The organism is Candidatus Brocadiaceae bacterium (assembly GCA_012728835.1).
Classification (GTDB): domain Bacteria; phylum Planctomycetota; class Brocadiia; order SM23-32; family SM23-32; genus JAAYEJ01.
Genome location: JAAYEJ010000061.1, coordinates 57,672 through 111,837, shown reverse-complemented (window position 1 = coordinate 111,837; position 54,166 = coordinate 57,672). Strand labels below are relative to the sequence as shown.

The window sequence follows — 54,166 nt, the reverse complement described above, 5'->3', positions numbered from 1 at the left end:
GGTCGTGCTCTCGGTGCTCGCCCAGATCAGCAAGGTGGTCAAGACGATGCGGCTGGGCGCGAGCGACTACCTGGTAAAGCCGTGCGACCTGAACCGCCTCAAGAGGGTGCTGCGCGACACACTCGCCGCGCGGCCTCCGAAGCAGCCCGTCGACATGCTCCTGGCGCCGGCCGAGGGCTACTGACCCGTCGGGCCTACAGCGCCTTGAGGACCACCAGGGTGATGTCGTCTTCGGCGGGCCGGCCGGCGCTGAACTCCGTCACGGACTCCATGATGGCCTCGAAGATGCCTTCGGCCGACGCCTCCCTGCAGGCGGCGAGCGTCGCGTGCAGCCGCTCGTGGCCGTACAGGTTGTCCTCCGGATCGCGCGCCTCCCAGATGCCGTCCGTGCCGATGATCATCACGTCGCCGCTCTCCATCCGAACCGGGCCGCTGCTCGTGTAGTCCGCTTCCTCGAACAGGCCCGCCGGCAGCGCGGGCGAGCCCAGTTGCTCGGTCCGGCCGCCCGCCCGGCGGATGAGGATCGCCGGGTCGTGCCCCGCCGTCGTCCAGTGCAGCGTCCGCTCCGGTATGTCCACGAGGGCGTAGAAGAGCGTCATGAAGCTCTCGGCCATCGTGTCGTGCACGAGGGAACGGTTCAGCGCGCGGATCGCGGCCGCCGGTTCCCTGGGCGAACTCCCGGCATGCACCCGGAAGACGCTCCGTGCGGAGGCCATCAGAAGCGCCGCCGGGATGCCGTGGCCGCTCACGTCGCCCACGACCAGCCCGAGGGCCTTCAGCCCCATCGGCGCCAGGTCGATGAAGTCGAAGTAGTCGCCGCCGGTCTCGTCGCAGTAGCGGGTCTGTCCGTAGACTTCGAACCCCTCGACCTGCGGGGCCTGGCGCGGCAGGAGGTTCTGCTGGATCTGCATGGCCAGCTCCAGCGAGTGCTTCACCTTGCTGTAGTCCCGAAGCCGGGGCCCCATGCTGTTGAACACCTCTCCGAGTTCCTGAAGCTCGTCCCCCGTCCCGATCGCCACCGACGCATCGTAGTCCCCCTCGGCCAGCTTCTCGGCGGCCCCGGCGAGCTGCCGGATCGGCCCGGAGATCGCCCGGGAGGCGATCAGCGCGATCGCCCCGGCCAGCACGCCGACGCCGGCCAGCAGGAGCCCGGCCCCCCACAAAGCCCGGTCCGTGCGCGCCAGGGCCACTCCCTCCGCCTGCGCCGCCTCGGCCACGATCAGGTCGTGCGGCACGACCACCACAGGGAAGGGTCTCCCCGGGATCGCCGGCCCGCAGGCCCAGAGCGAATCGACTCCACGGTAGTCCATCCGGGCCACGGCCGCCCCGGATTCGCGCGAGGTGCGCAGCATGTCCTGCAGCCTCGCAGGCTGATCCGATTCCAGGTAGAGCAGTTCGAGCGGCGTCTGCCAGTTCCGGCCCTGCCGCTCGTAGTCGCGGTGCACAAGCACCTGGGCCCTCCCGTCCTCCCCGCCCGCACCGTCCAGGACGGCCAGCATGGTCTCCGCCTGCGCCGCCCAGGCCGCCGGCAGCCGCAGGGCGTGGAACAGGCTCCCGAAGGGGACGTCGATGGCCGTCACGCCGGCGAACCGCCCGTCCGGCCCCCGCACCGGCATCGCGACGGTCTGGGTCACGGTCCGGCTCGAAACCTCCGGCATCACCAGCCAGGTCAGGTCCCCGTGGTCGCGTGCGCGCACGTACCATTCGCGGGTGCGGGGGTCGTAGTCCGCCGGGTAGCCGCCGTGCCCCGGATAGCTCGTGTGGAACCCGGCCTCCAGGCTGGTGTACTGCCAGTAGGCCAGGTCGCCCAGGCTGCGGCGGGCAAACGCATAGACCTCCGGCATCGAGGACAGACGCGCCATGTCGTCCGCCAGGGCGCGCGGGGATAGGCCGTCCACCACGAAGTAGACCTGCTCCGCGTAGCTGACGTCGATGGGAACGCGCGCACCGGCGTCGTCCGTGCGGAAGTGCTGCTCCGACCGGCGCACGTCGGCCGGCGGCCGGCCCCCGTCTGCGTAGTCGTCATTGAGGAAGACCCGTGCGTCCGCCGGCGGAGGCGATGCCAGGAGGCGCTCCACCTCGCGCGCCTGGAACCGGACGGCCGTCTCCAGGGCCGCCCGGTCCCTCCGGATGATGGTTCCGTAGTCGAACACGGTCCGGCGGAGCAGGTCCGTGGCCGAGCCGGTCTGCGCCTTCCGCACGCCGCCGGCCAGCCCGTGGCCGAGCTGCAGCATGGCGGAGCGGTGGAAGAGCGCAATGAGCGTGCCCGGCAGCAACGCGGCGACCATCAACAGGATGAACAGCTTCGTGCGGATTCGCATCGGCACGCCCTCCCGTGTTCGATCCTCGGCAGCCGACGCCGGCCGGACCCGCCGGCGCCGCTCCCTCCCGTTTCAGCGCATTTGACGCCGCGCCGCCTCTGACTATACCATACCCGGTGCCTGTCGCGTGCGCACCTGGCGAACCGAACGTGCCCCCGAATGCCGGCGGACTCCATGAATCGAAGCTTCTGCAACACGTGCGACACGCTGGTCGAGGCGACCCATGAACAGCGCGACGGCCGCGTGTACCTGGTGAAGGACTGCCCCGCCTGCGGCCGCACGGAGACGCTGATCTCCTGCGATTCGCAGCGTTACTTCACCAAGCGCAGCCTCGACGGAAAGCACGAGGAACCCGCCGGCTGCATGCTGCAATGCCTCGATTGCGCACGCAAGAACCAGCCAAGTTTCGTCTTCGTGGACATCACGAACCGCTGCAACTCCAACTGCCCGATCTGCATCAACAACACCCCGAGCATGGGGTTCCTGTTCGAACCCCCCATCGACTACTTCGAGAAGATGTTCGCCGAGCTGTCGCAGCTCACGCCCCGGCCGACTGTCCAGTTGTTCGGCGGCGAACCCACGGTGCGCAAGGACCTGTTCGAGATCATCCGCCTGGCCAAGGCGGCGGGCCTGTCCGTGCGCGTCGTCACCAACGGGCTGAGGCTGGCCGACGAGGACTACTGCCGCCGACTCATCGAGACGCGGGCCACCATCCTGTTCGCCTACGACGGCGAGAACCCGGAGACCTACCGCGTCCTTCGCGGCAACGAGAAGTACCTGGAGATCAAGCACAGAGCCCTCGAGAACGTGGCCCGGATCGGCGGCGCGAAGATGGGCATCATGTCCTGCATCGCCAAGGGGTTCAACGACCACCAGGTGGGCGACCTGCTGCGCTTCTGCCATGAGCGCCGCGACTTCATCCGGGGCGTCTACTTCCTGCCCCTGGCCCAGACCTGGTCGCCGGACGTCCTGGACCTCGAGCCCGAGCGGATGACCAACGAGGACATGGAGGTCCTCATCAACAACGCGTTCCCCGACGAACGCGTGGACTTCGTGCCGGCCGGCGTGGTGGGCGAACTCAAGGCCCTGATGGACTGCCTGCACGCCAAGAAGCCCCCGTTCGCCGGCGCCCATCCGAACTGCGAGAGCTTCTACCTACTGATCTCGGACGGAGAGCAGTACGTCCCCCTGAGCCGCTACCTGAAGGGCTCGCTCCCCGACCTGGTCAACGCCCTGTTCGCCGTCGACGCCCGCATGGCGCGCCGTCTGCACCGGATGGCGACCACCCGCCGCGGACGCCTTCTGGCGCGGCTCGGGCTCCGCCGCGGATGGCTGTACGTGCGCGCCCTGCTGGCCCTGGCCGGCGTCGCACGGCGGCACGTCCGCATCGGTGCGCTCCTGAAGGGGCGCGGCCCCGCCAAGCTGTGGCACGCCGCCTGCCTGATGGGCCGCTCGATGGTCCGCCGCGGCCTGCGCCGCGGCGCCGCCAGGCACCTGGTGCCCCAGGCCATGCTGCAGATCATCGTGCTGCCGTTCGAGGACAACCAGACGCTCGAGACGGAACGCCTCGAACGCTGCCCGAACGCGTTCGCGTTCTACGACCCCGAGGCCGGACGCGTCAGCGGGGTGCCCGTCTGCGCATGGAGCCAGCACAAGGTGCCCGTCATGCGCCGCATCTCGGACCACTACGCCCGCGCACAGGCCGCGCCGCCGAACAGCCGCTGACTTGCCTTCGCCCTCGCCCGGCGGCTATGATCGAATTCTGTCACCGGTGCCGGACCGGCCGGCCTCGGTGACAGGCCCTGACATTCCGGAGTTCAACGTATGAACATGTATGCAGGACGGTGGCTGGGCAGGTTCGCACTGGCGCTGGCGCTGGCTGCGGTGCTGGCAGGCTCCCAGGGTTGCGCCGTGGCGGAGTACATGCGCCACCGCGCCGAGGACGCGCTGGAGATGGCGGACGTGGGTCTGACGGTCACCAGCAAGCCGTCCCTCGGCCTCTACTGGAACAGCCTCGACATGCTCGTCGGCGGCTACAGCAAGGTCGACGGCCACTTCGTCGGCCTCGGCGGAGGCCGGATGGGCATCACCCGCCACTACAACCACTGCAGCGGATTCATGGTCTCCCACGAAACGGTCGGTTGGGGCGACGGCTTCGACAAGGACAAGCCCGAGACCCTCTACATGCGGTACGGAGGGCTGCTCGGCCTGGCATCCCTGGGCAACGGGAGCACCCCGGACTACACGCCCGCCTGCGTGCATTTCTTCCCCCACATCGGCTTCGTCGGCTTCGTGTGGAACGTGCGCTGGACGCAGATCCTCGACTTCGCCCTGGGCTGGACGACGCTGGACCTCGCCAACGACGACGGCCACCAGTTCGGCGCCTGGCCGGGCCGCCAACACTCGCGCGACCAACGCACATCGCTTAGCATGTAGGTGTCGGGGCGGACGGAGGCCACTCCACCCGCTGCATTCTGTGCGCCGGGTGCGCGCCCCAGCGCGCATCCGGCGGCTCTGACGTAAACGGTGAACAAGACATGCCCTCGGCCAACTACGGCGTCTGCGAGTCCTGCCGCAAGCGTGTTCCGGCCGAACACGCGATCCGCGACGGCTGCGTCTACCTTCAGAAGGACTGCCCGGACTGCGGCCCCAGCGAGGCGCTGGTCAGCTCGGACGCCGCCGTCTGGCAGCGCAAGCGGGACACCTGCCGCTACAACCCGGACGAACCGCTTCACTGCACGCTCGAGTGCGACCGGTGCGGGCACAACCACCATCCGCGCATGGTGTTCGTCGACGTCACCAACCGCTGCAACATGAACTGCCCGATCTGCATCGCCAACATCCCCGGGATGGGCTTCGAGTTCCACCCGCCGATGAAGTACTTCGAGAACGTCTTCAAGAAGCTCGGCGAGATGGACCCGCCGCCCGTCATCCAGCTCTTCGGCGGCGAGCCGACGGTGCGCGACGACCTGTTCGAGATCATCGACCTGGCACGCGCGAACGGCCTGGACGCCCGCGTCGTCACCAACGGGATCAGGCTGGCCGACGAGGAGTACTGCAAGCGCATCTGCGACTCCCGCGTGCACGTGCTGCTCGGCTTCGACGGAGACGACCCGGCCATCTACGACCGCCTGCGCAAGAACCCGGGCGCCCACGCCAAGAAGGCCCGGGCACTGGAGAACCTCAGAAAGTTCAGCCACCACAAGAACACGATCATGTGCTGCGTCGCCCGCCACATCAACGACAAGCACATGCCCGCCCTGATCCAGTACGTCCACGACAGCAGCGCGTTCATCAAGTGCCTTCACCTGATCCCCCTCACCGAAACGTGGGAGGAAGGCGAGTTCGAGACCGACGTCTCCACGACGATCGAAGACGTCGAACAGATCGTCAACGAGGCGCTGCCGGGCGAGACGGTCGAGTTCCTCCCGATGGGGCTCACAGTGCGGCTCAAGCGCGCCCTGAGCGTGTTCGGCGGCGCGCCTCTGAAGTTCGCCGGCGCGCACCCCAACTGCGAATCGGCCGCCTATCTCGTCTCCGACGGCGAACGCTTCCACGGACTCGGCCGCTACCTCAAGCGCCCCCTGCACGAACTGGCCGGCGAGCTGGTGGACCGCACGCGCGCGCTGGACCCCAGGCTGGACCGCCTGGACCTGAACCGGCGCACGCACAGGATCCGCGCCCGCCTCATGGTCCTGCGGTCCTTTGCACCGGTCGCACTGAAGGGCGTGAACCTGCGGGCCGTCTTCAAGGGCCGCCCCACGCTGCGCATCCTCCGCGTCGTCGGCGGCGTCCTCATGGGCAGGAAGCTCAAGGACCAGCTCCGCAAGCACACGAACGTCCGCCACACGATGCTGATGGTCATCCTGCCCTTCGAGGAATACCACTCGATCGAATCGGCGCGCCTCCAGAGCTGCCCGGCGGCCTTCGGATACGAAGACCCCGACACGGGAGAGGTCAGGACGATCCCCGTCTGCGCCTGGGGGCTCTACAAGAGCGACATTCAGCGCCGAATCGCCGAGAAGTACCGCGCCGAGGCGGCGGCCTCCTGAGCTGCGCCCGCGACCTCGGCCCCCCCGGTCCCTGCGAGTCGAAACGAAGGGCCCGGAACCGGCAAACGCCGCCGGGTGCTTGATTTCTCGCCGCACTTGCCCTACGATATCTCCAAGTGTGTCCTGCAGGCGCCGGGACACGTGGACAGAGTCCGTTGCTGCAAGGAGCAGTGCTATCTCCGAGCTTCGAATCAACCAGCAGATCCGGTCGGACATGGTCCGTCTGATCGGAGTCGACGGCGTCCAGTTGGGCATTATCTCCCTTGAGGATGCGCTGAAGAAGGCGGAGGAAGACGGGATGGACCTCGTGCAGGTCGCCCCGCAGGGCGATCCGCCCGTCTGCAAGCTTCTCGACTACGGGAAGTTCAAATACCGCCAGAAGAAGAAGCGCCAGACGCAGAAGCACCACCGGTCCCGCCTCAAGGGGATGCGGATCGGCTTCGCCAGCGACGATCACGATCTGTCGTTCAAGGCCGAGCGCGTGCGCGAGTTCCTGAAGGAGCATGACAAGGTCGAGATCTTCATGGTGCTTCGAGGCCGGCAGCGCGCCCACATGGACCTGGCCGTCGAAAACATGAAGGAGTTCGCCACCCGGTTCGAGGACATCGCCAAGACGGAGAAGTCCCCGACACGCGCCGGGCCGGGCCGGGTGAGCATGTTGTTGATACCGAAATGACGGGGCGGGGCCGTTCCCCCTGCTCCCTTCCTCGACGGGCACGGTGACACGCGGCCGAGGCCTCGTGCTCTTCGGGCCCTTCTGCGGATTCTCCCGCGGAACCATGCCGGGCGCGCATCGTGTGCTGTCGGTCGGTCGCTCGACGCTCGATACAGAGGGACAAGATGAAGGGCAAGACCCACAAAGGACTGGCCAAGCGTCTGAAAAGAACGGCGTCCGGCAAGGTGCTCCGGAACGCCAGCGGCAAGCGCCACCTGATGAGCACGAAGTCCCCCAAACGGCAGCGTCGCCTTCGAGGCTGGCGCCCGCTGTTCGACGGCGACCGAAAGAGCCTGGAACGGCAGTTCGGCAAGATCTGAGCGGCCCGCCCCAGAGAACCCCTCCGTCACGACACACGGGAATCAACCATGAGAACCAAACGAGGCGTTGTTCGCAAACGGCGCACCAAGCGCCTTCTGAAGGCCGCCAGCGGCTATAGCGGCGGCCGCGGCAAGTTGATGCGCTCGGCCCGGGAAACGCTGCGCCGCGCCTGGTGGTACGGCCGCAGGCACCGCCGTGAAAAGAAGGGCGAGTTCCGCCGCCTCTGGATCACGCGCATCTCGGCCGCCACCCGCATGCGGGGCATGAGCTACAGCCGCTTCGTAGCAGGCCTCAAGAACGCCAATGTCGAGCTGAACCGCAAGGTGCTGGCGGACCTGGCGCTGACCGATGAGCAGGCGTTCGACCGCCTGGTGGAGATGGCCCGGGAGCCCCGCTGACAACGGCTCCCCCTCCGCATCCGCCCCGCGGCTCCCGTGCACGCGTGAACACCACAAGCATGGCCGACACACCCCAGACGATCCTGGACGAAGCCCGCCGGGCGTTGGCTGAAGCCTCCACGCCCGCGGCCGTGGAGGCGCTCCGAGTACGCTACCTCGGCCGCAAGGGCATCCTGGCCGACCTGATGGCCCGCCTCCCCGCCCTGCCCCCTGCCGAACGCCCGGCCGCCGGCCGCAGCGCCAACGAACTGAAGAACGCGCTGACGGCTCTGATCGAGCAGCGGCGAGCCCACGTGGGCGAGAGCCCCCGCCGGGAAGCGCCGCCGCCCGACCCCACGCTGCCCGCCGTCCGCCCCCCGCGCGGCCACGTCCACCCCATCTCGCGCACGATCGATGAGATCGTCGACGCCTTCCGCACCCTCGGCTTCGAAGCCGTGGACGGCCCCGAGGTGGAGCTGGATTACTACAACTTCGAAGCCCTCAACATCCCCGCCGATCACCCCGCGCGCGACGACTGGGACACCTTCTACGTCAACGACCGCGTCCTGCTGCGCCCCCATACGTCCCCCGGCCAGATCCGCGTCATGGAAAGCCGACGGCCCCCCCTGCGCATCATCGTCCCCGGCCGCTGCTTCCGCCGCGACACCGAGGACGCGCGCCACTTCGCCATGTTCCACCAGGTCGAGGGCCTGATGGTCGACGAAGGCGTCCACTTCGGAGACCTCAAGGCCGTCCTTCACATGTTCCTGCGCCAGTTCTTCGGCAAGGACGTGAAGGTCCGCTTCGAACCCGACTTCTTCCCCTTCACCGAACCCAGCGCCCAGGTGAACTGCTCCTGCGTGATGTGCGGCGGCCGGGGATGCCGCACCTGCTCATACTCCGGATGGCTCGAACTGCTCGGTGCCGGCATGGTCGACCCCAACGTGTTCGAGGCCGTCGGCTACGACCCCGAACGCTACACCGGTTTCGCCTTCGGCATGGGCGTCGACCGCCTCGCGATGATCAAGTACGAGATCCCCGACGGCCGCCTGTTCTTCCAGGGCGACGTCCGCTTCCTCAGCCAGTTCTGACCCCAGGAGCCGCGCGCACATGAAGGCGAGCTACCAGTGGCTGAAGGACTATTGCGCCTTCGACCTGCCCGCACACGAACTCTCGGCCCGCCTGAGCCACTCCGGACTCAACGTCGATACCTTCGAGCCCCGCGGCGAGGACTGGATGCTGGACGTCGAGGTCAAGAGCAACCGCCCCGACTGCCTCTGCCACCTGGGCATCGCACGCGAAGCGGCCGCCATCACGGGCGCCCCGTGGCGCCGCCCCGATTTCGAACTCATCGAGGCCGGCCCGCCCGCCTTCGAAGACCGCGCCTCGGTCCGCGTCGACGCGCCTGACCTCTGCCCGCACTACACCGCGCGCGTCATCGCCGGCGTGCGCGTCGGGCCCTCCCCGGCCTGGCTGCAGCAGAGGCTGGAGGTCTGCGGCATCCGCCCGATCAACAACGTCGTCGATGCCACGAACTACGTGATGCTCGAATGCGGACAGCCGCTCCACGCCTTCGACCTCGCCCGGCTGGACGGCGCCGCCGTCATCGTGCGCCGCGCGGCCGCAGGCGAGACGATCACACTCATCGACGGCTCCCGCGTGGAACTGACCGGACAGGAGTGCGTCATCGCGGACCGGACGCGCCCCGTCGCACTGGCCGGCGTGATGGGCGGCCTGGAGTCCGAGATCTCCGACGCCACCGTCGACGTGCTGCTGGAGAGCGCGCGGTTCGACCCCCGCAACAACCGCCGCACGGCCCGCCGACACGGCCTCTCGAGCGATTCGTCCTACCGCTATCAGCGCGGAATCGACCCCGAAATCACCGCTTGGGCCTCGCGGCGCGCCTGCGCACTGATCATGGAACTGGCCGGCGGGCAGCTCCTTTCAGGCAGCGCTCAACTGCGATTCGACACGGCGGAGACGCCCGAGGTGACGCTCCGCGCAGCACGAACCAGGCTCCTGCTGGGCATCGAACTGCCCACGGAAACCGCCGCCCGGATCCTCTCCGGCCTGGGCATCGACGTCCTCGCCCGGGACGGCCGGCAGGTCACCGTGCGCATCCCCAGTTGGCGTTCCGACCTGTCGCGCGAGATCGACCTGATCGAGGAGGTCGCCCGGATCCACGGCTACGACAGGATCGCCGAGACCACCAGCATGCCCGTACGGCCGTCCGCCCCGGACCCGTCACGGACGGCCGAGCGCCGCGCCCGCCTGCTGCTGGCAGGCCAGGGCTTCACCGAAGCGATGACCTACACCCTGATCGCCCCCGACCCGGTCCAGCGCGCCCAGCCGTGGTCCGACGCCGAACCGATCGCCGTCCGCAACCCCGTCACGAACGAACGCTCGCACCTGCGCCAGACGACCATGGCCAACCTGCTCGGCGTCAAAGCGTTCAACGCCGCCCACGGGACGCCCGCAGTGGACCTGTTCGAGCTGGGCCGCGTCCACCTGGGGCAGCCCGACCAGGAACTGCCCCGCGAGATGACGGCACTGGCCGTCCTGACCGACCGCGACGACGGGCTGCGCGTCCTGAAGGGCGTCCTGGCGAACCTGTGCGACGAACTCGGCCTCCAGGAGGACATCGAGGAGGAGGCGGGCGGACGGGGGCCGTTCGACGCCGAGGAGTGCGTGCAGTTCCGCCTGAACGGCAGCCTGCTGGGCGTGGCGGGCGTCGTATCGAGGGCAATCGCCGACCGGCTGGACCTGAACACGCGGCCCGCCCTGATGGAGATCGACCTGCGCCTGCTGACCGACAACGCCCACCTCGCCCGGGCCTATCGGCCGATCCCGACGTACCCGGCCACACGCAGGGACCTGGCCGTCGTCGTGGCCGACAACGTCCGCTGGGCCGACGTGCGCCGGTGCGTGGAGGCCGCCCGGCCGGACGTGCTGGAGGCGGTCGACTACCTCAGCACCTACCGGGGCGAGGCCATCCCCGCCGGGCACAAGAGCCTGGCCCTGGCCCTGACGCTGCGCTGCGCCGACCGCACCATCACCGCCGCCGAAGCCGAACAGGCCCGCGACGTGGTGCTCCATGCCTTGAGCGACCGGCTGGGCGCCCGGCTGCGCTGATCCGGGGGCGTGATTGACACGATGGCGCCCGCACACTACCATACGACCGGCCCGGCCTGAGACCGGGACTCCCGGCCCCCCGTACGCGTGAGGATCATGGACAGCACCCCCGTCATGTTCGAGCAGGTGGCCGTCTTCGGCCCCGGCCTCATCGGCGGCTCGATGGGCCTGGCCATGCGCCGCCGGCAACTGGCGCGGCGGATCCGCGGCATCGGCCGGCGCGCCGAATCCCTCGACCGGGCGCTGGCCGTCGGCGCCATCGACGAGGCCACGCTCGAGCCCGGCCGGGGAGTCCGCGATGCCGACCTCGTCATACTGGCCACCCCCATCCGCGCCCTTCCCGCCATCGCCTCGGCCATCGCCCCCCACCTGAAGCCCGGAGCGCTCGTCACGGACGTGGCCAGCACAAAGGCCGAGGTCGTGCGGACGATCGCCTCGGCCCTCGGCAGCCGTCCGGACGTCGCCTACGTCCCCTCGCACCCGATGGCCGGCAGCGAGCGAAGCGGCCCCGAAGCCGCCGCCGCAGACCTGTTCGAAGGCGCCGTCTGCATCCTCACCGCCGGGGCGGACACCGACCCCGCCGCCGCCGCCGTCGAACGGCTGTGGAAGGCACTCGGCGCCCGCGTCGTGCACATGACGCCCGAGGCCCATGACCGCACCGTCGCACGCGTCAGCCACCTGCCGCACCTGGCCGCCGCCGCGCTGATGGTCGAACTCGACCCCGGGCAGGCAGCCCTCTGCGGCCGCAGCCTGCTGGACACCACCCGCGTCGCCAGCGGCGACCCCGAGATCTGGATCGACATCTGCGCGTCGAACCGGAAACAGGTCCGGCAGGCCGTGCTGGACCACGTCGCCGTGCTCCGGCAGATGGCCGACAGCCTGGCCGCCGGGGACCTGGAACCCCTCCGCCGCCTGCTGGTCGATGCCAGGACTCGGCGCGAGGGCCTCCTGCGCACCCGCCCCACGGCCCCCCCGGACAACACGTGAACACTGGAGCCACGGCGTGAGCCGATCCGCCATGCAATACAGAATCGAAGTCATCCGCAAGCAGGAATGCAGGGACCCCGCCGGCCTCAGCGCCCTGGCCGACATCCGCGACCTCGGGATCCGGGACGTCCGCGACGTGCGCGTTCTGGACGTGTTCCTCGTCGACGGCCGGCTCGATGCCGATCAGATCCACGCCCTCTCCCGCGCGCTGTTCGTCGATCCCATCGTGCAGCAGTACCGCCTCTGCGGACCCGAACAGCCGCGCTGGCCCTGGGCCGAGGACGGAGACGTCCACACCGTCGAGGTGAAACGCCGCCCCGGCGTCATGGACCCCGTTCAGCAGAGCGCCCTCAAGGGCGCCGCCGACCTGGGCCTGGCCGACGACGTCGACTCCATCCGCACGGTACGGCGCTACCTCCTGCGCGGCCGCCTGACCCGCCCGCAGATCGAACGCATCGCCTGGAAGGTGCTGGCCAACAACACCATCGAAGATGTCCACATCGACGAGCCCGCCGCCCTCTACCCCACCCACGAGATCCGCTACGAGTTCGCCCTCCGGACCGTTCCCCTGCGGGACGCCAACGACGCCGAACTCGAACGCATGAGCCGCCAGGGCGTGCTCTCGCTCTCGCTGGAAGAGATGAAGGCCGTTCAGAGCTACTTCCGCAACGAAGGCCGCGAACCGACCGACCTGGAACTGGAGATCCTCGCCCAGACGTGGAGCGAACACTGCGTCCACAAAACGCTTAAAGGCCACATCACCTACGACGGCCCCGTACCCCCCGGATGGGATGAACACCGCGACGACCGGGGCCGCGTCGTGCTCGACAACCTCCTGGCAGCCACCATCGCACGCGCCACGGACGAACTGGACAAGCCCTGGTGCGTCAGCGTCTTCAAGGACAACGCCGGCGTCATCGAGTTCGACGACGAGAACTGCGTCTGCTTCAAGGTCGAAACCCACAACCACCCCAGCGCCATCGAACCCTACGGCGGCGCCAACACCGGCATCGGCGGCGTCATCCGCGACCCGCTCGGCACCGGCCTCGGGGCACGGCCGATCATGAACACCGACGTGTTCTGCTTCGGCCCGCCCGACATGCCGGACGACGAGGTGCCGCCCGGCGCCCTGCACCCGCGGCGCGTCATGAAGGGCGTCGTCGCCGGCGTGCGCGACTACGGCAACCGCATGGGCATCCCCACGGCCAACGGCGCCGTCTACTTCGACCGCCGCTACACGGGCAACCCCCTGGTCTACTGCGGCAACGTGGGCCTGATCCCCCGCAACGCAATCGAGAAGGCCGCCCGCCCCGGCGACCTGGCCCTCGTCATCGGAGGCCGCACCGGCCGCGACGGTATCCACGGCGCCACGTTCTCGTCCGTCGAGTTGACCAGCGAAAGTGAGGACGTCTCCAGCGGATGCGTCCAGATCGGCAACGCCATCACCGAGAAGAAGGTCCTGGACACCCTGCTGAAGGCGCGCGACCTGGGCCTCTACCGCGACATCACCGACTGCGGGGCCGGCGGGCTCAGCTGCGCCATCGGCGAGATGGGCCGCATCACCGGCGTGGACGCCGAAATCCACCGCGTGCCGCTCAAATACGAGGGCCTCTCCTACACCGAAATCTGGGTCTCCGAAGCCCAGGAACGCATGGTGCTCGCCGTGCCCCCGGAGAACCTGGAGGCGATCATGGACGTCTTCGCCGCCGAGGACGTCGAGGCCACCGTCGTCGGGCGCTTCACCGGCGACGGCCGCCTGACCGTCCGCTACGACGGCCGCGTGGTCGCGGACCTGGACATGACGTTCGTCCACGAAGGGCTGCCCCGGTTCCACGGCCAGGCGCGCTGGGAGCCCGTGCTGCGGCCGGACCCGCTCCTGCCCGAGTCCCGGAAGGCGGCAACCCCCGCCGAGTCCGATGCCTGCGACCGCGCGCTGGCCGGCCCCGATGACTGGACGGCCGCCCTGGAGCGGATACTGGCCGCCCCGAACGTCTGCTCCAAGGAATGGATCATCCGCCAGTACGACCACGAGGTCCAGGGACAGACCGTCGTCAAGCCGCTGGTCGGCCCGCTGGCCGACGGCCCCGGCGACGCCTCCGTCCTGACCCCCGTGCTCGGATCCACCCGCGGCATCGCCGTCGCCTGCGGCCTCAACCCCCGCTACGGCGACATCGACGCCTATCACGCCGCCGCCTGCGCCATCGACGAGGCCCTGCGCAACCTGACGGCCGTCGGCGCCCCGATCACCCACACGGCCATCCTGGACAACTTCTGCTGGGGCAACACCCGCCGCCCCGAGCAGCTCGGCACCCTCGTGCGGGCGGCCATGGCCTGCTACGACGCCGCCGTCGGCTTCGGCGTGCCCTTCATCAGCGGCAAGGACAGCCTGAACAACGAGTTCAACACCGGGCAGGAGACCATTGCCATCCCGCCCACCCTGCTCATCAGCGCACTGGCCGTCATGGACGACGTCCGCCGCGCCGTCACCATGGACCTGAAGGAACCCGGCAACCTGGTCTACCTGATCGGGGCCACGCACCCCGAACTCGGCGGGTCGCACTACCTGGAACTCTTCGCCCTGACCGGCAGCAGCGTGCCCCAGGTGCGCGTGGAACGGGCACGGCACACGATGGAGTGCCTGGCGCACGCCATCGGCGACGGCCTCGTGCGCGCCTGTCACGACCTCTCCGAAGGCGGCCTGGCCGTCGCAGCCGCTGAGATGGCGTTCTCCGGGGACATCGGCCTGCAGATCGACCTCGATTCGGTGCCCTACCACGGGCCGGACGACCTCCGGCGCGACAGCGTCCTGCTGTTCAGCGAATCGGCCAGCCGCTTCCTGGCGGAGGTGCGGCCCGAACACGCCGCGGAGTTCGAGGGCCGGCTGGCCGGCGTGCCCCTGGCCACCGTCGGCCGCACGGAGCACTCCCGGGTCCTCACGGTCAACGGCCTGCACGGCACCGTCATCCTGAACGCTTCTCTGGGTCGCCTCAAAGCAGCCTGGAAGACACCCCTCATCTGAAACGGCCGCCCCATCACCGCACGGGCAGCCCCAGGCACACGTGCGCGTGGCGGAGCGCGCGCCCTCCCTGCCCGTCCGTCCGTGTCCGTCCGTGTCCGTCCGTGTCCGTCCGTGCCCGTCCGTGTCCGTCCGTGCCCGTCCGTGTGTGGGCCCAGCGCATGCCCGGCCCGGCGCGTCGGCGGTGTTTCTGCCACCTTTGCGGCCCAGAACTGCCATTTTGACCTTGACAGGCAGCCGGAGGTCCGTTAGAATAGCTGAACTTGCCCGTCTGCCATGAGGCCCGGCAGGCGGTGGGGAAGACGTAAGTGTGGCGTGGGTGCGAACTTGGCATCTGCGCCGGCAAGCATGTTCCGGTCTCGTACCCGCAGGTCGGAAAGCCGCTTCACGGGACGTTCGGAGCGGTGCGGGGAGGGACTTTTTTGTGGTAATGAGCGGTCACCATGCAAGGCAAAGAGATACTGCGCCTGGTCAGCACTCTCCATCGCAACAAGGAGATCGAGGAGGAGCTGATCTTCCAGGCCATCGAAGCCGCACTGGAATCGGCCGCCCGCAAGCACTTCGGCCCCGACGTCGACGTCAGCATCATCATCGACCGGCAGACCGGCAACGTGTCGGCCACGTACGACCAGAAGGTCATCGAGCCGGAGACGCTGGGGCGGATCGCCGCACAGACGGCCAAGCAGGTGTTCATCCAGAAGACGCGCGAGGCCGAGAGCGACACGCTCTGGAAGGAGTACTCCGAGCGGATCGGGACGCTGGTGACCGGGACGGTCCAGCGCTTCGAGGGCGGCTCGATGATCGTCAACCTGGAACGCAGCGAGGGGCTCTGCCCGCGCTCTGAGCAGATCCCCGGTGAACACTACCAGCCCGGCGAACGCATCCGCGCCATCATCGTGGACGTGCGCAAGGTCAACAGCCTCGTGCGCATCCTGCTCTCGCGCGCCAGCCCGGACTTCATCCGGCGCCTCTTCGAGCTGGAAGTCCCGGAGGTCGCAGAGGGCGTCGTCCAGATCAGGAAGATCGCCCGCGAGCCCGGCCTGCGCACGAAGGTCGCCGTGATCAGCACCGACCCGCGGGTCGACTGCATCGGCGCCTGCGTCGGCGTGCGCGGCACCCGCATCAAGAGCATCATCGACGAGGTCAAGGGCGAGAAGATCGACATCATCCCCTGGAGCGACGCTCCCGAGACGATGATCGCCGACAGCCTGCGGCCCGCCGAGATACTGCAGATCACCCTGGAAGAGGGAGAACACACCCGGCGGGCGACCGTCGTGGTCCCCGAGGATCACCTCTCCCTGGCGATCGGGTGGAAGGGCCAGAACGTCCGGCTCGCCGTCAAGATGACGGGCTGGGACATCGACATCGAGCCGCCGGAGCGCCCGGCCGGCGAGCAACAGGAAAGCGAGGCCGCCGAGGAGTCGCCGGCCCCCCCCGAGTACCGGGCAAGCGAAGAGGCCCTGGCCGAGGCCGAGGAGGACGCGGACCCGAATCCGACCGCAGAGGAGACGCCCGCACAGCCGGAGACGGGCGCGGCACAGGACGCCACAGGCACGGGGACGGAGCCCGGCCCCCCGCCCTCGGACGACGCGCAGCACACGATGGAAGCGCCGGACCCCACAGACAGTTGAGGAACGCACGGCTCAAGAGCGTCCGGCGTCCATCGAAGAACACGGCCGGTCCGCCCGGCCATATTTCGGAAGTAGGTGTGTCAGGTGGGAAAGAAGGTCAAGCTTCACGAGATCGCCAAGTCAGTCGGCATCACAAGTGCCGAACTGATCGAGATATGCCAGCGGGCCGGGTTCGCTGAGTTGGACCATCACGCACGGGCCGTGTCACTCGAACAGGCCGACGAACTGCGCAAGACGGCCATCAAGCTCTACCGGCCGAAGAGAGCCCCCGTCGCCCCTCCCCCGCCCCCCCCGCCGAAGCCCGAACCGCCCAGGCCGACCCGCAAGCCGGCACCGCCGACCACCTCCGACGTGAAGCCCGTGCCGCCGCCCAAGCCGACCGGCAGCCGCGCACTCGCCGCCGCCGCAGCGGCGGCGGCCGAGGCCCCGCCCGTCGCCCCCAAGGAGGAGCCCGAAGCCAGGGCCAAGCCCCGCTCCCGCCGGCGTGCGGGCCGCCGCGACCAGGACGGCGACGCCGTGCGCACGCGCACCATCGTCTTCAAGCAGCCGAAACGGGAGATCGAAACCCGGCGGATCGAGAAGGTGGAACTGATCCGCCCGGTGACCGTCCGCGAACTGTCCGAGAGCATCGGAGTGCCCGCCGCCGAGATCATCCGCCAGCTCATGTTCGACCACGGAGTCCGGGCCAACATCAACCAGGGCCTGGAAGACGATGTCGTCCAACTGATCGGGCTGGCACACGAGGTCGAGGTCACCCTCAAGGACCCCCGAACCGCCGAAGACGCCCTGATCGACTCGCTGCCGGACGACGCCCCCGAGGACCTGAAGCCTCGCCCGGCCGTCGTCGCCATGCTCGGCCACGTCGACCACGGCAAGACGTCCATCCTCGACCGCATACGCAATACCCGCGTGGCCGAAGGTGAAGCCGGCGGCATCACCCAGGACGTCGGCGCCTGGCAGGTCCAGATCGACACGGGCGTCATCACGCTCATCGACACCCCGGGGCATGAGGCGTTCACCGCCATGCGCGCCCGCGGCGCCCGCGTCACCGACATCGTCGTCCTGGTCGTGGCGGCCGACGACGGCGTCATGCCGCAGACCATCGAGGCCATCAGCCACGCCCGGGCCGCCGAAGTGCCGATCATCGTCGCCCTCAACAAGATCGACAAGCCCGAGGCGAACGTCCTGCGCGTCCGCCAGCAACTGGCCGGACACGGGCTCAACCCCGAGGAATGGGGCGGCGAGACCGGATTCGTCGAACTCAGCGCTCTCACCGGCCAGGGCATCGACGCCCTGCTGGAGCGGATCGTCCTGGAGGCCGAGCTGCTCGAACTCAGGGCGAACCCCGACCGGCCCGCCAGCGGCGCCGTCCTGGAGTCCCGCATGGAGCCCGGCCGGGGCGTCGTCACCAACACCGTCGTGCAGAGGGGCACCCTTCGCATCGGCGACGTCGTCGTCTGCGGAAACGCCTACGGCACCGTGCGTGCGCTGGCCACACCGCACGGGGAGGTGCGCGAGGCCGGACCGTCGCAGCCCGTGGCGATCAGCGGCCTGAACCGCTCGCCCGAGGCGGGCGACACCTTCGTCGTCGTCGGCGACCTGGAGACGGCCCGCAAGGTCGCCGAGGAACGCGACCTGCGCGTCCAGCAGCTCCGCCGCAAGCCGCTTCAGCGCGTGACCCTGGAGACGCTGTTCGACCGGCTCGAAGCCGGCGAGATGAAGCAGTTCAACGTCGTGCTCAAGGCCGACGTCCAGGGGACGCTGGAGCCCCTGATGGACAGCCTGGCGCGCCTGGGCGACGAGGAAGTCTCCGTGCGCGTCATCCACCACGGCATCGGCAACGTCAACGCGAGCGACGTCGTGCTCGCCGACGCTGCGGACGCGATCATCATCGCCTTCCGCGTCACGGCCGACGAGAAGGTGCGCGAGATGGCCGCCATGCACGGCATCGAGATCATATACTACGACGTTATCTACAACGTCACCGACCAGATCCATGCCGCGCTGGAAGGGCTGCTGGAGCCCGAACGCCGCCAGGAGCGCGTGGGCCTGGCGGAGGTCCGCCGCGTGTTCAGCAGCAGCCGGTTCGGCAACATCGCCGGGTGCTTCGTGGTTGAGGGCGCCATCCGGCGCAACTGCCGGGTGCACGTCATCCGCGACGGCGATGTGCTGCACGACGGCGCCATCTCCTCGCTGAGGCAGGGCAAGACCGACGTGCGCGAAGTGGAGACCGGCCGCGAGTGCGGCATCAACGTCGAGGGATTCGACGGCATACGGGAAGGCGACAGGATCGAGGCCTACACGACAGTGTCCGTCAAGCGCACACTGTCGCGCAAGGGTCACAGAGAGGCGTCGCCCCAGCAGAGCGGGGCCGGCACGTCCTGAGAGCCATGATCGTCGGGACACTTGAAGTCCGCCTGCACCTGCCGGATGCCCGGTCCCTGAAGGACAAACGCCACGTCGTGCAGAGCCTGAAGGACAGGCTGCGCACCGGCTTCAACGTCAGCGTAGCGGAAGTCGAACGACAGGACGTCATCCAGTCGGCCGTCCTCGGCGTGGTGCAGGTCGGCAACGACACGCGGTACATCAACGGAACCCTGAGCCGCGTCGTCGACGCCCTGCGCCGGCTGCCGGAGGCGCAACTGGTGGACTACCGGATCGAGTTCCTCTGAGGTCGGACACCCCTGCCATGAACCCCCGCAAGAAGCGACGGATCGAGGAACTCCTGCGGCGCGAGATCAGCAGCATCGTCCTGTACGAGATGAACGACCCCCGCGTCGGCCCGGTGGCACTCACCCGGGTGGATCTGGCCGAAGACCAGCGCTCGGCGCGCGTCTTCGTGATCGTGCGCGGAACGGACGAAGCCGCCGAGGAGTCCCTGCGCGTCCTGTCGGGCGCCCATGGCTTCGTGCAGGCGCTGATCGCCCGCCGGCTGGACCTTCGCTACACGCCCGTCCTGCGCTTCGAGATGGACCGGGACGTCCTGCAGGCCATGCGCACCGAACAACTCATCAAGGAAGCCCGCCGGCAGGACCAGGAGCCCCCGGCCCCGGTCTGATTCCACACAAACCAAGTGGGCCCCGAAGTGAGATCACAGAAACAGCGCACGCAGCAGGCCGCCCGGCTCCTCCGGCAGGGCGTCGCGAAGTACGGTGAGTTGAAGGGACGCAAGACGCGCCCGCCGCTCGACCAGCTCGTGCTCAGCATCATGGCCCGCGCCACCAGCGTGCGCCAGGCCACCCGCGCCCTGCGGGCGCTCAGGCGGCGCTTCGCCGACTGGAACGAAGTCCGCGTCAGCCACCCCGTCGAGGTGGCCGCGGCGATCTCCACGGCCCGCTGGGCCCAGGAGGCCGCCGAACGGCTCGTCTGGATGCTCGGCGAGGTCTTCGAGGCTTACAACCGCCTCAGCCTCGAGTTCCTGGCCGAATTCACCCACACCCAGGCCCGAAGCTGCCTCATGCGCCTGCCCATGGTCGCGCGCGACGTCGCCGACGAAGTCCTGCTGTTCAGCCTGGGCGCCAACGTGCTGCCCCTCTCCCCTGACACCGCCCGCATGTGCTTCCGCCTCGGACTGCTCGATGACGACCGGCCGACGCTGAAGAACCAGCGCGCCCTGGCCAGGCTCTTCGACGAAGACCACTACGCGTGCCTCCATCTTCTGTTCAGCGACTGCGCCGCCGCGCTCTGCCGCGTGCAGGATCCGCTCTGCCAGCGCTGCCCCGTGAACTCCCATTGCCCGTCGCGCGCCTGAGAGGCGAGCGCCACTCCCCTCACCGCCGACCAGCCAGACCGGAGACGCCAGATGAACACCCTCGTGCTGGGAATACCCAAAGGAAGCCTCCAGGACAGCACCGTCCAACTGCTCCTGAAAGCCGGCTACCGCGTCCAGATCGGCCGCAGATCCTACTACCCCGCCGTCGATGACGACGAGATCCAGGCCCGGCTGATCCGCGCCCAGGACATGTCCCGGTTCGTCGAGAAAGGCATCGTCGACCTCGGCGTCACCGGCGCCGACTGGGTGGCCGAGAACGACAGCCGGGTCGTCACCGTCACCCAGCTCACCTACTCCAAGCAGCAACTGGTGCCCGTCCGCTGGGTGGTCGCCGTGCCCGTCGATTCGGACATCCGGTCCCTCCCGGACCTGCAGGGGAAACGCATCAGCACCGAACTGGTCAGGGTCACCACCCGGTTCCTCCAGAAACACGGCATCACGGCCGAGGTGGAGTTCAGCCACGGCGCCACCGAGACGAAGGTGCCCGATCTGGTCGACGCCATCGTGGAGCTGACCGAGACCGGCGCCAGTCTCGAGGCGAACAACCTGCGCATCATCGAGACGATCCTGGAGAGCCACACCCAACTCATCGCGTCCGAACAGGCATGGGCGGACGAATGGAAGCGCACCAAGATCGAGAACCTCGCCATGCTGCTGGAGGGTGCGCTCCGGGCACAGAGCATGGTCGGGCTCAAGATGAACGTCCCCAAAAACGCGCTACAGAAGGTGCTCTGCCTGCTGCCCGCCCTGCGCAACCCGACCGTCAGCGGACTGGCCGACGAGACCGGATTCGCCGTCGAAACCGTCATCGAAGAGCGCGTCGCCCGGTCCCTCATCCCCAAGCTGAAGCGCGCCGGAGCCGAGGGCCTCGTCGAATACCCCCTCAACAAGGTCGTGCTGTAGAGGCCGCCGCGCTCCCCGGCGTCGGCAGCCCCGGGCGTCCCCGCCCGGCGGGCATGCGCGCGGCCGCGCTACCCCCTCTCGTCGGGTCCGCCCGGATGCTCCAGCAGGCCCTTGAGGGTCTGGAAGAATCGGCCCGCCTCCGCGCCGTCCACCACCCGGTGGTCGGCGCTCACGGACACCTCCATCGTCGGCTCGACGACGGGCCGTCCGCCGCGCGCGATCACGCGTTCGCGCACCGTCCCGACGCCGACGATGCAGGCCTCCGGCGGGTTGATGATGGGCAGGAAACCGTCCACTCCGTACATGCCCAGGTTGCTCAGGGTCACGCTGCCGCCCTCGTAGTCCTCCGGCAGGAGCGCGCCCGCACGCGCCTTCCCCGCCAGCGTCTTCAACTCGGCGGAGATCGTCTCCAGGTCCTTCGCGTCCGCATCCCGGATGACGGGCACAAACAACCCGTCCTCCACCGCCACGGCCACGCCCACGTTGCAGGCGCCGTTGAGCACGACGGCGTCCCGGTCGAACCGCGCGTTGACGCGCGGATGTCGGCACAGGGCCTCCCCGATGGCCCGGACGATCAGCACGGTCAACGTCACCCTGACACCGCCCTCGGCCCGCGCCGCCAGGTATGCCATCGCGGCCCGCATCTCGACCTCGCCGAGGAGGTAGAAATGCGGCACCGTCTGCTTGGACTGGGCCATGCGCGCGGCAATCGTCCGCCGCATCGGGCTCAGCGCCACCCGCTCCCCGTCGGCCCCGCCGAGCGCCGCCACGGCCGAGGGCGCGGCGGCCTGGACGTCGGCCTTTCGGACCCGCCGGCCCCGCAACCCCTCGGCCACCGCCACCAGGTCCACCCCCCGCTCGCGCGCGACCGCAGCAGCCGCCGGGGTGTGCGGCACGTCCGCGCGGCGGGCGGCGTATGCCCGCACGTCCGCCTCGACCACCCGCCCGCCCGGGCCGGAACCGGCGACGACGCCCAGCGGCACGCCCAGTTCGCCCGCCACCTTGCGCGCACGGGGCGAGGCGAATGCCCGCCCCCCCCCGCCGGACGCCGCCGCTCCGGCCGGCGGCGGGGCGGACGCCGGGGCGCTCCGGCCGCCCTCGGCGCGGGCCTCCGCAGCGGGCGCCGCCGGGCCGTGGCCGCGCAGCGAATCGAGGTCGGCGGGCAGATCGTCCGACTCCTCGCCGAGCACCGCGATCAGCTCCCCGACGGGCCGCGTCGAGCCTTCGGGGACCAGGATCGTCTTCACCACGCCGGAGGCGAAGGCCGGCACCTCGAGCGTCGCCTTGTCGGTCGTCAGATCGTAGAGTATCTCGCCCTTCGCGACGTGCTCCCCTTCCTGCTTGTGCCACTTTGCGACCGTGCCTTCGGTCATCGTCTGGCCGAGCTGCGGCAGGTGGACGGGCTCGAGCATCTTGCCTCTCCAGGATGGAATTCACTGCGGGAAACGCCCATTCTACGGGCCGCGCCTCCGGCGTTCAACGGGCACGTCACGCCTCTTCCTCGGCCCCCGGCTCGAACAGCACGTGCGTGTGCGTGCACACGGACCCCACCAGCCCCAGCCCGGCGAACGTGCTCAGCAGCGACGACCCGCCGTAGCCCACCAGCGGAAGCGGCAGCCCCGTGATGGGCGCCAGCCGCAGCGCGATCGCCATGTGCAGGAAGCTCTGCAGGGCCAGCAGCGACAGGACGCCGCCCACGAGAAGCCGCCCGAACGGGTCGCGCGTCTTGCACGCGATGCGCGCCAGCAGGAACGCCAGGAACAGGTAGACGCACGCGAAGGGCGCCGTGCGCACGAAGCCCCACTCCTCGGCGATGACCGGGAACATGAAGTCCGCGTAGCTCTCCGGTATGCGCCCGAGCCGGTTCAGCACGCCGCGGCCGTAGCCCTGCCCGTGCATCCCCCCCGCCGCCACCGCCGTGATGGCCTGCTCGGCATTGTAGGCCGCGCTGGAGTCCCGCGTGGCCGCCGGGTTGAGGAACGTCTCCAGCCGCATCCGCTGGTAGTCCTTCAGGACGCCCGGGATGAACCAGGCCGCCGCCAGCAGAGCAACTCCCAGGCCGACGACCAGGGCCAGGTTCCGCACCGGGACGCCGCCCAGAAACGTCATGGCGAAGAACAGCGCGCCCAGGATCAGCGCCGAGCCGAGGTCCGGCTGACCCATGATGAGCAGCACGGGCAGGCCCGTCAGCGCCGCCGGCATCGCCAGGTCGCGCAGGCGATCCATCCGCTTGCGGCTGCGCAGGTAGTCGGCCAGGACAATGACCAGCACGTACTTCATCAGCTCCGAGGGCTGCACGTGGAAGAAGCCGACGTTGTACCAGCGCTGCGCGTAGTTGATGGTGGTGCCCAAGGCGAAGAGCCCCGCCAGGGACAGCACGCCGGCCGCGTAGAGCACCGGCGCCAGCCCCCGCAGGTGGCGGTAGTCCAGGAGCGAGAACACCACGAAGGCCACGAGCCCCAGCCCGGCGAAGACCATGTGCCGCAGCGCCATCCCCAGCGACGCCGCGCTGTAGATGAACGCCACCCCGACGAAAGTGAGCGCCACGGCCGCCAGCAGCAGGTGCCACGGCATGCGCGAGATGGCAGCCCGCCCCACCGCCGTCCTGATGATGCCCGCCCGCATGACCACCTACTCCAGAACCGCCGCCCCGTCGCCGGAGCGGCAGAAGAACACCTCCGCCTCGCCCTCGACGTCCGGGTGCGCCCTCAGATACCCGGTCAGGACGCACCGCGCGATCTCCGCCTCGCAGCCCGGCCGCACCAGCGCGACGCAGCACCCTCGGAAGCCCGCGCCGCTGAACCGGGCTCCGTAGACGCCGGGCGCGCCGCTCAGCACCTCATAGCCCGTGCGCAGGTGCGCCGTTCCGCACTCGTACAGTTCGATGGAACTGCGCCCGGACTCCGTCATGAGCCGGCCGAATCGCGCCAGATCGCCGGCCGTCCATGCCTCCAGGCCGTCGGCCACGCGCGCTTGCTCGTCGAAGTAGTGCCGTGCGCGCTTCCTCAGCGCCGGCGCCAGCGAGGCCGCGTGGCGTGCATGCACGTCGGGCGGCACGTCGCGAAGCCGCGGACGGTCCGGCACGGCCATGCCTGCCTCCTTCAGGAGGGCCTCGGCGGCGGCCCGGCATTCGGCCACACGGGCGTTGTACGCCGTCGAGTGCAGCGCCGTGCGCAGCCCGCTGAACAGCACGGCGATGCGGAACTCCGCCCCGCCGCCGGGCGCCAGCCGCCGCGCCCGGCCCGTCGCGCAGTCCAGATGCGTCAGCATCCCGGCGCGGCTCAGCAGGATCATGGACTGGTCCAGGGTGCCGTTGTTCAGACCGACGTAGTCGTTCTCCACCGCGCGGTCGAGTTCGATCAACTCCCGGGCGCTCAGCTCCAGGTCGTTCGCCGACGCCAGCGCCATCAGGTAGGCGAGGCCCGCCGCCGCCGAGGAACTCAGGCCCCCCACGTTGCGCGAACCGTCCACCAGCACGGCCACCCCGCGCCGGAGCGGCCCCAGCCGGCACAGGGCGGACGCCGCCCCCCGGGCGTAGTCCGCCCAGTCGCCGGCCCGCGGCGGCACGGCGTCCAGCGCAAACCGGGCCGTGCCCTCGAACTGCAGGCTGCGCACGGCCACGCAGCGGTCGGCCGTGGGGGCATAGGCCGCCAGGAGCGCCCGGTCGACCGCCATGCCGGCCACGCAGCCGCCCTGGTGGTCGACGTGCGCGCCGAGCGGACAGACCCGATAGGGGCTGCGTACGACCCGCACGTCCGCAGGCGCCGCGCCCGTCCAGTCGGTCAACGCCCGGCGGAGTCGTTCCGCACGCGCGCAGTCGGCCGCCGGGCATTCCGGGTAGTCCATCGCGCAGGTTGTCCGCAGGAGGAGGATGGGCGCACTGCGCACAGGGTAGCTGCGGGCCGCCGCGCGTGTCAAGGCGGGCGTTGCGGGCCGGCCCCGCCGGTGCCCGCCCCCCCGTCCGTGCCCGGCCGCACAACGGCAACGGGGCTCACGACCCGGCCCGTTCGGTTGCAGGTTGACACAGGCGCCGTATGCTATAGAATGGCGTTCGTAGGGGGTTGTGCGACATGAACCCATGACTCTGTGCGAGGGAACCGATGGCCGAGGAAGCCAGACTCCAGTGCCCGTCCTGCGGGAAAGAGGTCGGGCTGGGCGAGATCGAGTGCCCGCACTGCGGCGTCAACCTGAAGAGCGGCGAGGCGTACGAGACACGCGTCAAGCAGGCCAAGGGCAAACAGGAGCATCCCGAGCATTTCGGGGGGCGCGTCGGGGCGGCGGTGGTCGTGGCTCTGGGCCTGATCTTCTTCGCAGGCTTCATGTATGAGCGGGCGTCCCGCAAGGTCCTGGCGGACGTGCCGGAGTTCTTCCGCCCGCCCGTGGAGACGCTGCAGAAGGTCGACGACATGCTGGCACGTGCCGATCAGCAGCAGGCGATGGGCGAGAGCGCTGCGGCCGGCAAGACGTTCGCGGATGCACGCCACGAGCTGGAGGGTCTGGTCGAGTGGCTGCAGAAGACGGACGAGTCCATCCGGTCGGACGCGGCCTATGCCCAGGATACCAATCCGCACCCCTGGAGGCAGCAGAAGGAGTACAACCGCGGTGTGGCGAAGCGCCAGTTGAAGAACCTCCGCGCCAAGGTCGAACTCCGGTTCAAGCGCATCCCCGCCGCCTGAGGGACCCTTTCCGACCGAGAAGGAGACGCTCTGTGAGCGATGCAGTGAAGGACGTGACCGACGCGACGTTTGAAGCCGAGGTTGTCAAGTCGGCCTTGCCGGTGCTGGTCGACCTGTGGGCGCCCTGGTGCGGCCCCTGCCGCATGGTGGGGCCCGTGATCGACCAGATCGCCGAGGCGAATGCGGGCAAGCTGAAGGCGTACAAGCTGAACGTGGACGAGAACCCCGCCACGGCGTCGAAGCTCGGGGTCAGCGCCATTCCCACGGTCGTCCTGTTCAAGGGGGGCAAGGAGGTCACCTCGCTGCGGATGATCGGCGCGCAGGATCGGCAGGCCTATCAGCAGGCGGTGGACGACTTGCTGGAGGGATAGCGGCCCGACAGGAGGGCTTTCTCAGTGGGCTGACAGGGCCGGGCTCCGGACGGAGCGCGGCGGGGTCCCGGAAACACGGCGCGGGAGACGGCACGCCGACGGGTGCCGTCTCCCGCGTTCATTCGCCCGGTGTCGTTACTCTTCGGCGGCGGGCTCGCGGACCTCGTCGCCGACGGTGATCGTCGGGGCGACCTCGGCATCGGGGCCGGGCTCGCGTTCTTCGACGAGTTCGAAGATCACGCGTTCTGCGTTGTCGCCCAGGCGGTTGCCGATGAGCCGGAGCGACCGCTCGGCGCCGCCGATCTCGTAGGTGATCTCAGGTATCTCACTGACGGTGCCGCCGACGGGGAGGCCGAGGCGGCTGCCGCCGACCCGCACGATGCGGGTGTAGCCGCCGGGCCGGTTGGCGTAGCGGCGGGCGAGCGACGCCTGGCCGGTGAGCCAGGGGCCCTCTCCGAAGAGCTTCTGCACCATCTCCTTGTCCTGCAGGCGCCGCAGGGCCAGGCGGTAGTAGTGGAGGTAGCGGGCCCGATCGGCCGCATCGCCCGTGTCCTTCCAGGGCAGCGCCCGCCGGGCCAGGGTGATGATGCGTTCGACAAAGGGCCGCACTTCCCTGGCCTTGCCGATGGTTGTCACGATTCTCTCGCAGCGCAGCAGGTCGGCCGCCATGTTGCGCCGAAGCGCCTGGCGATGGCTCGCGTTCCTGCCCAGCTTACGTCCCTTCTTGCGGTGTCTCATCGCTTGCCACCCGGCTCTGCTTGATGATCGAACGAAAGGGGTGGCCGCACTCAGTCCTCGTGCGGCGCCAGCATTCCGACTTCCAGCCCGTGCTCAGCCAGCCTGTCGGCCAGTTCCTGCAGGGTCACCTGACCGAAGTTCCGCATGGCCAGCAGGTCGGACTCCGACTTGCCGAGCAGGTCGCGGACGGTCTTGATGCCCTCTCCTTCCAGGCAGTGCAGCGCGCGGGCGGTCAGGTCCAGAGCGGAGATCGGCATGGAGAGCTTCGACTCGGGGACCTGGGGCATCTCGAGGTGCTTGACCTCGGCGATCGGCGTCGGCTCCTCGAACGGCAGCTGCCGGCCGAGTTCGAAGTATTCGATGAACGGGTTCAGGTGCTTGCGCAGGACCTTGGCGGCCTCCACCATGGCCATCTCCGGGCTGACGACGCCGTTGGTGTGGACCTGGAGGATCAGGCGGTCGTAGTTCGTGCGGCGCCCGACGCGGGTGTCTTCCACCTTGTAGCTGACGCGGCGCACCGGCGAGAACAGCCCGTCGACGGGGATCACGCCGATGTCACGCGGCAGGTCCTCGTGTTCTTCGGAGGGCACGTACCCGCGGCCCTTGCGCACGGTCATGTGGCAGACGAAGTCCGTCTCGGCCGCCAGGGTGGCGATCACCTGATCGGGGCGGACGATGTCGACGTCGGGGTCCGGGTCGATGTCGCCGGCGGTAACGACACCGGGCTTGTGGGCTTCGACGCGCAGGACCCGCTCTTCGTCGGGATGGAGCCTCAGCAGCAGCTCCTTGACGTTGAGGACGATCTCCGGGATATCCTCCAGGACGCCCTCGATGGCGCTCAGTTCCTGCTGCACGCCCTCGAACCGCACGGCGACCACGGCGGAGCCCTCGATGGAGGACAGCAGCACACGGCGCAGGCTGTTGCCCAGGCTGTGGCCGAATCCGCGCTCGAAGGGCTCAGCGACGAATTCGCCGTAGTCGTCCGCAAGGGTGCTCTGGTCAACGCGCACCCGGACGGGCAGCTCCAGACCTCGCCACCGAACTCGTATAGCCATCTATGTCTCTCCGCTTGTCCGTGTTGCCGTGTGGAAACAGCCGGGCATGCGCCCGCTGCGATCAGCGCGAGCAGAACTCGACCACAAGGCCGTCGTCCACCTCGGCGGTCACGTCGGCTCGCACGGGCATCCTGGTCACCCGCACCGTCAGGTCCGCGTCGTTGACGGCCAGCCATCCGGGGCCCGGATGGCCCGTCTCTTCCCGGTGCTCGCGCGCAGCGTCCAGGATCGCGTCCACCGGGACGGGGCGCACCACGTCGTTCTCCCTGACCAGGTAGTTGGGCACGTCGACCTTGCGCCCGCCGACCTGGATGTGACCGTGCGTGATCAGCTGGCGCGCCTGGGCGCGCGAGACGGCCAGGCCGGTGCTGACCAGCACGCTGTCAAGTCGCCGCTCCAGCAGGCAGAGCAGGTTCTCGCCCGTGTTGCCGGGGATCCTGCGCGCCGCCTCGAAGTAGCGCCGGAACTGCCCATCGAGCACGCCGTAGTAGCGCTTGCACTTCTGCATTTCGCGAAGCCGCACCGCGTAGTCGCTGGGGCGGCCGCGCCGCCAGCCGTGCATTCCCGGCGGCTTGCTGCGGCCCTCCATGGCGCACTTCGCCGTATGGCAGCGGGCGCCTTTCAGGAAGAGCTTGGTGCCTTCCCGGCGGCACAGCCTGCACTTCGGTCCGGTGTTCCTGGCCATGCGTTTCTACTCTCTTCTCTTCTCTCGGAAGCTTCCGCAGGGCGCCTCAGACGCGGCGCCTCTTCTTCGGGCGGCAGCCGTTGTGCGGCAGCGGGGTCACATCCTCTATGGAATGGATGGACAGACCGGCGGCCTCCAGGGCCGTGATGGCGGACTCCCGTCCGGAGCCCGGGCCCTTCACCTTCACCTCCAGCTCCTGAATGCCCATCCGCTTGGCCTTGTCGGCGACGCGTTCGGCCGTCCGCTGCGCGGCAAACGGGGTGCTCTTGCGCGCGCCGGAGAAGCCGCAGCTCCCCGCGGTCTCGAAGCAGAGCACCTCGCCTTTCAGGTCCGTGATGGTGATGCGCGTGTTGTTGAACGTTGCATTGACGTGGGCCACGGCCCGTGAGCCGACACGCCGCATGCTCTTCGCCTTCGCCATGTCTGTGCGCCTCTCCTTCAGTTGACCGTGGCCGGCTCTCACCGGGCCGCGTTCTCAGTTCTCCCGTTCAGGCACGACATTCGGGCACAGCCGCTCCAGAGCCGGCCGCACTCCGAAGAACGCCTTCAGCGCCCGGTAGCCCTCGTCGCGTCCCGCCTTCGGGCGCCGCCGCGGCATCCGTGCGCAGATGCACAGGTTCTTCGGCGTCAGCCGGGGCGAGACGATCTCCTGCATCTCCACCACGTACCCGGCACTGCGCAGAAACTGCGCCCTCAGCACGTCCGTCAGCATGTTGGCCAGCCGGTACCGAATCGGCCCGAACTCCGTCATGGCCACCAGCGGGTGGCCCGTCTCGATCTGACCGCGTATCTGGTTCTGACAGCACGGCACGGTCAGGATCAGCGGCACGCCCAGCTCGATGCCCTTGGCGATCGCCTCGTCCGTGGCGGTGTCGCATGCATGCAGCGCAACGGCCAGGTCGAACGGCTCGTCGGCCCGGAACTCGCGCGTCCTGGACGCCACGAACCGGGCGTCCTTCACGCCGGCCGCCTCGGCCACACGCCGGCACGTCTCGATCAGCGCCGGGTTCCAGTCCACGCCGACCAGTTGCGCCTGCTTGCCGGCCAGGTCACGCAGAAGCACGCAGAGCACGACGCCCAGGTAGCTCTTGCCGCAGGAGAACTCCACGACGCTCACCGCAGGGCGACGCGCCAGGAACCGGTCCACATATGTCAAAATCAACTCGCAGAAGCCGGCGATCTCGCCGAGCTTCTTGGCCTTGCGTTCGTCCGACCGGCCCGCAGGCCCGAGCAGGCACACCGCCTGCAGAAGCCGGCTCCGGTCCTGCAGGTACTTGTGGAGTTCGCTCTTCGGCACGCCGTCTCACCCGCACGACTGGGTCGCGCCGCTGCGCGCGGCACACCGAGGGCCCGCGCGCCGGCAGCCGTCCGAGGCGCGCCGGCGGCCTCTCTCAGTGAGCAAGTTCCTTGACGCCCTTCTTGCCGGCGACGGTGCGCTTCTTGCCCTTGCGGGTGCGGGCATTCGTGCGCGTCCTCTGCCCGCGCACGGGCAGGCCCCTGCGGTGCCGGATGCCCCGGTAGCAGTTGATCTGGCGCAGACGCGCGATGTTGCTCGCCTCCAGGCGGCGCAACTCGCCTTCGACAATGAAGTTCTTCTCGACGTAGGCCGCGATGCGGCTCAACTCGTCTTCGGTCAGTTCGTGGGCCTTCTTGTTCGAATCGATATCCAGCACGTCGCAGATGACGCGCGCCGAGGTCTTGCCCACGCCGTAGATGTACGTGAGGGAGACGGCAACGCTCTTATCGCCCGGTATGTCGACACCAACCAAACGCGGCATATCTGCTCACCCCTGTCGCTGCTTGTGCTTGGGGTTACGGCATATCACCCGCACGACGCCCTTGCGGCGCACGATCTTGCAGTCCTCACACATACGCTTTACGCTGGAACGCACCTTCATTTGTGGTCTCCCGGCAGTCCAGGGACAGGCCCGAGGCGCCCCCTGATCTGCAATGCTCCGGTCAGTCGCGCCAGACGATGCGCCCCTTGGTCAGGTCGTAGGGGGACATCTCCAGCGTCACCGTATCCCCGGGCAGGATGCGGATGAATCTCAGGCGCATCCTCCCGGACACGTGGGCGAGGACCTCATGCCCGTCCTCCAGCGCCACGAGGAACATCGCGTTGGGCAGGGCTTCCTTGATCCTGCCCGGCACTCTGATCGGTTCTTCCTTTGCCATACCGAACCCAAAAAAGGCATTATAACGCGGCCACGGCGGCTCTGCAAGTCATTCAGGGCAATGTGAGCAGGACGGCGCCCTGCTCCTCCACCGCCACCGTGTGCTCGAAGTGGGCCGACAGGCTCCCGTCGCGCGTCACGACCGTCCAGCCGTTCGGCAGCACGGCGGTCCGGTGCGTGCCGACGTTCACCATCGGCTCGATGGCGATCGCCGTGCCGCGCTCCAGCACGGGGTCGCTGCTCATCCATCCCGCGCGGACGAAGTTCGGCACCCTGGGCTCTTCATGCAGCGCCCTGCCGATGCCGTGCCCGGTGTAGTCGGTCACCACGCGGAACCCGTTGTCCTCGACCACCTTCTGCACGGCGGCCGAGACCTGGCTGACGCGGACGCCGGCCCGCACGGCCGCAATCCCCGCGTAGAGGGCCGCACGCGTCGTCTCCAGCAGCCGCTGCGCCTCCGCCGAGACGTCTCCGATGGGGACCGTGACGGCCGCATCGGCGTGGTAGCCCTGCCACTGCGCGCCGACGTCGACCTTCAGCAGGTCGCCGTCACACAGGACGCGCGCTCCCGGGATGCCGTGCACGACCTCTTCGTTCAGGCTGGCGCATATGCTGGCCGGGAAGCCGCGGTAGCCCTTGAACGACGGCCGGCCGCCGCCCGCGACGATGTGCCCCTCGGCCGCCCTGTCAAGCTGCTCGGTCGTCACGCCCGCCCGCGCCATCCCGGCGACCAGGTCCAGCACTTCGGCCACCAGCCGCCCGGCCTGGCGCATCTGCGCGACCTGCGCGGGCGTCTTGACCTCGATCCCGGTCATCGGTCGCCTTCGCTGCGGGCCAGGCGTTCCAGCAGCGCGCCCGTGGCGCGTTCCACGTCGTCCGGGGCGGCGGAGGCGTCCACGTTCTCCAGCAGGCCTCGGTCCCGATAGTAGCGGACCAGGGGCTCTGTCATCTCATGGTACACGGCCAGCCGCTGCCGCACGACGTCTTCGGCGCTGTCGCTGCGCACGCGCAGGGCGGCGCCGCAGTCGTCGCACACATCCGTCGCCTTCGGCGGCATGAACTCCCTGTGGTAGTTCCGCCCGCACCCGGAGCAGACCAGCCGGCCGGTCAGGCGGCGCACGGCCTCCTGGTCGCTCAGGTCGAAGTAGACGACGCCGTCCAGCCTCAGCCCCCGCCGCTCCAGGTTGGCGGCCAGCGCTTCGGCCTGTCCCAGGGTGCGGGGGTATCCGTCCAGGATGTAGCCGTCGCCGGCATCCAGCACGAGTTCTTCGACCACGCGGGAGGTCAGTTCGTCCGGCACGAGCCGGCCGCTGTCCAGATAGTCCTTGACGGTCCGGCCCAGCTCCGACCCGGCAGCGGCGGCCTTGCGGAACATGTCGCCGGTCGATGCGTGCTGCACGTTGAAGCGCACGGCCATGCGGGCCGCCTGCGTTCCCTTGCCGGCACCCGGGGGGCCCAGGAAGACGAATTTCACGGGAGCATTCCTTTCCAGTCTGACGGCGCCCGGCGCGGGGGCCGCCTGCTCAGCGTCGGCGGCTGCGTCGGCGTCCGCCGGCACCGGCGGCGAATCCGCTGTAGCGGCGCATCTCCAGGTGGTCGTTGATCTTGCGCACGACGTTCAGCGTCACGCCGACGATGATCAGGATGCTGGTGCCGCCGTAGAACGAGCCCATCAGGCCCACGTCGAGGGCGGCGCTGACCAGTTGCGGCATGATGGCGATGACCAGGAGGAAGAAGCTGCCGGCCAGCGTGACGCGGTTCATGATGCCTTCCAGGTAGTTGGCGGTGCGCTTGCCGGGGCGGATGCCGGGGATGAAGCTGCCGTAGCTCTGCAGGTTCTCGCTCATCTCCTTCGGGTTGAACATCACCGCCGTCCAGAAGTAGCAGAAGAAGAACAGCAGCCCTCCGTAGAGGACGACGTAGGTGAACGTGAGGTTCCGGCCGGAGACGGCGTCCATCACCCACTGGGAGATGCCGCGCAGGATGCTGTCCGGCTTGTCGGCCAGGGCGCCGACGAGTGCGCCGGCGATGATGGCCGGGAACATCAGCAGCGACTGCGCGAAGATGATGGGCATGACGTCGGCCTGGTTCACGCGCAGCGGCAGGTAGTGCTTCTGGCCGCCGTAGACCCTCGGCCCGCGCACGTGCTTCTGCTGCTGGATGGGTATGCGGCGCTCGCCGCCGGTGATGTAGATGATGGCCACGATGATGCCCACGAAGAGCGCCAGGAGCAGGACGACCTTGAGGATCGCGTTCTGCTGGCTGTCGGCGTTCATGAGGCTCTGGCGCATCTCGGCGATGGCGGCCGGCATGCGGTCCAGGATGCCGACGGTGATGATCAGCGAGATGCCGTTGCCGATGCCGTGTTCGTCGATCTGCTCGCCGAGCCACATGAGGAACAGGGTGCCGACCATGAGCAGGAACCCGCTGGTGAGCATGAACTTCAGGGAGGCCCACCCGGAGGTCTGGATGGCATAGGGGATGACCTCCGAGCCGTAGAGGCCGCGCACGACGAACATGCCCTGGAACAGGCAGATGAAGACGGTGGCGATGCGGGTGTACTGGTTCAGCTTGCGCTGGCCGGCGGCCCCTTCCTTGCGGAGGGCCTCGAGGCTGGGGATCACGTTGGCCAGGAGGGTGAATATGATCGACGCGCTGATGTAGGGCATGATGCCGAGCCCGAAGATGGCGCCCTGGCTGAGGGCTCCGCCGGCGAACAGGTTGACCAGCCCGAGCGCCTGCCCGGCGGGGCTGTCCGCCAGCGAGGCGAACAGGGCGCCCAGGGCCTTGACGTCCACGTTCGGCAGCGGCACGTAGACGCCGACCCGGCAGGCGGCGAGCAGCCCGAGTGTGATCAGTATCTTGCGGCGGAGGTCGCGGATCCGCCAGATATTGCCCAGATGCTCCAGGACGCTCATGGATGCCTCATCGCCGGACGGGTGTTACCTGCGTTCCGTGCCGTGGGCGGAGCCCATCGGGTTCCGCACGGGGGGCTTGGGCGGGAGGATCGGCTCCACCGTCCCGCCGGCCGCTTCGATCTTGGCGACGGCGCTGCGGGAGAAGGCGTTGGCGCGCACGGTCAGGGCCTTGCTCAGCTCGCCCTGCCCCAGCACCTTGACGCCGCCGGCGGGCGCGCGGCCCACCAGCCCGGCCCGGTGCATCTCCTCGGGCCCCACCACGGTACCCTCATCGAACCGATCCAGGCGGCCGACGTTGACGACGTCGGGCTCCTGCTTGAACGGCATGTTGCTGAAGCCGCGCTTCGGCAGGCGGCGCCACAGGGGGGCCGCTCCGCCGGTCACGCCGCGGGAACTCCATCCGCTCCGGGACCGCGCTCCGTTGTGGCCGCGCCCGCTCGTCTTGCCGTGGCCGCTGCCGGGCCCGCGCCCCACCCGCTTGCGCGTGGCCCTGCGGGTGACTGCCGCTTTGGCTCTGCCTATGTCCATTGTCTTCTCATCCTCCGGGCCGGTCCGCCCGGTCTGTGTGTCCGCAAAGGCCGCCGCTCGGCGGGCGCCTACTGGTCGGTGGCCGGTTCTTCGGCCACGGTGGCCGCCTCGGCTGAGGCGGCCGCCTCGGCTCCGGGAGCGTCCGGTGCTTCGGCGGGCGCTGCAACGGGCGCATCGGTCACGACCGGCGCCCCCGTCTTCCAGTCCGCCTGGGGGTGGAACAGCCGCACGTCCGTCCCGCGCAGATCGGCGACCGTCTGGCGGGACAGCAGGTTGACCAGCGCGTCCATCGTGGCCTTGGCCACGTTGATCGGGTTGGTGCCGCCGTAGACCTTGCTCAGGACGTTGCGCACCCCGGCGGCGTTCATCACGGAGCGCACGGTGCCGCCGGCCTTGACGCCCGTGCCGGGGGTTGCCGGCCGGAGCAGCACGCGCGACGTGCAGTGCCGGCCCCAGACCTCATGGGCGACCGTATCGCCCACGAGGTGGACCTTCCTCATGTTCTTGCGTGCTTCCTTGCTGGCCTTCTCGATTGCGGTCGGCACGCCTCGGGCCTTCTGGTAGCCGAGACCGATCTTGCCCTTGCCGTCTCCGAGGGCCACAAGCGCGGCCATGCTCACGTTCCGGCCGCCCTTGGTGACCTTGGTGTGGTAGTAGATGCCGATGACTTCTTCGATCAGGCCGCTCTCGTCGTCCCTGCGTGCCATGTGACCTCCGGGGGAAAACCGGGCCCCCTGCCCGGGGCTGTCAGAAACCGGGGGCTCCCGCCTGCGTGAACTGGGCACGGGCGGCTTCGGCCAGTGCCTTCACGCGGCCGTGATAGCGATACCCTCCGCGATCGAACACCAGGGCGGTGATCCCCGCCTCCAGGCACTTGCGCCCGAGCAGTTCGCCCACCTTGACGGCGCTTTCGATCGAACCGCCATGCTTCAACTGGCCCTTCAGCTCGGAGCTCAGCGAAGAGCAGCAGAGCAGCGTATGCTGCCGCCAGTCGTCGGTGACCTGCGCGTAGATGTGCTTGTTGCTGCGAAAGACGCACAGCCGCGGCCGCTCGGCCGTGCCCTGCATCCTGCGGCGAACGCGCCGGTGCCGGCTCCGCCTGAGAGTGTCCCTGCGTTTGCTGTTGTTCATGTTCGGTGCGAGCCCAAAGGGGACGGAGCCTGCGCTCCATCCAGGTTCCTCAGCGGTCCAGGCCGGCAAAGGCTTTGCCTTCCTTGCGCCGCACGTATTCCCCGTCGTAGCGAATGCCCTTGCCCTTGTACGGCTCCGGCGGGCGGACCGCACGCACGGTGGCTGCGAACTGCTTGACCGCGTGCTTGTCGGGGCCCTTGACCGCGAACCGCGCGGGCCGGCCGGCCTGTGCCGCGCTCTGTTCCACCTCGACCGTGATGCCGGACGGCAGGTCGAACACGACTTCGTGGCAGAAGCCGATCTGCAGCACGAGCGATCCCCCGCGCACGTTCACGTTGTAGCCGGTCCCATGGATTTCGAGAACGCAGGAGAAGCCCCTGGCGACGCCCTCCACCATGTTGGCCAGCAGGGACCGGTGCAGGCCGTGCAGGGCGCGGGCCTGCCGCGATTCGTCGCGGCGGCGCACCACGAGCCTGCCCGTCTCGGGCCGGTAGTCCAGCTCCAGCCGGTCCGGCAACTCATGGCTGAGTTCTCCGAGCGGTCCCTTGACGGACACGCGGGGGCCGTCCACCGTGACCTGGACGCCCCGGGGCACCTCGATCTCTTTGTTTCCCGTGCGCGACATTGTCAGTTCCTCACAGCGACCGATCTGCGGCGGCTCAGAAGACGGAGCAGAGCACCTCGCCCCCGACCTTCCGGATCCGGCACTGCCGGTCGCTGATAATGCCCTTGTTGGTCGACACGACCCAGATCCCGAGCCCGTTGTGGACGTGTCCGAGTTCGCCGACGCCGCGGTAGACGCGGCGTCCGGGCCGGGAGACCCTCTTCAGCTCGTGTATGACCTGTTCGCCGAGCGGGCCGTATTTGAGGTAGATCTTCAGCATTCTGTGAGGAAGCTCGCCGACGACCTGGAAGTCGTCGATGTAGCCTTCGTCCTTCAGAACACGGGCCACGCTCTCCTTTTCGACGGAGGCGGGCATCTCCACCGTCTCGCGCTCCACTGCCAGCGCGTTGCGCACGCGCGTGAGCATGTCGGCGATGGGGTCGGTCATCATGTCTTTGGCCTCGTATCCGCTCGTTGCGTTCAGGCGTCTTGTGGCAGGCCGTCGGGCCTACCAGCTTGCTTTGGAGACGCCGGGTATCTCGCCTTTGCTCGCCAGTGTACGGAAGCAGATGCGGCAGATGCGGAACTTGCGCAGGTAGCCGCGCGGTCGCCCGCACAGCTTGCACCGGTTGCGCTGCCGCGACGTGAACTTGGGCGGCCGCAACGACCTTACAATCCAAGCTTTCTGAGCCATGTATCCGCCTGCGTCGCAGGATTCAGTGAACGCCTCTGCGGCCCTGGCCCCGGCTTCAACGCCGGAAAGGCATGCCGAAGAGGCTGAGAAGTTCCAGCGCCTCCTGATCCGTCCGCGCCGTCGTCACGATCGTGATGTCCAGTCCGTACAGGTTCTTCAGCTTGTCCAGGTCCAGCTCCGGGAAGACCACGCACTCGCGCAGCCCCAGGCTGTAGTTGCCCGACCCGTCGAAGGAGTCCACCGACAGGCCCCGGAAGTCGCGCACGCGCGGAAGCGCGATGCTGATCAGCCGGTCCAGGAACTCATACATCCGCCCGCCCCGCAGGGTGACCTTGCAGCCCAGCGGCACGCCGCGCCGCACACGGAAGCCCGCCTCGCTGCGCCGGGCCTTCGTGACGACCGGCTGCTGGCCGGTGATGGTCCGCAGCGTGAGCAGGGCGTCGGCCATGGCGTTCTGGTCCGCGACGGCTTCCCCGATGCCCATGTTGAGGACGATCTTCACCAGGCGGGGCGCCGCCAGGGGGTTCTTCAGGCCGTAGCGCTCCATCAGTTGGGGCACCACCTGCCGGGCGTAGTAGTCCTTCAACCGCGGGACGTAGGGTGCGGCTTGCGTCGTTGGGGCTGTGTCGCTCATATCGGCCCTTCACCGTGGCCACCGCGCCGGGCGCGGGGGTTTCGCTATTCGAGTTTGGGCAGCTCGGTGCCACACTTGGAGCACAGACGCACCTTCTTGCCGTCTTCCTTGACCAGCGTCCGCGTGCGCACGGGGCGGTCGAACCGGACGCACTCCCGGTGCGGGCACACCAGCGCGACGTTCGAGGCGTGCACCGGGGCCTCGACCTGGATGCGGCCTCCGCGCGGGCGGTCCTGGCTGCGCCGCAGGTGCTTCCAGACCATGTTCGCGCCTTCGACGACCACCTTGCCTTCGGCGGGCAGCGTGCGCAGGACGCGTCCGCGCATGCCGCGTCCGCTGCCGGTGATGATCTCCACCGTATCGCCTCGCCGGACGTGCAGCTTGTTCTGAATGCCTGCCATGTTCGTCCTCACACCACCTCGGCTGCCAGACTGATGATGCGCATGTAGTTCCGGTAACGCAGTTCGCGCGGTATGGCACCGAAGATGCGGGTGCCGCGGGGGTTGCCGTCGGGCTGCAGGAGCACGATCGCGTTGCTGTCGAAGCGAACGTAGCTCCCATCCTCGCGCCGTACCGGTGCCTTGGTGCGCACGATGACGCCGCGGACGACCTCGCCGCGCTTGACGTCGCTGCCGGGGATCACCTTGATGACGCTCCCGACGACCACGTCACCCACACTCGCGTATGTGTGCCGGCTGCCGCCGAGCACCTTGAAGCACCGCACGGCGCGGGCGCCGGTGTTGTCGGCCACGTTCAGGACTGTCTGCTCGCTGATCATCGGACGCCTTCTCCGCTGCGCCGGTCCTATGCCGTCAGGTCGGTATCTGTCTTCTGGGCTTCCTCGCTCGGCCGGATGCCGGCGCGCGAGGCCAGGCCGCGCCCCAGAACGCGCACGAGGCGCCACCGCTTGTGACGCGACAGGGGCCGGGTGCTCTCGATCTCGACCACGTCGCCCTCGCGGGCCGTCTGCTGGGGGTCATGGGCCATGAAGGTGTTCTTGCGCCGCACGTACTTCTTGAAGCGGGGGTGCTTGACCAGCCGCTCCACGGTGACCGTGACGGTCTTGTCCATCTTGTCGCTCTTGACGACGCCCTGGAGGCGCTTCCGATATCCCCTGGCCTGTTCACTCATGGTCGGTCCTCGCACCGGCTTGCCGGGTCTCGTCCAGGGCGCCTTCCATCTCGCGCAGGACGGTCTTGTAGCGGGCGACGTCCCGCCGCAGGTTCCGCCGGCGGCTGCGGTCCGGCCGCTCTTCGGCCTGCCACTGGAAACGGATGTCGAACAGCTCCCGCTGCAGCTGCTCCAGTTCGCGACGCAGCTCCTGCGTGTCGCGTCCCCTCAGTTCCTTCGCCTTCATACGTGCACCCTCCGATGCGCCAGCCGGGTCCGAATCGGCATCTTGTGGGCAACGCGCGAGAAGGCCGCCACGGCAAGGTCCTCGGGCACGCCGCTGATCTCGAAGAGGATCGTGCCGGGCTTGACGTCGGCGATCCAGTGCGCCGGTTCGCCCTTGCCCTTGCCCATGCGCGTCTCGGCCGGCCGGGCCGTCATGTTCCTGTGCGGGAAGATGCGGATCGTCAGCTTGCCCTCGTGGCGCAGGAAGTGCGTCACGGCCAGGCGCCCGGCCTCGATCTGCTCGGCCGTGATGCGCCCGCACTGGAGCGCCTGCAGGCCGAACTCGCCGAACACCACCCGGTTGCCGCGCGTGGCTTTGCCTCGGAGCTTCCCGCGCTGGAACTTGCGGTGCTTGACTCTACTGGGCATTAACGCCATTGCGCCGCTCCTCCGTATCGCTGATGCGCGTGCCCGGGGGCAGCAGCCCGCGGTTCACCCACGCCTTCACGCCGATGTTCCCGTACTTGGTCTTCGCTTCGGTGAAGCCGTAGTCGATCTGCGCGCGCAGTGTCTGCAGCGGGAAACGGCCCTCGAGCACCTTCTCGGACCGGGCCATCTCGCTCCCGCCCAGACGCCCGGAGAGCTGGATCTTGACCCCCAGCGCCCCGGCGGTCATGACCATCTCCGCCGCGCGCCGGATGGCCCGGCGGAACGAGGCGCGGCGTTCGATCTGCTGCGCCACGTCTTCGGCGACCAACTGGGCGCTCAGCAGCGGCTCGCCCACCTCTTCGACGGCCACCTCCACGGTGCCCTCGGTCACGTCCTCGAGCCCGGCCTTGAGCCGCTCGATCTCAACGCCCCGCCGGCCGATCATCAGGCCGGGGCGCGCGCAGTGCACTGTGACGTGCACGGTGCCGCGCGTGCGCCGGATGTCGATGCGCGCGACGCCGGCGAAGAGGTAGTGCCGCTTGACGTGCGTGCGGATCCTCTGGTCCTCGACCAGATACTCTCCGAACTGCTTCTTGTTCGCGAACCACTGGGACCGCCACTCCTCGGTGATCCCCAGTCGCAGGCTCGTTGGTCGGACTTTATGCCCCATGGGGCCTCCCGTGTTGTCCGTCGTCCAGTACGATGTGGATGTGGCAGGAACGATTGCGTACCATGCCGACCCCGCCGCGGGCCCGCGGGTGCCACTTCTTGCGCACCGGCCCGCCGTCGACCCAGGCCCTCTCCACCCGCAGGTTGTCCATGTCCGCCTCGAGGCTCTGGTCGGCGTTCGCCATCGCCGAGCGCAGGACCTTGTCGACGAAGTAGGAGGCCCGCTTGGGCGTCGCCCGCAGCACGCTGAGCGCGTCGTTGACGTGCTTGCCGCGGATCAGGTCGACCACCAGGCGCGTCTTGCGGTCCGAGATCGGCGCGTTTCTATGTCTCGCAACAAACTGCATTGCACACTCTCACCTGGCATGGCACGCGACGCGTCGGGCCGCGCGCACAGGGTCCGGACGCTACTTCTTGCGCCCGCCGTGGCCCCGGAAGGTCCTGGTGGGGGCGAATTCGCCCAGCTTGTGCCCCACCATGTCCTCCGTGATGAATATCCGTTCGAACGAACGGCCGTTGTGCACCAGGAACGCATGCCCGACGAAATCCGGGATCACGGTGCACGAGCGCGCCCAGGTCTTGATCGGGTCGCGCCCGCCCTGCTCCTTCTGCTTCATCACCTTCCGCAGGACCTTCTCGTCCACGTAGGGACCTTTTTTGAGCGATCTGCTCACGCTGCGCTATTTCCTCCGCCTTCTCACGATGAACCGGTCGCTGTGCTTCTTGTGCTTGCGGGTACGGCCGCCCTTGGACAGCACGCCGGTGGGGCCGCACGGATGCCGCCCGCCGCCGCGCCGCCCCTCGCCGCCGCCCATCGGGTGGCTGACGGGATTCTGCGCGGTGCCGCGCACGTGGGGGCGCCGGCCGCGCCACCGGGTGCGCCCGGCCTTGCCCCACTTGACGTTCTGGTGCTCGATGTTGCTGGCCCGGCCGATCGTGCACCGGCACCGCCCCAGCACGATGCGGATCTCCCCGCTGGGCAGGATCAGGTGCACGTAGTCGCCCTCGCGCGCGCTCACCTGCGCCGCCGTGCCGGCGCTGCGGACGATCTGGCCGCCGCGCCCGGGCTGCAGCTCCACGTTGTGGACGTACAGGCCCAGCGGCACGCGCGCCAGCGGCAGGCAGTTGCCGACGTGGGGCTCGGCGTCCGGCCCGCTCTCCAGCCGGCTGCCCACCTTCAGCCCGTCCGGGGCGATGATGTACCGCTTCTCGCCGTCCTCATACTCCAGCAGGGCGATGCGGGCGCTCCGGTTGGGGTCGTATTCGATGCCCAGGACGGTGGCCGGCACGCCGTCCTTGTTCCGCTTGAAGTCGATCAGGCGGTAGCGGCGCTTGTGGCCGCCCCCACGGAACCGGGCCGTGGTCCGTCCGTAGTTGTTGCGCCCGCCCGTCTTGCGGAGGGGGCGCAGAAGCGACTTCTCCGGCTTGCTCCGGGTGATCTCCGAGAGGTCCGTCGTCGTCATCCCACGCCGCCCGGGCGTCGTCGGTTTGTAGGGCTTGATGGCCACTGCGGTCCGCTCCGTTAGTACCCGATGTCGATCGTGTCGCCCGGCCGCAGCCGGACGATCGCCTTCTTGCGCGTGCTGGTCGTGCCGACCGTCATCCGCACGCGCCGCCGCTTGCCCTTGACCGTGACCGTGCGAACGTCGACGACCTTGCGGCCCGGGAAAAGCTCTTCGATGGCGTGGCGAATCTGCGACTTCGTGGCGGCCGGCGTCACTTCAAAGTGATAGGTGCTGTTCTCCCGCATGTCGTCGACGCCCTTCTCGGTGTGCAGCGGCTTGCGGATGATGTCGTAGCTGTTCATCGTCACACCCCTGCCTGTTCGGACGCCGCCGCGGCGGCCGCCTCGGCGGCCCGGTCGGCCTGGCTGTTCAGGAACTGCTCCAGCGCCTCCCGGGTGAAGACGACCCGCTGCGGGCGGACCATGTCGTAGGCGTTCAGTTCCCTGCACGTGCACATGGCCGCGCCGGGGATGTTCCTCGTGCACCGCCAGAGGTCGCCGTCGTGCTCGGCCAGCACGATCAGGCACGTGCGCGTCGCACCGACGTTCTTCAGCACGGACGCCATGGCCTTCGTCCTGGCCTCGGGCAGTTCCAGCGCGTCGACGGCCAGCACCTCGCCGTCGATCGCCTTGGCCAGGAAGGCGCTCGCGAGCGCCCGGCGCCGGGCGTTGCGCGGCATGCGCTGGCGGTAGTCCCGGGGCTGCGGCCCGTGGGCCACGGCTCCGCCGACCCAGATCGGGCTGTAGCGGCTGCCGTGGCGGGCCCGGCCGGTGTGCTTCTGGCGCCAGGGCTTCTTGCCGCTGCCGCTCACGGTGGAACGGGTCTTGACCGAGGCTGTGCCGACGCGCTTGTTCGCTTCATACATCAGCAACGCCTGGCGCAGCAGGGCCATGTTGGGCTTGCCGCCCAGGGCGGCCGCGTCCACGCTCACGTGGTCCACGACCTGGCCCGCTATGTTGTATACCGGTATGTCCATGGCGTCTTCGAATCCGTCTAATGTCATTCCTGCGCTGCCCGGGCGGCTTCCTGCTCCAGGCTGACGGCCTTCCGAACCAGCACGCACGCTCCGTTGTGTCCGGGCACGGCGCCCTTGACGATCAGCAGGTTGCGCTCCGGATCCACGCGCACCACCCGCAGGTTGCGCACGGTCACCCGGGCGGCGCCCATGTGCCCGGCCATCTTCTTGCCCTTCCAGACGCGACCGGGCCAGGTGCCGGACCCGATCGAGCCCGGAATCCGCCGGGTGCGCCCGCCGTGCGTCTCCGGCTGGCCGCCAAAGCCGTGCCGCTTGACCACGCCGGCGGTGCCGCGTCCCTTGCTGAGGCCGACGACGTCGACCTTGGAGACACCGTCGAAGATGTCCACCCGAAGCTCCTGACCCAGCGCGGGCATCTCGTCGCCGTCCGGCTGCACGTCGCGCAGGATGCGCTGCGGGGACACGCCGGCGGCGGCGAAGTGGCCGGCCAGCGGCCTGGTGACCCGCTTGCGCCTGGCCTCATCGAAGCCGATCTGCACGCCGGGCACCCTGTCCGCGGGCGGCGTCTTCACCTGGGTCACCATGCACGGTCCCACCTGCAGGACGGTCGCCGGCACGACGGCACCCGCCTCGTCGAACACCTGCGTCATCCCGATCTTTTTGCCCAGGAGCGCCTTGACCATGACGGCAACTACCTCGCTATGCTCAACATGCACAACCGTCCCACGCTCAAACCCTCGACGCACGGCACAGTAGCCGACAGCAGGAGCGCACAGGCCCCTCGGGTGCCGCAGCACTGAGGTCGAGGGCGCATTCGAACATGCGCCCCGTGGGATGTGACTGAAAGGCCGCTTCATCGCCGGCCGTTCCGCAGTGCAGCCCGCGCACCGGCGGGCACCGGACGCCTGAGGCGCAGGCCGCCCGGTCCCGCCCGAACCCCTGCCCGCCCCGCCGCGCTGTCCGCAACGGAACGGGCCGGCACGGGGGCCGGCGATCACACCTTGATCTTGATCTCCACGCCGGCCGGCACCCTCAGGTTGTTGAGGGCATCGACGGTGTGGACTGTCGGCTCCATGATGTCAATCAGACGCTTGTGCGTGCGGATCTCAAACTGTTCGCGCGACTTCTTGTCCACGTGCGGAGACCGCAGAACCGTATAGCGCTCGACGTGCGTCGGCAGAAGGACGGGGCCGCTCACGCGCGCCCCGGTCCGGGTGGCCGTCTCCACAATCTGACGAGCCGACCTGTCCAGAACGCGGTGGTCATAAGCTTCCATCCGGATCCTGATGCGTTCTCCCGCCACCGTCGTTCTCCGCAATGCAGACTCTGTGAACGTATTCTCGAGGTCGCAGACGAGTAGGCCAATTCTAACATCCCCGCCTCGGAAGTCAAGTGAACGCGCCGAATCCTGTCGCCCTGTCCCCGAGGAGGCGCCCCGGCCTCAGCCGGCGACCTCGCAGACGAGCACCGGACCGAACCCGACGTGGTCCGCGCTGGTGCAGCGGAAGACGACCCCGTCCCGCTCCCCTTCATACGCATCGCGCAGGGCGTCCCCGTGCAGATGCCCGTAGACGCAGTGCCGCACGCCGGCCCGGCGGAGCATCGGCACCATCTCGGTCTCCGAGGCCGCATCGAGCGGCGGATAGTGGACCATGGCCACCGCCACGGCCCAGTCCAGGGCCTGAAGGGCTTCCAGTGACATCGCCAGGCGCGTCAACTCGCGCCGCCAGAGCCTCTCGTCGCGTTCCGGCTCGTAGTCCGGGTGCCCGGGCGCCTGCCATCCTCGCACGCCGCACAGGCCCACGCCTGCGTGCACGGCCGCGTCGAACCGGATCATGTGTGTCGTGGGCCCCAGGGCGGCCCGCACGCGGCCCGGAGAGGAGATCCAGTAGTCGTGGTTGCCCCGGATGAAGTACTTGGCGCCGGGCAGCGATTCGATGAAGTCCAGGTCCGGCCGGGCCTCCGGCAGGCGCATGGCCCAGCTCAGGTCCCCGCTCAACAGCACCAGGTCCTCGGGGGCGACCGTCCGGCGCCAGTTCTCCTCGATGCGCCCGCGATGGTCGCTCCACTGCGGCCCGAACACGTCCATCGGCTTGCGGCCGTCGGCCGAAAGATGCAGATCGCTCAGGCCGAATACCCTCATCTCACGTCGTGCTCGTCTCACTGCGGGGCGTCGTCGCCCACCTTGCGGCTGATGCCCGAGCGGGCGATGGTGATCTTCACGTCCTTCTCGGGGTCGACCCGCAGGACCAGTTCGTCGTCCATGATCTGGACGACGCGTCCCCGGATGCCGCCGATGGTGATGACGTCGTCCCGCGGCTGGATGCTGTCCAGCATCTGCCGCCGCGTCTCCTCACGCTTGCGCTGCGAACGGCTCGTGAACCAGAAGAAGGCGACCAGGATGATGATGAACGGCAGGAAGCTCCAGAGAGCCTGCAGGGGGCTTCCCTCGGGACGGCCGCCGGCGGCCGGGCCGCCGACTTCCCCGGCCAGAACGAACAGCATGCGAGCGACGGATGTCATGGATTGCTCTCAGTCTGCGTGTAACGGGCGACAAACTCGTCGCGGAACCGCCCGAACCGCCCGGCGAGGATCGCCTCCCGGGCCCGCGCCATCAGGCTCCCGTAGAAGGTCAGGTTGTGGATGCTGAGCAGGACCGGCCCGAGCATCTCGCCGACGCGGAACAGGTGGTTCAGGTACGCCCGCGAGTATAACCGACAGCAGAGACACGCGCAATCGTCCTGCACGGGGCGCGGGTCGGTGCGGGCGGCGCTGTTGCGCAGCCGCAGCCGCCCCTGCGGCGTGAAGGCCGTCGCGTTGCGCCCCATGCGGGTCGGCGCCACGCAGTCGAACATGTCGATGCCCTCGCCGATCGCCATCACGATGTCGACCGGGAACCCGACGCCCATGAGGTACCGCGGCCGCTCCCCCGGCAGCAGGGGCGCCGTGCGGGCCACCACGCCGCGCCGCAGCTCGTCGCCCTCCCCCACGCTCACCCCGCCGATGGCGTAGCCGTCGAAGCCCAGGTCGGCCGTGCCGCGCGCGCTCCGCTCTCGCAGGTCGTCGAAGACGCTGCCCTGCACGATGCCGAACAACGCCTGGTCCCGGCGGCGGTGGATGCCGCGGCAGGCGGCGCTCCAGCGCAGCGTGCGCTCGACGGCCTGTGCGGCGAGTTCGCGCGTGCACGGATACGGCGGGCAGTGGTCCAGCACCATGGCGACGTCCGCCCCGAGCCGCTCCTGGAACGCCATGCACTCGCGCGGCCCCAGGAACATGCGCGCGCCGTCCACGGGGCTGCGGAAGAACACGCCCCCCTCGGTCAGTTCACGATGTTCGGCCAACGAGAAGACCTGGTAGCCGCCGCTGTCGGTCAGGATGGGGCCGTCCCAGGCCATGAACGCGTGCAGGCCGCCCAGGCCGGCCACCACGTCGGCACCCGGCCGCAGGGCCAGGTGGTATGCGTTGGCCAGCAGCATGCGGGCGCCCGTGTCGCGCACGTGCGCCGGCGTGAGGCCGCGCACGGTCGCGCGGCTGCCGACGGGCATGAAGATGGGCGTCTGAACAGAGCCGCTGCGCAGCGTCAGGCGCCCGGCACGCGCGCGCGTGCGGGCGTCGTTCACCTGGACCTCGAATTCCATGGGGCGGTGTGCCTTCCCGGGGGTGGCCGGCGGACGCGTTCAGACGATCAGCATCGCGTCGCCGTAGCTGTAGAAACGGTACTGCTCCTCGACGGCCGCCCGGTAGGCGGCGCGGACCTGCGGCAGCCCGGCGAACGCCGCCACCAGCATCAGCAGGGTGCTGCGCGGCAGGTGGAAGTTCGTGATCAGCGCCCCCAGGACGCGGAACTCGAACGGCGGGTAGACGTACAGGTCCGTCCAGCCGTCGTGGCCCTCCCACCGGCCGGTCCGGGCCACGTGCTCCAGCACGCGGCAGCAGGTCGTGCCCGTGGCCACCACCCACCGGCCCTCGGCCAGGGCCTCCCGCACGGCCCGGGCCGTTTCGGCGGGCATCCGGTAGCACTCGGCGTCCAGGCGGTGGTCCTCGATGCGCCGGGTGCGCACCGGCCGGAACGTGCCCGGTCCCACCAGAAGGGTCAGCGTGCACACGTGCACGCCGCGTGCACGGACGCGCTCCAGCAGCGAATCGGTGAAGTGCAGCCCGGCCGTCGGGGCGGCCACGGCGCCCTCCCGGCGGGCGAAGACGGTCTGGTAGCGCTCACGGTCCAGGTCGGGCATCTGCTCGGAGAGGCCCAGGCGCCGCCGCGACTTGAGGATGTACGGCGGCAGGGGCATCGTGCCGCGCGCCATCACCTCCTGCGGCGGGGTCTGCCGGTCGCCCAGGGCCACGATCCACCCGTCGCCCTCGGGCCGCACCATCGTGATGCCCGGCCCGGCCTCGCCCAGGTGCAGCACCTCGCCCGGGCGCAGGCGGCCGCCGCTGCGCGCCATCGCCAGCCATTGGCGCCCGTCCCGGGCGCCCGCCGGGGCCGGGCGCACCAGGAGCACCTCCACCGCCCCGCCGGTGTCGCGCCGCGCCTTCAGGCGGGCCGGCAGCACGCGCGCGTCGTTCAGTATCAGGAGGTCGCCCCGGCGCAGGAAGTCCGGCAGGTCGCGGAACGACCGGTGCTGCAGGGCGCCCGAGGCACGGTCCAGCACCATCAGCCGCGACTCGTCGCGGCGGGCGGCGGGCACGGCGGCCACCAGGTGCTCGGGCAGCATGTAGTCGAACTGGTCGGTACCGGTCACGGCGGCGCTCCTCGCAAGGTCCCCCCGGGGAGAATATGCCAGAAACGCGGGGCCGCAGGCAAGGCGCGCACGGGCGGGCCGTCGTCGGCGTGTTTGTGTGCGGGCGTCCGGGGCTCCTCCGGGGCTTGCATTCGGCTCGTGACTGATTTACATTCCCAGAGGGCGCCGCCGTCGGGGCGCGCCGTCGGGGCGCGGGACTGCTCTTGCCGGGAGACGCTCATGAGGCCCAAGCGCGACGCGCCATGGAGCGAGCGCCCGCCGTGTCTCATGGAGCTGCCGTCCGGCCGGGTGCTCGACACCGGCGAACGCCCCCTCGTGATGGGCGTGCTCAACGTCACACCGGACTCGTTCAGCGACGGCGGGCAGTTCCTGGCGCCGGAGTCCGCCCTGGCACAGGCGCGCCGGATGTGCGCGGAAGGCGCCGACATCATCGACATCGGCGGCGAGAGCACGCGGCCGGGCAGCGAGCCGGTCTCCGCCGACGAGGAGATGCGGCGCGTCCTGCCGGTCGTCGAGGCGCTGGCGGCATCGTCGGACGTGCCCATCAGCATCGACACGCAGAAGGCGGCCGTCGCCGCCGCCGCCCTGGAGGCCGGAGCCCAGATCATCAACGACACCAGCGCGCTGCGCACGGACCCCGACATGGCGGCCGTGGCCGCCCGCGCGGACGCCGCGCTGGTGCTGATGCACATGCAGGGCACGCCGCGGACCATGCAGGCGGACCCGGCCTACGGCGAGGTGGTCGCGGACGTCAAGGCGTGGCTCGCCGAACGGCTGGAGCGGGCCACGGCGGCGGGCATTCCGCCGGACCGGCTGATCGTCGATCCCGGCTTCGGCTTCGGCAAGACGCTCCTCCACAACCTGGAGCTGCTGAGGCGCCTGGGAGAGCTGCACGGGCTGGGCAGGCCGCTCCTGGTCGGGACCTCGCGCAAGTCGATGCTCGGGGCCATCCTGAAGGCGCGGGCCGGCGAACGGCTGTCCGCCACGCTGGCCACGGTCGCCTGTGCCGTCATGGCCGGTTGCCACATCGTGCGCGTGCACGACGTTCGGCCGGCCCTGGAGGTGGTGAAGGTCTGCGAGGCCGTCCGACGGGGAGCGCGCTACGAGCATGGATGAACTCCTGCGGCGCATCACGCAGTGGCTGACGGTCTGGTCGCCGACCGTTGTGCGCGTTGCGCTGGAAGTGCTCATCATCTTCGCGATCGTCTACGCGTTCCTGCGCATCATGCAGGGGACGCGCGGCGCGGGCGTGCTGAAGGGCCTGGCCTTCTTCGTGGCCATCCTGGCCGTCGTCGCCATCCTGGTGACCCAGGTGTGGTGGATCGAGCTGGAGACCCTTCACTGGGTCTTCACCAGCTTCGTGCCGGTCATCCTGGTGCCGCTGATCATCCTGTTCCAGCCCGAGATCCGCCGTGGGCTGATCCGGCTGGGTCAGAACCCGCTCTTCCGCGTGTTCTTCCGGCCGCACAGCGGCTTCACGGACGAGCTGGTCAAGGCCACCTTCAGCCTCTCGCGCGACAAGCTGGGCGGCCTGATCGCCATCGAGCGCGAGGTCGGCCTGCGCGGCTACGTGGAGGCGGGTGTCCGGCTGGACGCCGACGTGTCTGCCGAACTGATCAAGACCATCTTCTGGCCGGGCACGCCGCTGCACGACGGGGCGATCGTCATCAGCCAGCAGAAGATCGCGGCGGCCGGCTGCCTGTTCCCCCTGACCGAGAACCCGCAGTTCAGCAAGGAGATGGGCACGAGGCACCGCGCCGGGGTGGGCATCACCGAGGAATCGGACGCGGCCGCCATCATCATCAGCGAGCAGACCGGCCGGGTCTCGCTGGCCGTCGGCGGCTCACTGCAGCGGGAACTGGATGAGAAGTCGCTTCGACGCGCCCTGGAGGACCTGGCCGCCGAAGCCGAGATCAAGGAGTAGGCAGGTTTGGCCAAGAGCGTGCTCAGACTGCTGACCCAGGACTTCTGGCTGAAGGTCTCCGCCCTGGTGATCGCGCTGGGCATCTGGTTCTACGCCAACAGCCGCGTGACCGACGAGACCGCCTGCGACGCCACCGTCGTCATCACGCCGCCGCCGGGCTACGCCCTGGTGCATCAGAGCGCGAGGCTGGTCAGCGTCACCGTCTCCGGCCCCCGCTCGCTCCTGTCGCGGCTGGATCGCCGATGCATGCAGGCGCCGATCGCGTTGACGGCCCAGGTGAACGAGACCGACCTGACCGACGGACAGGTGAGCCTGCCCGTGGAAAGCCTCTGGCCCCGCGCGGACCTGGAGGACCGCCACCGCCGCCGGCTCAAGTTCCGCGCGGCCAAGCCCGCGCAGGTCCGGGCCGTCGCCTGCCCGCTGGACGAACGCACGCTCCCGGTGGTGGCGCACGTCGCGGTGCAGCCGGCCCTGGGGTACCGGCAGGCGGCCGCCCCGGCCGTCACGCCTGCACAGGTGCTCGTGCGCGGCCCCGCGCTCGCCCTGGCGGCGATGCAGGACATCGAGACGGAGGAACTGCCGCCGCTCTACGACGTCTCCTCCGACGTGCAGCACACCGTGAGGGTCCGCGACAGCATCGCCGTGACCCTGCCCACGGGGGAACGCGTGCCCGTGCCGCTCGAGGTCTCCCCGCCCGGCGTCACGGTCGTCGTCTCGGTGGCGGGCGAGGCCATGCAGGAGCAGCGGTTCCCGAACGTGCGCGTCCTGGCCATGATGCCGCCGGGGTTCCCCTACCAGGTGGAGTTCGGCGAAGGCGACGGAACGGTCACCGTCGTCGTCCAGGCATCGCCGGCGAACCTGCGCACGCTCGACCCCGCACAGATCCGCGCCTGTGTCGACCTGAGCCCGCTGGCGGCCGAGGTGATCCCCCTGGACGGCAGCGCCCCCTACCGCGAGCGCGTGCACGTGCAACTGCCCGCCGGGTTCATCCACGGCAAGGCGCAGGCCGAGCCCGACCGCGTCAACGTCCTGCTGAGGAACCCCTCCCACTGAGAAAGAACAGGAGACGCCCCATGGCACTGCTGGGAGTGAACGTCGACCACGTGGCCACGGTCCGGCAGGCCCGCCGCACGTATGAGCCGGACCCCGTCTGGGCGGCCGCCGAGGCCCAGATCGGCGGGGCCGACATCCTGACCGTCCACCTGCGCATGGACCGCCGCCACATCAACGACCGCGACCTCCGGCTCATGCGCGAAACGGTCTCGATCGACCTGAACCTGGAGATGTCCCTGGACCCCGAGATCGTCGACATCGCCCTCCAGACGGCCCCCCACATGGTCACCATCGTGCCCGAGAACCGCCAGGAGGTCACCACCGAGGGCGGCCTCGACGCCATCGGGCAGAGCGCCCGTGTCGAGGGCGCCGTGCGCTCGTTCGCCGAACGCGGCATCCCGGTCAGCCTGTTCATCGACCCCGAGGAGGGCCAGATACGCCGCGCCGCCGAACTCGGCGTCGCCATGGTGGAACTCCACACCGGCGCCTACGCCAACGCCGCGTCCCCCGGCGAACGCCAGGCCCGCCTGACCGAACTGGCCGACGGCGCCGCGCTGGGCCGACAGGTCGGGCTGACCGTCAACGCCGGCCACGGCCTCACCTACGCAAACGTGGCCCCCGTCCTTTGCGCCCTGCGGCCGCACGAACTGCACATCGGGCACAGCATCATCGCCCGCGCGCTCTTCGTGGGCATCAGGGAGGCCGTGCACCAGATGAAGGAGATCATCTGGCGCACGGAGGTCCTGGACGCCTGAGACGCCGGCGGAGCCGCCATGGCCACCACACCCGAGAAGATCGCCGAGTACGTCGAACTGGCCTCCCCCGACCGGCGCATGGTCGAGGCGTGCGAGCGCACCCGGATGCACTACGAGGGCGGGCGCACCGTGGCCGTCCACGTCCCCGACGCCGACGAGGCCGCCGAGCTGGACAAGACGCTGTGGACGTTCCGTCGGGAGGCGTTCATCCCGCACGTCCGGCTGGAGGAAGCCGAGGGCCCCGTGGTTGAGCCGGTGGTCCTGTTCGGCGGCGACGCGCCGGACCTGGGGGCCGACGTCCTGGTCGTCCTGACCGCCGGCGACCTGCCCGAGGGCTTCGAACGGTTCGCCCACATCATCGACTTCGCCGAGGTGTACGACGAAGCCCGCCGCGGGGCCGGCCGCCGCCGCTTCGCCGCCTGCCAGGCCGCCGGCTACCGCATGCGCTTCGTCAAGGCGTAGGAGCCCGTTGAAGGAGTCTTTTTGTGTGGCACAGGCGCCCTCGCCTGTGCGTTCCTGCCTGTAGTCAGGCCGTTCCAGACCTGGACCAACAGCCGAGGCCAGCCCGACGGGGCTTGCCCGCCGGGGCGGGCGCGGCGGTTGTTCCACACTTCCTGAACGGGCCGGCAGGCCCTCCGGCCGGCGATGCAGAACCGCTCTACAGGCCCACCATGCCGACGAGCTGCCTGGCAAGCATGGCCCCGCCGTAGACGACCACGGCGCTGATGGCCAGCCCGCCGCCACAGCCAAGCCCGAACACGCCCGCCGTTACGGCTCCCTGGGCGAGCATCACCGTCACCACGTACACCTTGGGCATCCAGCCGTTGAGGGACATCAGGGCTCCCGGATACGCCTCGCCCCTGGTCAGGATCGCCGTCAGGATGGCCAGCCCCACACCCACCGGCAGCAGGACGGCCACGCTGATCATGCGGGCGAACACGGCCCCCTGCACGACGCCGAGCGGCCGGCACTGGCGCTTGAGCCCGATCGCCAGCAGGCTCAGCATGATGCCCGCTGCGGCCGCCTCGATCACCAGACGCAGCCACGAACTCACCGTCCCGGCCAGGTTGAACGCACCACCATGGAGCAGCCAGCTCACCAGCCCCCCGCCGATCAGGCTCAGCACCGCGAAGCCGACTCCCATCTCCACCATGAACCGCGTGCCGGTCACGCCGTCACGCAGCAGGGGCGCGGCCTCCGTGGGGTCGTCCCGCAGCACCTTGAAGAGGTCCAGGACGCTCTGGGGCGGCCCGTGCTTCGGGGCCTTCACGGCCGGAGCGGTCTGGCGGCGCGCGGCGGCCGCCGCCGCCCGCTCCACGGCCCCGCCCCGCGTCGCCCCGGCTGCGTCCGCCGCCGGCGTACCGACGGGCCTCGGGGCCCTCGGCGCCTCGGCCCCCTCCTGGGCAGGCACCTCCGGCCCCGGCCCCTGCTCCAGCGAAAGACCGTCCAGGTCCACGTCCTGGAGCCAGTTCTCGGCCGGACCCGTCTCGACCACCTTCCCGCACGCCGGGCACTTGCCGCTCCGCGCGCCGTCGGCCACAGCGAACATCCGTCCGCACGAACACTTGACGTTCATGCCGGTCCTCCAGTGAACATGAAGACGCCGTGCCCTCCCGGTGAACAGTGTAGCGACTCCCCCGCCGGTTGTCGAGGCCGATGCGGCCGGGCAGGCGGCCGGCACGGACACAGGCGCCGAACGTGGACCGCGCCCTCCGCTTGCGAGACCGCGCCGTTTATAGTCTCATGGTGGGTGCGGCCTGCCCGCGCCCTTCCCGTCGGCTGCCGTGCACGCGGCCGGCTCTTGCCCGCGCAGACTCTCAAACATGCACGAACACGCGATCAAGGTCCTGGAGTTCGGCAAGGTGGTCGACATCCTGTCGGCCTACGCCGTCAGTCCGCGCGGCAAGCTCCTGGCCCGCTCCCTGCGCCCGATGGACGAGCCCGCCGGCATCGAGCGCGCCCTGCAGGAGACGACCGAGATGGTCCGGGCGCTGGGCCGGGAGTTCACCCTGCCCCTCGGCCCCGTCGAGGACGTCTCGGCCGCCGCGCGCCGGGCGTCGGGCGCCGGGTCGCCCCTGGAGCCGTCCACGTTCTGGCGGATCGCCGAAGCCCTCGACACGGCCCATCGGGTGGGCAATGCGCTGCGACGGCTCGGGGGCTCCTACCCGGCCCTTCTGGCGCTCGGCGACGGCCTGCCCCGGTTGCCGGAGATGGTCGCGCGCATCCGCAGCACGGTCGACGCCACGGGTCTCGTGCTGGACGGAGCGAGCCCCGCCCTCAAGGCCGTGCGCAGCCGCATCCGCTCTATCCGGGGCCGCATCGAGCGGCGGCTCCTGCGCCTGGTCAACGACCCCCGGATCCGCCCCCATCTGCAGTATGGCAACCCGACGATCCACCGCGAGCGCTACGTGCTCCCGGTGAATGCGTATCGGAAGGCGGAGGTCCGCGGCCTTGTCCACGGCTCGTCAGACAGCGGCGCCACGCTGTACGTCGAGCCGATGGAGATCGTGCCCCTCGGCAACGAGCTGGGCGAGGCGCTGGGCGAGGAGGAGGAGGAGATCCGCCGCGTGCTCTGGGCCCTGACGCGCGAGGTGGCTGCCGAGGCGGAGACGATCGTCGAGGCCGTCCAGCGCCTGGCGGAGGTGGACCTGGTGCGGGCCAAGGCCCTGATGAGCGCCGCCTTCCGCATGGCCGAACCGCAGATGGCGGGGGCCGGCGCACTGGAACTCGTGCAGGCCCGCCACCCGGTGCTGCTCCATCTGACCCGGCCGCGGGACCGGACCGTCCCGAGGGAAGCCGATCTGGACTTCGAGGCGGTCGTGCCCCTCGACGTGCGGCTGGGACGCGACTTCCGCATGATCGTCATCACCGGCCCCAACACGGGCGGCAAGACGGTGGTGCTCAAGACCGTCGGCCTCATCTGCCTGATGGCCCGCGCCGGCATGCACGTGCCCGCGCAGCGCGCCGTGGTGCCCCTGTACGACACCGTCTGCGCCGACATCGGAGACGAACAGAGCCTGGAGCAGAGCCTCAGCACCTTCAGCTCCCACGTGTCACGCATCATCCGCATCCTGCGCACGGCCACGCGCGGCAGCCTGGTGCTCCTGGACGAACTGGGCGCCGGCACCGACCCCGCCGAGGGCAGCGCGCTCGGCGCCGCCATCCTGAAGCGCCTGGCCGACCTGGCCTGCAGCGCCATCGTGGTGACCCACCTGGGCCCGCTGAAGTCGTTCGCCGCCGGCCGCCCCGGGGTGGAGAACGCCTCGGTCGACTTCGACCCCCGCACGCTCCGCCCCACCTACCACCTGACCATCGGCACCATCGGCAGCTCCAACGCACT

At 69.6% G+C, this 54,166-nt stretch carries 65 protein-coding genes (1 of these 65 running past the window's edge); 25 read left to right on the top strand and 40 right to left on the bottom strand.

The features are described from left to right. Positions 1 to 184, top strand: a 184-nt coding sequence (locus tag GXY85_09605; GenBank protein ID NLW51078.1) for a hypothetical protein, incomplete at its 5' end; no start/stop codon positions are given. A 10-nt stretch (positions 185 to 194) separates the two neighbouring features. Here the strand turns inward: GXY85_09605 and GXY85_09600 are convergent. Next, entirely contained in the window at positions 195 to 2,321 is a 2,127-nt protein-coding gene (locus GXY85_09600) for a SpoIIE family protein phosphatase (GenBank protein NLW51077.1), read from the bottom strand. Positions 2,322 to 2,495: 174 nt separating this feature from the next. Between GXY85_09600 and GXY85_09595 the strand changes: the two genes are divergently transcribed. The 16 genes from GXY85_09595 (at position 2,496) to GXY85_09520 (ending at position 21,227) form a co-directional block, all read left to right on the top strand. Then, entirely contained in the window at positions 2,496 to 4,046 is a 1,551-nt protein-coding gene (locus tag GXY85_09595; protein ID NLW51076.1) for a radical SAM protein, read from the top strand. A 99-nt stretch (positions 4,047 to 4,145) separates the two neighbouring features. After that, entirely contained in the window at positions 4,146 to 4,757 is a 612-nt protein-coding gene (locus GXY85_09590; GenBank protein ID NLW51075.1) for a hypothetical protein, read from the top strand. Between the two features lie 101 nt (positions 4,758 to 4,858). Further along, positions 4,859 to 6,373 (top strand): radical SAM protein, encoded by a 1,515-nt coding sequence (locus GXY85_09585; GenBank protein NLW51074.1) that lies wholly within the window; start codon positions 4,859 to 4,861, stop codon positions 6,371 to 6,373. A 214-nt stretch (positions 6,374 to 6,587) separates the two neighbouring features. Beyond that, on the top strand, positions 6,588 to 7,049 hold the full coding sequence (gene infC, locus GXY85_09580) for a translation initiation factor IF-3 (protein NLW51073.1): 462 nt from the start codon (positions 6,588 to 6,590) through the stop codon (positions 7,047 to 7,049). Between the two features lie 164 nt (positions 7,050 to 7,213). Further along, positions 7,214 to 7,408, top strand: coding sequence for a 50S ribosomal protein L35 (gene rpmI, locus GXY85_09575; protein ID NLW51072.1), 195 nt, complete (start codon positions 7,214 to 7,216; stop codon positions 7,406 to 7,408). A gap of 48 nt (positions 7,409 to 7,456) precedes the next feature. Next, complete coding sequence (rplT, locus tag GXY85_09570; protein ID NLW51071.1) at positions 7,457 to 7,807, top strand: 50S ribosomal protein L20; 351 nt, start codon at positions 7,457 to 7,459, stop codon at positions 7,805 to 7,807. A 59-nt stretch (positions 7,808 to 7,866) separates the two neighbouring features. Next, positions 7,867 to 8,877, top strand: coding sequence for a phenylalanine--tRNA ligase subunit alpha (gene pheS / locus GXY85_09565; GenBank protein ID NLW51070.1), 1,011 nt, complete (start codon positions 7,867 to 7,869; stop codon positions 8,875 to 8,877). Between the two features lie 19 nt (positions 8,878 to 8,896). Then, complete coding sequence (gene pheT, locus GXY85_09560) at positions 8,897 to 10,918, top strand: phenylalanine--tRNA ligase subunit beta (protein ID NLW51069.1); 2,022 nt, start codon at positions 8,897 to 8,899, stop codon at positions 10,916 to 10,918. A gap of 96 nt (positions 10,919 to 11,014) precedes the next feature. After that, the gene (locus GXY85_09555) at positions 11,015 to 11,905 is read left to right on the top strand and encodes a prephenate dehydrogenase/arogenate dehydrogenase family protein (protein ID NLW51068.1); all 891 of its coding nucleotides are present in this window, start codon (positions 11,015 to 11,017) and stop codon (positions 11,903 to 11,905) included. 31 nt (positions 11,906 to 11,936) lie between these two features. Continuing rightward, entirely contained in the window at positions 11,937 to 14,924 is a 2,988-nt protein-coding gene (gene purL, locus GXY85_09550; GenBank protein ID NLW51067.1) for a phosphoribosylformylglycinamidine synthase subunit PurL, read from the top strand. Between the two features lie 440 nt (positions 14,925 to 15,364). After that, positions 15,365 to 16,552: a transcription termination factor NusA gene (gene nusA / locus GXY85_09545; GenBank protein NLW51066.1), complete on the top strand. Its 1,188-nt coding sequence runs from the start codon at positions 15,365 to 15,367 to the stop codon at positions 16,550 to 16,552. Between the two features lie 84 nt (positions 16,553 to 16,636). Then, positions 16,637 to 18,937 (top strand): translation initiation factor IF-2, encoded by a 2,301-nt coding sequence (infB, locus tag GXY85_09540; protein NLW51065.1) that lies wholly within the window; start codon positions 16,637 to 16,639, stop codon positions 18,935 to 18,937. A gap of 5 nt (positions 18,938 to 18,942) precedes the next feature. Then, positions 18,943 to 19,224 (top strand): DUF503 domain-containing protein, encoded by a 282-nt coding sequence (locus GXY85_09535; GenBank protein ID NLW51064.1) that lies wholly within the window; start codon positions 18,943 to 18,945, stop codon positions 19,222 to 19,224. Positions 19,225 to 19,241: 17 nt separating this feature from the next. Next, complete coding sequence (gene rbfA / locus GXY85_09530) at positions 19,242 to 19,610, top strand: 30S ribosome-binding factor RbfA (protein NLW51063.1); 369 nt, start codon at positions 19,242 to 19,244, stop codon at positions 19,608 to 19,610. Between the two features lie 27 nt (positions 19,611 to 19,637). Then, positions 19,638 to 20,303, top strand: coding sequence for a hypothetical protein (locus tag GXY85_09525; protein NLW51062.1), 666 nt, complete (start codon positions 19,638 to 19,640; stop codon positions 20,301 to 20,303). A 51-nt stretch (positions 20,304 to 20,354) separates the two neighbouring features. Beyond that, positions 20,355 to 21,227 (top strand): ATP phosphoribosyltransferase, encoded by an 873-nt coding sequence (locus GXY85_09520; protein ID NLW51061.1) that lies wholly within the window; start codon positions 20,355 to 20,357, stop codon positions 21,225 to 21,227. Positions 21,228 to 21,295: 68 nt separating this feature from the next. On the opposite strand, the gene GXY85_09515 is transcribed toward GXY85_09520, so the two are convergent. From GXY85_09515 to GXY85_09505, 3 genes are all read right to left on the bottom strand, one after another. After that, entirely contained in the window at positions 21,296 to 22,639 is a 1,344-nt protein-coding gene (locus GXY85_09515) for a 2-oxo acid dehydrogenase subunit E2 (GenBank protein ID NLW51060.1), read from the bottom strand. Between the two features lie 76 nt (positions 22,640 to 22,715). Next, positions 22,716 to 23,852, bottom strand: coding sequence for a rod shape-determining protein RodA (locus GXY85_09510; protein NLW51059.1), 1,137 nt, complete (start codon positions 23,850 to 23,852; stop codon positions 22,716 to 22,718). 6 nt (positions 23,853 to 23,858) lie between these two features. Beyond that, positions 23,859 to 25,073 (bottom strand): hypothetical protein, encoded by a 1,215-nt coding sequence (locus GXY85_09505; protein ID NLW51058.1) that lies wholly within the window; start codon positions 25,071 to 25,073, stop codon positions 23,859 to 23,861. Positions 25,074 to 25,327: 254 nt separating this feature from the next. Here GXY85_09505 and GXY85_09500 point away from each other — a divergent pair, with 254 nt between their 5' ends. Then, positions 25,328 to 25,903, top strand: coding sequence for a hydrogenase maturation nickel metallochaperone HypA (locus GXY85_09500; protein NLW51057.1), 576 nt, complete (start codon positions 25,328 to 25,330; stop codon positions 25,901 to 25,903). Positions 25,904 to 25,935: 32 nt separating this feature from the next. Beyond that, positions 25,936 to 26,274 carry a thioredoxin gene (gene trxA, locus GXY85_09495; protein NLW51056.1) on the top strand — a complete coding sequence of 113 codons (339 nt, stop codon included), beginning with the start codon at positions 25,936 to 25,938 and terminating at the stop codon, positions 26,272 to 26,274. 135 nt (positions 26,275 to 26,409) lie between these two features. On the opposite strand, the gene rplQ is transcribed toward trxA, so the two are convergent. The 35 genes from rplQ to queA form a co-directional block, all read right to left on the bottom strand. Beyond that, on the bottom strand, positions 26,410 to 27,012 hold the full coding sequence (gene rplQ / locus GXY85_09490) for a 50S ribosomal protein L17 (GenBank protein NLW51055.1): 603 nt from the start codon (positions 27,010 to 27,012) through the stop codon (positions 26,410 to 26,412). Between the two features lie 50 nt (positions 27,013 to 27,062). Next, positions 27,063 to 28,067 (bottom strand): DNA-directed RNA polymerase subunit alpha, encoded by a 1,005-nt coding sequence (locus GXY85_09485; GenBank protein NLW51054.1) that lies wholly within the window; start codon positions 28,065 to 28,067, stop codon positions 27,063 to 27,065. A gap of 61 nt (positions 28,068 to 28,128) precedes the next feature. Beyond that, positions 28,129 to 28,752: a 30S ribosomal protein S4 gene (rpsD, locus tag GXY85_09480; GenBank protein NLW51053.1), complete on the bottom strand. Its 624-nt coding sequence runs from the start codon at positions 28,750 to 28,752 to the stop codon at positions 28,129 to 28,131. Between the two features lie 46 nt (positions 28,753 to 28,798). Then, a complete protein-coding gene (gene rpsK, locus GXY85_09475) occupies positions 28,799 to 29,173 on the bottom strand; it encodes a 30S ribosomal protein S11 (protein ID NLW51052.1) in 375 nt (124 codons plus the stop codon). A gap of 54 nt (positions 29,174 to 29,227) precedes the next feature. Beyond that, positions 29,228 to 30,049, bottom strand: a complete 822-nt coding sequence (locus tag GXY85_09470; protein ID NLW51051.1) for an SAM-dependent methyltransferase — start codon at positions 30,047 to 30,049, stop codon at positions 29,228 to 29,230. Between the two features lie 94 nt (positions 30,050 to 30,143). After that, positions 30,144 to 30,530, bottom strand: a complete 387-nt coding sequence (gene rpsM / locus GXY85_09465) for a 30S ribosomal protein S13 (GenBank protein NLW51050.1) — start codon at positions 30,528 to 30,530, stop codon at positions 30,144 to 30,146. 6 nt (positions 30,531 to 30,536) lie between these two features. Beyond that, complete coding sequence (gene rpmJ / locus GXY85_09460; GenBank protein NLW51049.1) at positions 30,537 to 30,650, bottom strand: 50S ribosomal protein L36; 114 nt, start codon at positions 30,648 to 30,650, stop codon at positions 30,537 to 30,539. Positions 30,651 to 30,711: 61 nt separating this feature from the next. Next, on the bottom strand, positions 30,712 to 30,927 hold the full coding sequence (gene infA, locus GXY85_09455; GenBank protein NLW51048.1) for a translation initiation factor IF-1: 216 nt from the start codon (positions 30,925 to 30,927) through the stop codon (positions 30,712 to 30,714). Positions 30,928 to 30,979: 52 nt separating this feature from the next. After that, positions 30,980 to 31,741: a type I methionyl aminopeptidase gene (map, locus tag GXY85_09450; protein NLW51047.1), complete on the bottom strand. Its 762-nt coding sequence runs from the start codon at positions 31,739 to 31,741 to the stop codon at positions 30,980 to 30,982. Then, complete coding sequence (locus tag GXY85_09445; protein NLW51046.1) at positions 31,738 to 32,400, bottom strand: adenylate kinase; 663 nt, start codon at positions 32,398 to 32,400, stop codon at positions 31,738 to 31,740. The genes map and GXY85_09445 overlap by 4 nt, the downstream gene beginning before the upstream one ends. 49 nt (positions 32,401 to 32,449) lie before the next feature. Continuing rightward, complete coding sequence (gene secY, locus GXY85_09440) at positions 32,450 to 33,844, bottom strand: preprotein translocase subunit SecY (protein NLW51045.1); 1,395 nt, start codon at positions 33,842 to 33,844, stop codon at positions 32,450 to 32,452. 24 nt (positions 33,845 to 33,868) lie between these two features. Next, positions 33,869 to 34,372, bottom strand: coding sequence for a 50S ribosomal protein L15 (rplO, locus tag GXY85_09435; GenBank protein NLW51044.1), 504 nt, complete (start codon positions 34,370 to 34,372; stop codon positions 33,869 to 33,871). Between the two features lie 68 nt (positions 34,373 to 34,440). Beyond that, positions 34,441 to 35,079: a 30S ribosomal protein S5 gene (gene rpsE, locus GXY85_09430; GenBank protein ID NLW51043.1), complete on the bottom strand. Its 639-nt coding sequence runs from the start codon at positions 35,077 to 35,079 to the stop codon at positions 34,441 to 34,443. 40 nt (positions 35,080 to 35,119) lie between these two features. Continuing rightward, positions 35,120 to 35,503, bottom strand: a complete 384-nt coding sequence (locus GXY85_09425; protein ID NLW51042.1) for a 50S ribosomal protein L18 — start codon at positions 35,501 to 35,503, stop codon at positions 35,120 to 35,122. A 49-nt stretch (positions 35,504 to 35,552) separates the two neighbouring features. Further along, positions 35,553 to 36,128 carry a 50S ribosomal protein L6 gene (rplF, locus tag GXY85_09420; protein NLW51041.1) on the bottom strand — a complete coding sequence of 192 codons (576 nt, stop codon included), beginning with the start codon at positions 36,126 to 36,128 and terminating at the stop codon, positions 35,553 to 35,555. 34 nt (positions 36,129 to 36,162) lie between these two features. Continuing rightward, on the bottom strand, positions 36,163 to 36,558 hold the full coding sequence (gene rpsH / locus GXY85_09415) for a 30S ribosomal protein S8 (protein ID NLW51040.1): 396 nt from the start codon (positions 36,556 to 36,558) through the stop codon (positions 36,163 to 36,165). 57 nt (positions 36,559 to 36,615) lie between these two features. Next, positions 36,616 to 36,801 (bottom strand): type Z 30S ribosomal protein S14, encoded by a 186-nt coding sequence (locus tag GXY85_09410; protein ID NLW51039.1) that lies wholly within the window; start codon positions 36,799 to 36,801, stop codon positions 36,616 to 36,618. Between the two features lie 55 nt (positions 36,802 to 36,856). Continuing rightward, the gene (rplE, locus tag GXY85_09405) at positions 36,857 to 37,435 is read right to left on the bottom strand and encodes a 50S ribosomal protein L5 (GenBank protein NLW51038.1); all 579 of its coding nucleotides are present in this window, start codon (positions 37,433 to 37,435) and stop codon (positions 36,857 to 36,859) included. Positions 37,436 to 37,479: 44 nt separating this feature from the next. Continuing rightward, the gene (locus GXY85_09400) at positions 37,480 to 37,836 is read right to left on the bottom strand and encodes a 50S ribosomal protein L24 (GenBank protein NLW51037.1); all 357 of its coding nucleotides are present in this window, start codon (positions 37,834 to 37,836) and stop codon (positions 37,480 to 37,482) included. 8 nt (positions 37,837 to 37,844) lie between these two features. Continuing rightward, positions 37,845 to 38,213, bottom strand: coding sequence for a 50S ribosomal protein L14 (gene rplN / locus GXY85_09395; GenBank protein NLW51036.1), 369 nt, complete (start codon positions 38,211 to 38,213; stop codon positions 37,845 to 37,847). A gap of 26 nt (positions 38,214 to 38,239) precedes the next feature. After that, positions 38,240 to 38,566 (bottom strand): 30S ribosomal protein S17, encoded by a 327-nt coding sequence (rpsQ, locus tag GXY85_09390; GenBank protein ID NLW51035.1) that lies wholly within the window; start codon positions 38,564 to 38,566, stop codon positions 38,240 to 38,242. Further along, positions 38,559 to 38,792 (bottom strand): 50S ribosomal protein L29, encoded by a 234-nt coding sequence (gene rpmC, locus GXY85_09385; GenBank protein ID NLW51034.1) that lies wholly within the window; start codon positions 38,790 to 38,792, stop codon positions 38,559 to 38,561. The genes rpsQ and rpmC overlap by 8 nt, the downstream gene beginning before the upstream one ends. Next, complete coding sequence (gene rplP, locus GXY85_09380; GenBank protein NLW51033.1) at positions 38,789 to 39,208, bottom strand: 50S ribosomal protein L16; 420 nt, start codon at positions 39,206 to 39,208, stop codon at positions 38,789 to 38,791. Before rplP ends, rpmC begins: the two co-directional genes overlap by 4 nt. Beyond that, positions 39,189 to 39,869, bottom strand: a complete 681-nt coding sequence (rpsC, locus tag GXY85_09375; protein NLW51032.1) for a 30S ribosomal protein S3 — start codon at positions 39,867 to 39,869, stop codon at positions 39,189 to 39,191. The genes rplP and rpsC overlap by 20 nt, the downstream gene beginning before the upstream one ends. After that, positions 39,859 to 40,215, bottom strand: a complete 357-nt coding sequence (gene rplV / locus GXY85_09370; GenBank protein ID NLW51031.1) for a 50S ribosomal protein L22 — start codon at positions 40,213 to 40,215, stop codon at positions 39,859 to 39,861. The genes rpsC and rplV overlap by 11 nt, the downstream gene beginning before the upstream one ends. A gap of 60 nt (positions 40,216 to 40,275) precedes the next feature. Further along, positions 40,276 to 40,542: a 30S ribosomal protein S19 gene (gene rpsS / locus GXY85_09365; GenBank protein NLW51030.1), complete on the bottom strand. Its 267-nt coding sequence runs from the start codon at positions 40,540 to 40,542 to the stop codon at positions 40,276 to 40,278. Positions 40,543 to 40,548: 6 nt separating this feature from the next. Beyond that, complete coding sequence (gene rplB, locus GXY85_09360; GenBank protein NLW51029.1) at positions 40,549 to 41,376, bottom strand: 50S ribosomal protein L2; 828 nt, start codon at positions 41,374 to 41,376, stop codon at positions 40,549 to 40,551. A 14-nt stretch (positions 41,377 to 41,390) separates the two neighbouring features. Continuing rightward, complete coding sequence (gene rplW, locus GXY85_09355) at positions 41,391 to 41,675, bottom strand: 50S ribosomal protein L23 (GenBank protein ID NLW51028.1); 285 nt, start codon at positions 41,673 to 41,675, stop codon at positions 41,391 to 41,393. A gap of 2 nt (positions 41,676 to 41,677) precedes the next feature. Beyond that, positions 41,678 to 42,349, bottom strand: a complete 672-nt coding sequence (gene rplD, locus GXY85_09350; protein NLW51027.1) for a 50S ribosomal protein L4 — start codon at positions 42,347 to 42,349, stop codon at positions 41,678 to 41,680. Positions 42,350 to 42,372: 23 nt separating this feature from the next. Continuing rightward, entirely contained in the window at positions 42,373 to 43,032 is a 660-nt protein-coding gene (gene rplC / locus GXY85_09345) for a 50S ribosomal protein L3 (protein NLW51026.1), read from the bottom strand. A gap of 311 nt (positions 43,033 to 43,343) precedes the next feature. Then, positions 43,344 to 43,652 (bottom strand): 30S ribosomal protein S10, encoded by a 309-nt coding sequence (gene rpsJ / locus GXY85_09340; protein ID NLW51025.1) that lies wholly within the window; start codon positions 43,650 to 43,652, stop codon positions 43,344 to 43,346. 138 nt (positions 43,653 to 43,790) lie between these two features. Beyond that, positions 43,791 to 44,492 (bottom strand): hypothetical protein, encoded by a 702-nt coding sequence (locus GXY85_09335; protein ID NLW51024.1) that lies wholly within the window; start codon positions 44,490 to 44,492, stop codon positions 43,791 to 43,793. A gap of 17 nt (positions 44,493 to 44,509) precedes the next feature. Beyond that, the gene (yajC, locus tag GXY85_09330; GenBank protein ID NLW51023.1) at positions 44,510 to 44,872 is read right to left on the bottom strand and encodes a preprotein translocase subunit YajC; all 363 of its coding nucleotides are present in this window, start codon (positions 44,870 to 44,872) and stop codon (positions 44,510 to 44,512) included. Further along, entirely contained in the window at positions 44,869 to 45,987 is a 1,119-nt protein-coding gene (gene tgt / locus GXY85_09325; protein NLW51022.1) for a tRNA guanosine(34) transglycosylase Tgt, read from the bottom strand. The genes yajC and tgt overlap by 4 nt, the downstream gene beginning before the upstream one ends. Positions 45,988 to 46,026: 39 nt before the next feature. Next, positions 46,027 to 47,067 carry a tRNA preQ1(34) S-adenosylmethionine ribosyltransferase-isomerase QueA gene (gene queA / locus GXY85_09320; GenBank protein ID NLW51021.1) on the bottom strand — a complete coding sequence of 347 codons (1,041 nt, stop codon included), beginning with the start codon at positions 47,065 to 47,067 and terminating at the stop codon, positions 46,027 to 46,029. A 294-nt stretch (positions 47,068 to 47,361) separates the two neighbouring features. Between queA and folP the strand changes: the two genes are divergently transcribed. The 5 genes from folP to GXY85_09295 are packed head-to-tail and all read left to right on the top strand — an operon-like array spanning position 47,362 to position 51,288. Beyond that, positions 47,362 to 48,210, top strand: a complete 849-nt coding sequence (gene folP, locus GXY85_09315) for a dihydropteroate synthase (GenBank protein ID NLW51020.1) — start codon at positions 47,362 to 47,364, stop codon at positions 48,208 to 48,210. Then, complete coding sequence (locus GXY85_09310; protein NLW51019.1) at positions 48,203 to 49,018, top strand: TIGR00159 family protein; 816 nt, start codon at positions 48,203 to 48,205, stop codon at positions 49,016 to 49,018. The genes folP and GXY85_09310 overlap by 8 nt, the downstream gene beginning before the upstream one ends. Before the next feature lie 6 nt (positions 49,019 to 49,024). Further along, positions 49,025 to 50,071, top strand: coding sequence for a hypothetical protein (locus GXY85_09305; protein ID NLW51018.1), 1,047 nt, complete (start codon positions 49,025 to 49,027; stop codon positions 50,069 to 50,071). A gap of 20 nt (positions 50,072 to 50,091) precedes the next feature. Next, positions 50,092 to 50,826, top strand: a complete 735-nt coding sequence (locus GXY85_09300) for a pyridoxine 5'-phosphate synthase (protein NLW51017.1) — start codon at positions 50,092 to 50,094, stop codon at positions 50,824 to 50,826. Between the two features lie 18 nt (positions 50,827 to 50,844). Continuing rightward, positions 50,845 to 51,288: a DNA polymerase III subunit chi gene (locus GXY85_09295; GenBank protein ID NLW51016.1), complete on the top strand. Its 444-nt coding sequence runs from the start codon at positions 50,845 to 50,847 to the stop codon at positions 51,286 to 51,288. A 196-nt stretch (positions 51,289 to 51,484) separates the two neighbouring features. Here GXY85_09295 and GXY85_09290 read toward each other — a convergent pair whose 3' ends face one another. Continuing rightward, a complete protein-coding gene (locus tag GXY85_09290; protein NLW51015.1) occupies positions 51,485 to 52,402 on the bottom strand; it encodes a hypothetical protein in 918 nt (305 codons plus the stop codon). A 247-nt stretch (positions 52,403 to 52,649) separates the two neighbouring features. Between GXY85_09290 and GXY85_09285 the strand changes: the two genes are divergently transcribed. Further along, positions 52,650 to 54,166, top strand: partial view of a DNA strand exchange inhibitor protein gene (locus GXY85_09285; GenBank protein ID NLW51014.1) — the 5' portion only. Its footprint extends 586 nt past the window's final position; the window shows 1,517 of its 2,103 coding nt (coding positions 1-1,517); the start codon lies at positions 52,650 to 52,652; the stop codon falls past the right edge of the window.

Bases quoted from the DNA above. Each gene is read 5' to 3' on its own strand.
- GXY85_09600 (NLW51077.1), bottom strand. From the start codon at position 2,321: ATGCGAATCCGCACGAAGCTGTTCATCCTGTTGATGGTCGCCGCGTTG.
- GXY85_09595 (NLW51076.1), top strand. From the start codon at position 2,496: ATGAATCGAAGCTTCTGCAACACGTGCGACACGCTGGTCGAGGCGACC.
- GXY85_09590 (NLW51075.1), top strand. From the start codon at position 4,146: ATGAACATGTATGCAGGACGGTGGCTGGGCAGGTTCGCACTGGCGCTG.
- GXY85_09585 (NLW51074.1), top strand. From the start codon at position 4,859: ATGCCCTCGGCCAACTACGGCGTCTGCGAGTCCTGCCGCAAGCGTGTT.
- infC (NLW51073.1), top strand. From the start codon at position 6,588: ATGGTCCGTCTGATCGGAGTCGACGGCGTCCAGTTGGGCATTATCTCC.
- rpmI (NLW51072.1), top strand. From the start codon at position 7,214: ATGAAGGGCAAGACCCACAAAGGACTGGCCAAGCGTCTGAAAAGAACG.
- rplT (NLW51071.1), top strand. From the start codon at position 7,457: ATGAGAACCAAACGAGGCGTTGTTCGCAAACGGCGCACCAAGCGCCTT.
- pheS (NLW51070.1), top strand. From the start codon at position 7,867: ATGGCCGACACACCCCAGACGATCCTGGACGAAGCCCGCCGGGCGTTG.
- pheT (NLW51069.1), top strand. From the start codon at position 8,897: ATGAAGGCGAGCTACCAGTGGCTGAAGGACTATTGCGCCTTCGACCTG.
- GXY85_09555 (NLW51068.1), top strand. From the start codon at position 11,015: ATGGACAGCACCCCCGTCATGTTCGAGCAGGTGGCCGTCTTCGGCCCC.
- purL (NLW51067.1), top strand. From the start codon at position 11,937: ATGCAATACAGAATCGAAGTCATCCGCAAGCAGGAATGCAGGGACCCC.
- nusA (NLW51066.1), top strand. From the start codon at position 15,365: ATGCAAGGCAAAGAGATACTGCGCCTGGTCAGCACTCTCCATCGCAAC.
- GXY85_09535 (NLW51064.1), top strand. From the start codon at position 18,943: ATGATCGTCGGGACACTTGAAGTCCGCCTGCACCTGCCGGATGCCCGG.
- rbfA (NLW51063.1), top strand. From the start codon at position 19,242: ATGAACCCCCGCAAGAAGCGACGGATCGAGGAACTCCTGCGGCGCGAG.
- GXY85_09520 (NLW51061.1), top strand. From the start codon at position 20,355: ATGAACACCCTCGTGCTGGGAATACCCAAAGGAAGCCTCCAGGACAGC.
- GXY85_09515 (NLW51060.1), bottom strand. From the start codon at position 22,639: ATGCTCGAGCCCGTCCACCTGCCGCAGCTCGGCCAGACGATGACCGAA.
- GXY85_09510 (NLW51059.1), bottom strand. From the start codon at position 23,852: ATGCGGGCGGGCATCATCAGGACGGCGGTGGGGCGGGCTGCCATCTCG.
- GXY85_09505 (NLW51058.1), bottom strand. From the start codon at position 25,073: ATGGACTACCCGGAATGCCCGGCGGCCGACTGCGCGCGTGCGGAACGA.
- GXY85_09500 (NLW51057.1), top strand. From the start codon at position 25,328: ATGGCCGAGGAAGCCAGACTCCAGTGCCCGTCCTGCGGGAAAGAGGTC.
- rplQ (NLW51055.1), bottom strand. From the start codon at position 27,012: ATGAGACACCGCAAGAAGGGACGTAAGCTGGGCAGGAACGCGAGCCAT.
- GXY85_09485 (NLW51054.1), bottom strand. From the start codon at position 28,067: ATGGCTATACGAGTTCGGTGGCGAGGTCTGGAGCTGCCCGTCCGGGTG.
- rpsD (NLW51053.1), bottom strand. From the start codon at position 28,752: ATGGCCAGGAACACCGGACCGAAGTGCAGGCTGTGCCGCCGGGAAGGC.
- rpsK (NLW51052.1), bottom strand. From the start codon at position 29,173: ATGGCGAAGGCGAAGAGCATGCGGCGTGTCGGCTCACGGGCCGTGGCC.
- rpsM (NLW51050.1), bottom strand. From the start codon at position 30,530: ATGCCGCGTTTGGTTGGTGTCGACATACCGGGCGATAAGAGCGTTGCC.
- rpmJ (NLW51049.1), bottom strand. From the start codon at position 30,650: ATGAAGGTGCGTTCCAGCGTAAAGCGTATGTGTGAGGACTGCAAGATC.
- infA (NLW51048.1), bottom strand. From the start codon at position 30,927: ATGGCAAAGGAAGAACCGATCAGAGTGCCGGGCAGGATCAAGGAAGCC.
- map (NLW51047.1), bottom strand. From the start codon at position 31,741: ATGACCGGGATCGAGGTCAAGACGCCCGCGCAGGTCGCGCAGATGCGC.
- secY (NLW51045.1), bottom strand. From the start codon at position 33,844: ATGAGCGTCCTGGAGCATCTGGGCAATATCTGGCGGATCCGCGACCTC.
- rplO (NLW51044.1), bottom strand. From the start codon at position 34,372: ATGGACATAGGCAGAGCCAAAGCGGCAGTCACCCGCAGGGCCACGCGC.
- rpsE (NLW51043.1), bottom strand. From the start codon at position 35,079: ATGGCACGCAGGGACGACGAGAGCGGCCTGATCGAAGAAGTCATCGGC.
- GXY85_09425 (NLW51042.1), bottom strand. From the start codon at position 35,503: ATGAACAACAGCAAACGCAGGGACACTCTCAGGCGGAGCCGGCACCGG.
- rplF (NLW51041.1), bottom strand. From the start codon at position 36,128: ATGTCGCGCACGGGAAACAAAGAGATCGAGGTGCCCCGGGGCGTCCAG.
- rpsH (NLW51040.1), bottom strand. From the start codon at position 36,558: ATGATGACCGACCCCATCGCCGACATGCTCACGCGCGTGCGCAACGCG.
- GXY85_09410 (NLW51039.1), bottom strand. From the start codon at position 36,801: ATGGCTCAGAAAGCTTGGATTGTAAGGTCGTTGCGGCCGCCCAAGTTC.
- rplE (NLW51038.1), bottom strand. From the start codon at position 37,435: ATGAGCGACACAGCCCCAACGACGCAAGCCGCACCCTACGTCCCGCGG.
- GXY85_09400 (NLW51037.1), bottom strand. From the start codon at position 37,836: ATGGCAGGCATTCAGAACAAGCTGCACGTCCGGCGAGGCGATACGGTG.
- rplN (NLW51036.1), bottom strand. From the start codon at position 38,213: ATGATCAGCGAGCAGACAGTCCTGAACGTGGCCGACAACACCGGCGCC.
- rpsQ (NLW51035.1), bottom strand. From the start codon at position 38,566: ATGAGTGAACAGGCCAGGGGATATCGGAAGCGCCTCCAGGGCGTCGTC.
- rpmC (NLW51034.1), bottom strand. From the start codon at position 38,792: ATGAAGGCGAAGGAACTGAGGGGACGCGACACGCAGGAGCTGCGTCGC.
- rplP (NLW51033.1), bottom strand. From the start codon at position 39,208: ATGGCGTTAATGCCCAGTAGAGTCAAGCACCGCAAGTTCCAGCGCGGG.
- rpsC (NLW51032.1), bottom strand. From the start codon at position 39,869: ATGGGGCATAAAGTCCGACCAACGAGCCTGCGACTGGGGATCACCGAG.
- rplV (NLW51031.1), bottom strand. From the start codon at position 40,215: ATGCAGTTTGTTGCGAGACATAGAAACGCGCCGATCTCGGACCGCAAG.
- rplW (NLW51028.1), bottom strand. From the start codon at position 41,675: ATGAACAGCTACGACATCATCCGCAAGCCGCTGCACACCGAGAAGGGC.
- rplD (NLW51027.1), bottom strand. From the start codon at position 42,349: ATGGACATACCGGTATACAACATAGCGGGCCAGGTCGTGGACCACGTG.
- rplC (NLW51026.1), bottom strand. From the start codon at position 43,032: ATGGTCAAGGCGCTCCTGGGCAAAAAGATCGGGATGACGCAGGTGTTC.
- GXY85_09335 (NLW51024.1), bottom strand. From the start codon at position 44,492: ATGAGGGTATTCGGCCTGAGCGATCTGCATCTTTCGGCCGACGGCCGC.
- yajC (NLW51023.1), bottom strand. From the start codon at position 44,872: ATGACATCCGTCGCTCGCATGCTGTTCGTTCTGGCCGGGGAAGTCGGC.
- tgt (NLW51022.1), bottom strand. From the start codon at position 45,987: ATGGAATTCGAGGTCCAGGTGAACGACGCCCGCACGCGCGCGCGTGCC.
- queA (NLW51021.1), bottom strand. From the start codon at position 47,067: ATGCTGCCCGAGCACCTGGTGGCCGCCGTGCCCGCCGCCCGCCGCGAC.
- folP (NLW51020.1), top strand. From the start codon at position 47,362: ATGGAGCTGCCGTCCGGCCGGGTGCTCGACACCGGCGAACGCCCCCTC.
- GXY85_09310 (NLW51019.1), top strand. From the start codon at position 48,203: ATGGATGAACTCCTGCGGCGCATCACGCAGTGGCTGACGGTCTGGTCG.
- GXY85_09300 (NLW51017.1), top strand. From the start codon at position 50,092: ATGGCACTGCTGGGAGTGAACGTCGACCACGTGGCCACGGTCCGGCAG.
- GXY85_09295 (NLW51016.1), top strand. From the start codon at position 50,845: ATGGCCACCACACCCGAGAAGATCGCCGAGTACGTCGAACTGGCCTCC.
- GXY85_09290 (NLW51015.1), bottom strand. From the start codon at position 52,402: ATGAACGTCAAGTGTTCGTGCGGACGGATGTTCGCTGTGGCCGACGGC.